Annotated in this window: 48 protein-coding genes, 2 pseudogenes and 1 riboswitch (1 of these 51 running past the window's edge); of the genes and pseudogenes, 37 read left to right on the top strand and 13 right to left on the bottom strand. The window is 70.5% G+C overall.

All coding sequences use genetic code 11. The annotated features are described in order from the left end of the window. The 3 genes in view from AB0H86_RS35750 to AB0H86_RS35740 are tightly spaced (at most 41 nt apart) and all read left to right on the top strand, a layout consistent with a single transcriptional unit that may run on beyond the window. Positions 1-972, top strand: the 3' portion of a protein-coding gene (locus AB0H86_RS35750) for an acyl-CoA dehydrogenase family protein (protein WP_362448693.1). The gene continues 168 nt to the left of window position 1, outside the view; 972 of the gene's 1,140 nt are visible here — the last part of the coding sequence; the start codon falls outside the window, past its left edge; the stop codon is at positions 970-972. A gap of 21 nt (positions 973-993) precedes the next feature. Beyond that, positions 994-2,208 (top strand): acetyl-CoA C-acetyltransferase, encoded by a 1,215-nt coding sequence (locus AB0H86_RS35745; RefSeq protein ID WP_362448690.1) that lies wholly within the window; start codon positions 994-996, stop codon positions 2,206-2,208. A gap of 41 nt (positions 2,209-2,249) precedes the next feature. After that, a complete protein-coding gene (locus tag AB0H86_RS35740) occupies positions 2,250-4,427 on the top strand; it encodes a 3-hydroxyacyl-CoA dehydrogenase NAD-binding domain-containing protein (RefSeq protein WP_362448687.1) in 2,178 nt (725 codons plus the stop codon). A 52-nt stretch (positions 4,428-4,479) separates the two neighbouring features. Here AB0H86_RS35740 and AB0H86_RS35735 read toward each other — a convergent pair whose 3' ends face one another. Then, on the bottom strand, positions 4,480-5,253 hold the full coding sequence (locus tag AB0H86_RS35735; protein WP_362448684.1) for a MerR family transcriptional regulator: 774 nt from the start codon (positions 5,251-5,253) through the stop codon (positions 4,480-4,482). 188 nt (positions 5,254-5,441) lie between these two features. On the opposite strand from AB0H86_RS35735, the gene AB0H86_RS35730 reads away from it, so the two are divergent. From AB0H86_RS35730 to AB0H86_RS35720, 3 genes are all read left to right on the top strand, one after another. Beyond that, on the top strand, positions 5,442-5,942 hold the full coding sequence (locus AB0H86_RS35730) for a winged helix DNA-binding protein (protein ID WP_362448681.1): 501 nt from the start codon (positions 5,442-5,444) through the stop codon (positions 5,940-5,942). After that, entirely contained in the window at positions 5,933-7,189 is a 1,257-nt protein-coding gene (locus AB0H86_RS35725) for an MFS transporter (RefSeq protein WP_362448678.1), read from the top strand. The genes AB0H86_RS35730 and AB0H86_RS35725 overlap by 10 nt, the downstream gene beginning before the upstream one ends. Positions 7,190-7,522: 333 nt before the next feature. Next, positions 7,523-8,989 (top strand): amino acid permease, encoded by a 1,467-nt coding sequence (locus AB0H86_RS35720; RefSeq protein ID WP_362448675.1) that lies wholly within the window; start codon positions 7,523-7,525, stop codon positions 8,987-8,989. Positions 8,990-9,046: 57 nt separating this feature from the next. Here AB0H86_RS35720 and AB0H86_RS35715 read toward each other — a convergent pair whose 3' ends face one another. Beyond that, the gene (locus AB0H86_RS35715; RefSeq protein WP_362448672.1) at positions 9,047-10,270 is read right to left on the bottom strand and encodes an RNA-guided endonuclease TnpB family protein; all 1,224 of its coding nucleotides are present in this window, start codon (positions 10,268-10,270) and stop codon (positions 9,047-9,049) included. Between the two features lie 530 nt (positions 10,271-10,800). Between AB0H86_RS35715 and AB0H86_RS35710 the strand changes: the two genes are divergently transcribed. After that, a complete protein-coding gene (locus tag AB0H86_RS35710) occupies positions 10,801-12,756 on the top strand; it encodes a Xaa-Pro dipeptidyl-peptidase (RefSeq protein ID WP_362448669.1) in 1,956 nt (651 codons plus the stop codon). Further along, a complete protein-coding gene (locus tag AB0H86_RS35705; RefSeq protein ID WP_362448666.1) occupies positions 12,753-13,997 on the top strand; it encodes a M14 family metallocarboxypeptidase in 1,245 nt (414 codons plus the stop codon). The genes AB0H86_RS35710 and AB0H86_RS35705 overlap by 4 nt, the downstream gene beginning before the upstream one ends. 104 nt (positions 13,998-14,101) lie before the next feature. Here AB0H86_RS35705 and AB0H86_RS35700 read toward each other — a convergent pair. Beyond that, a pseudogene (locus AB0H86_RS35700) lies at positions 14,102-14,268 on the bottom strand (amino acid oxidase); the annotation flags it as partial. 66 nt (positions 14,269-14,334) lie between these two features. Between AB0H86_RS35700 and AB0H86_RS35695 the strand changes: the two are divergent. Together AB0H86_RS35695 and AB0H86_RS35690 are read left to right on the top strand one after the other, a co-directional pair. Continuing rightward, positions 14,335-15,360 carry an oxidoreductase gene (locus AB0H86_RS35695; protein ID WP_362448663.1) on the top strand — a complete coding sequence of 342 codons (1,026 nt, stop codon included), beginning with the start codon at positions 14,335-14,337 and terminating at the stop codon, positions 15,358-15,360. 48 nt (positions 15,361-15,408) lie between these two features. After that, entirely contained in the window at positions 15,409-17,049 is a 1,641-nt protein-coding gene (locus AB0H86_RS35690; protein WP_362448660.1) for an ABC-F family ATP-binding cassette domain-containing protein, read from the top strand. Between the two features lie 356 nt (positions 17,050-17,405). On the opposite strand, the gene AB0H86_RS35685 is transcribed toward AB0H86_RS35690, so the two are convergent. The 3 genes from AB0H86_RS35685 to AB0H86_RS35675 all read right to left on the bottom strand — a co-directional run bounded on the left by AB0H86_RS35685 (position 17,406) and on the right by AB0H86_RS35675 (position 21,202). Then, positions 17,406-19,799, bottom strand: coding sequence for a Tex family protein (locus AB0H86_RS35685; RefSeq protein WP_362448657.1), 2,394 nt, complete (start codon positions 19,797-19,799; stop codon positions 17,406-17,408). A gap of 307 nt (positions 19,800-20,106) precedes the next feature. Then, positions 20,107-20,238, bottom strand: a complete 132-nt coding sequence (locus AB0H86_RS35680) for an LPFR motif small protein (protein ID WP_252100478.1) — start codon at positions 20,236-20,238, stop codon at positions 20,107-20,109. A 94-nt stretch (positions 20,239-20,332) separates the two neighbouring features. Continuing rightward, on the bottom strand, positions 20,333-21,202 hold the full coding sequence (locus tag AB0H86_RS35675) for a hypothetical protein (protein ID WP_362448653.1): 870 nt from the start codon (positions 21,200-21,202) through the stop codon (positions 20,333-20,335). Positions 21,203-21,279: 77 nt separating this feature from the next. Between AB0H86_RS35675 and AB0H86_RS35670 the strand changes: the two are divergent. Further along, positions 21,280-21,630 (top strand): annotated as a pseudogene (locus AB0H86_RS35670) (DJ-1/PfpI family protein); the annotation flags it as partial. On the opposite strand, the gene AB0H86_RS35665 reads toward AB0H86_RS35670, so the two are convergent. Next, positions 21,617-22,372 carry an enoyl-CoA hydratase-related protein gene (locus tag AB0H86_RS35665; protein WP_362448650.1) on the bottom strand — a complete coding sequence of 252 codons (756 nt, stop codon included), beginning with the start codon at positions 22,370-22,372 and terminating at the stop codon, positions 21,617-21,619. The pseudogene AB0H86_RS35670 and the gene AB0H86_RS35665 sit on opposite strands and share 14 nt — an antisense overlap. A gap of 288 nt (positions 22,373-22,660) precedes the next feature. Between AB0H86_RS35665 and AB0H86_RS35660 the strand changes: the two genes are divergently transcribed. Next, positions 22,661-23,212 carry an ATP-binding protein gene (locus AB0H86_RS35660; protein WP_362448898.1) on the top strand — a complete coding sequence of 184 codons (552 nt, stop codon included), beginning with the start codon at positions 22,661-22,663 and terminating at the stop codon, positions 23,210-23,212. On the opposite strand, the gene idi is transcribed toward AB0H86_RS35660, so the two are convergent. The 3 genes from idi to galE all read right to left on the bottom strand — a co-directional run bounded on the left by idi (position 23,178) and on the right by galE (position 26,003). Continuing rightward, entirely contained in the window at positions 23,178-23,771 is a 594-nt protein-coding gene (gene idi, locus AB0H86_RS35655) for an isopentenyl-diphosphate Delta-isomerase (RefSeq protein ID WP_362448647.1), read from the bottom strand. The genes AB0H86_RS35660 and idi overlap by 35 nt on opposite strands. 187 nt (positions 23,772-23,958) lie before the next feature. Beyond that, complete coding sequence (locus tag AB0H86_RS35650; RefSeq protein ID WP_362448644.1) at positions 23,959-24,897, bottom strand: cation diffusion facilitator family transporter; 939 nt, start codon at positions 24,895-24,897, stop codon at positions 23,959-23,961. 134 nt (positions 24,898-25,031) lie between these two features. Further along, positions 25,032-26,003 (bottom strand): UDP-glucose 4-epimerase GalE, encoded by a 972-nt coding sequence (gene galE, locus AB0H86_RS35645; protein WP_362448641.1) that lies wholly within the window; start codon positions 26,001-26,003, stop codon positions 25,032-25,034. 308 nt (positions 26,004-26,311) lie between these two features. Here galE and AB0H86_RS35640 point away from each other — a divergent pair, with 308 nt between their 5' ends. From AB0H86_RS35640 to AB0H86_RS35545, 20 genes are all read left to right on the top strand, one after another. Further along, the gene (locus tag AB0H86_RS35640) at positions 26,312-28,108 is read left to right on the top strand and encodes a DUF5941 domain-containing protein (RefSeq protein WP_362448638.1); all 1,797 of its coding nucleotides are present in this window, start codon (positions 26,312-26,314) and stop codon (positions 28,106-28,108) included. Next, positions 28,105-28,857: a phosphocholine cytidylyltransferase family protein gene (locus tag AB0H86_RS35635; protein ID WP_362448635.1), complete on the top strand. Its 753-nt coding sequence runs from the start codon at positions 28,105-28,107 to the stop codon at positions 28,855-28,857. Before AB0H86_RS35640 ends, AB0H86_RS35635 begins: the two co-directional genes overlap by 4 nt. Continuing rightward, positions 28,845-29,906 carry an iron-containing alcohol dehydrogenase family protein gene (locus AB0H86_RS35630; RefSeq protein ID WP_362448632.1) on the top strand — a complete coding sequence of 354 codons (1,062 nt, stop codon included), beginning with the start codon at positions 28,845-28,847 and terminating at the stop codon, positions 29,904-29,906. Before AB0H86_RS35635 ends, AB0H86_RS35630 begins: the two co-directional genes overlap by 13 nt. After that, complete coding sequence (locus AB0H86_RS35625; protein ID WP_362448629.1) at positions 29,884-30,663, top strand: CDP-alcohol phosphatidyltransferase family protein; 780 nt, start codon at positions 29,884-29,886, stop codon at positions 30,661-30,663. Before AB0H86_RS35630 ends, AB0H86_RS35625 begins: the two co-directional genes overlap by 23 nt. Continuing rightward, a complete protein-coding gene (locus AB0H86_RS35620) occupies positions 30,660-31,544 on the top strand; it encodes a glycosyltransferase family 2 protein (protein ID WP_362448626.1) in 885 nt (294 codons plus the stop codon). Before AB0H86_RS35625 ends, AB0H86_RS35620 begins: the two co-directional genes overlap by 4 nt. Positions 31,545-31,659: 115 nt before the next feature. Continuing rightward, positions 31,660-32,589 carry an ABC transporter permease gene (locus AB0H86_RS35615; RefSeq protein ID WP_362448623.1) on the top strand — a complete coding sequence of 310 codons (930 nt, stop codon included), beginning with the start codon at positions 31,660-31,662 and terminating at the stop codon, positions 32,587-32,589. After that, positions 32,582-33,361 (top strand): ABC transporter ATP-binding protein, encoded by a 780-nt coding sequence (locus tag AB0H86_RS35610; protein WP_362448620.1) that lies wholly within the window; start codon positions 32,582-32,584, stop codon positions 33,359-33,361. Before AB0H86_RS35615 ends, AB0H86_RS35610 begins: the two co-directional genes overlap by 8 nt. Positions 33,362-33,748: 387 nt before the next feature. Next, positions 33,749-34,651: a squalene synthase HpnC gene (gene hpnC / locus AB0H86_RS35605; protein ID WP_362448617.1), complete on the top strand. Its 903-nt coding sequence runs from the start codon at positions 33,749-33,751 to the stop codon at positions 34,649-34,651. Further along, positions 34,648-35,598, top strand: coding sequence for a presqualene diphosphate synthase HpnD (gene hpnD / locus AB0H86_RS35600; RefSeq protein WP_362448614.1), 951 nt, complete (start codon positions 34,648-34,650; stop codon positions 35,596-35,598). Before hpnC ends, hpnD begins: the two co-directional genes overlap by 4 nt. Beyond that, positions 35,598-35,738: a DUF6380 family protein gene (locus AB0H86_RS35595; RefSeq protein WP_362448611.1), complete on the top strand. Its 141-nt coding sequence runs from the start codon at positions 35,598-35,600 to the stop codon at positions 35,736-35,738. The genes hpnD and AB0H86_RS35595 overlap by 1 nt, the downstream gene beginning before the upstream one ends. After that, positions 35,735-37,246 (top strand): hydroxysqualene dehydroxylase HpnE, encoded by a 1,512-nt coding sequence (gene hpnE / locus AB0H86_RS35590; protein WP_362448608.1) that lies wholly within the window; start codon positions 35,735-35,737, stop codon positions 37,244-37,246. Before AB0H86_RS35595 ends, hpnE begins: the two co-directional genes overlap by 4 nt. 71 nt (positions 37,247-37,317) lie before the next feature. Further along, positions 37,318-38,382: a polyprenyl synthetase family protein gene (locus AB0H86_RS35585; RefSeq protein ID WP_362448896.1), complete on the top strand. Its 1,065-nt coding sequence runs from the start codon at positions 37,318-37,320 to the stop codon at positions 38,380-38,382. Between the two features lie 116 nt (positions 38,383-38,498). Next, positions 38,499-40,490, top strand: coding sequence for a squalene--hopene cyclase (gene shc / locus AB0H86_RS35580; RefSeq protein WP_362448605.1), 1,992 nt, complete (start codon positions 38,499-38,501; stop codon positions 40,488-40,490). Further along, entirely contained in the window at positions 40,490-41,131 is a 642-nt protein-coding gene (locus tag AB0H86_RS35575; RefSeq protein WP_362448602.1) for a 1-hydroxy-2-methyl-2-butenyl 4-diphosphate reductase, read from the top strand. Before shc ends, AB0H86_RS35575 begins: the two co-directional genes overlap by 1 nt. A 5-nt stretch (positions 41,132-41,136) precedes the next feature. Continuing rightward, complete coding sequence (gene hpnH, locus AB0H86_RS35570) at positions 41,137-42,159, top strand: adenosyl-hopene transferase HpnH (RefSeq protein ID WP_362448599.1); 1,023 nt, start codon at positions 41,137-41,139, stop codon at positions 42,157-42,159. Between the two features lie 4 nt (positions 42,160-42,163). Beyond that, a complete protein-coding gene (ispG, locus tag AB0H86_RS35565; protein WP_362448596.1) occupies positions 42,164-43,321 on the top strand; it encodes a flavodoxin-dependent (E)-4-hydroxy-3-methylbut-2-enyl-diphosphate synthase in 1,158 nt (385 codons plus the stop codon). A 28-nt stretch (positions 43,322-43,349) separates the two neighbouring features. Then, positions 43,350-45,359 carry a 1-deoxy-D-xylulose-5-phosphate synthase gene (dxs, locus tag AB0H86_RS35560; protein WP_362448593.1) on the top strand — a complete coding sequence of 670 codons (2,010 nt, stop codon included), beginning with the start codon at positions 43,350-43,352 and terminating at the stop codon, positions 45,357-45,359. After that, positions 45,356-46,774 (top strand): aspartate aminotransferase family protein, encoded by a 1,419-nt coding sequence (locus tag AB0H86_RS35555; RefSeq protein WP_362448590.1) that lies wholly within the window; start codon positions 45,356-45,358, stop codon positions 46,772-46,774. Before dxs ends, AB0H86_RS35555 begins: the two co-directional genes overlap by 4 nt. An 89-nt stretch (positions 46,775-46,863) precedes the next feature. Continuing rightward, complete coding sequence (locus AB0H86_RS35550) at positions 46,864-47,493, top strand: XRE family transcriptional regulator (RefSeq protein WP_362448587.1); 630 nt, start codon at positions 46,864-46,866, stop codon at positions 47,491-47,493. Beyond that, complete coding sequence (locus AB0H86_RS35545; protein WP_362448584.1) at positions 47,490-47,612, top strand: DUF6126 family protein; 123 nt, start codon at positions 47,490-47,492, stop codon at positions 47,610-47,612. The genes AB0H86_RS35550 and AB0H86_RS35545 overlap by 4 nt, the downstream gene beginning before the upstream one ends. A 48-nt stretch (positions 47,613-47,660) precedes the next feature. Here the strand turns inward: AB0H86_RS35545 and AB0H86_RS35540 are convergent, their stop codons facing one another. Next, positions 47,661-48,458 (bottom strand): tyrosine-protein phosphatase, encoded by a 798-nt coding sequence (locus AB0H86_RS35540; RefSeq protein ID WP_362448581.1) that lies wholly within the window; start codon positions 48,456-48,458, stop codon positions 47,661-47,663. Between the two features lie 181 nt (positions 48,459-48,639). Between AB0H86_RS35540 and AB0H86_RS35535 the strand changes: the two genes are divergently transcribed. The 4 genes from AB0H86_RS35535 to AB0H86_RS35520 all read left to right on the top strand — a co-directional run bounded on the left by AB0H86_RS35535 (position 48,640) and on the right by AB0H86_RS35520 (position 54,083). Then, complete coding sequence (locus AB0H86_RS35535; protein WP_362448894.1) at positions 48,640-50,715, top strand: alpha-galactosidase; 2,076 nt, start codon at positions 48,640-48,642, stop codon at positions 50,713-50,715. A 301-nt stretch (positions 50,716-51,016) separates the two neighbouring features. Further along, a riboswitch (cyclic di-AMP (ydaO/yuaA leader) is annotated at positions 51,017-51,179 on the top strand. A 4-nt stretch (positions 51,180-51,183) separates the two neighbouring features. Beyond that, the gene (locus tag AB0H86_RS35530) at positions 51,184-52,116 is read left to right on the top strand and encodes a peptidoglycan DD-metalloendopeptidase family protein (RefSeq protein ID WP_362448578.1); all 933 of its coding nucleotides are present in this window, start codon (positions 51,184-51,186) and stop codon (positions 52,114-52,116) included. 319 nt (positions 52,117-52,435) lie between these two features. Beyond that, positions 52,436-53,152: a DUF6250 domain-containing protein gene (locus tag AB0H86_RS35525; protein WP_362448575.1), complete on the top strand. Its 717-nt coding sequence runs from the start codon at positions 52,436-52,438 to the stop codon at positions 53,150-53,152. Positions 53,153-53,297: 145 nt separating this feature from the next. Then, positions 53,298-54,083, top strand: a complete 786-nt coding sequence (locus AB0H86_RS35520) for an SGNH/GDSL hydrolase family protein (RefSeq protein ID WP_362448892.1) — start codon at positions 53,298-53,300, stop codon at positions 54,081-54,083. A gap of 118 nt (positions 54,084-54,201) precedes the next feature. Here AB0H86_RS35520 and AB0H86_RS35515 read toward each other — a convergent pair whose 3' ends face one another. Together AB0H86_RS35515 and AB0H86_RS35510 are read right to left on the bottom strand one after the other, a co-directional pair. Further along, positions 54,202-54,813, bottom strand: coding sequence for a TetR family transcriptional regulator C-terminal domain-containing protein (locus AB0H86_RS35515; protein ID WP_362448572.1), 612 nt, complete (start codon positions 54,811-54,813; stop codon positions 54,202-54,204). Positions 54,814-54,884: 71 nt separating this feature from the next. Continuing rightward, positions 54,885-56,063, bottom strand: coding sequence for a Glu/Leu/Phe/Val dehydrogenase dimerization domain-containing protein (locus tag AB0H86_RS35510; protein WP_362448569.1), 1,179 nt, complete (start codon positions 56,061-56,063; stop codon positions 54,885-54,887). Between the two features lie 190 nt (positions 56,064-56,253). On the opposite strand from AB0H86_RS35510, the gene AB0H86_RS35505 reads away from it, so the two are divergent. After that, the gene (locus AB0H86_RS35505; RefSeq protein ID WP_362448566.1) at positions 56,254-57,549 is read left to right on the top strand and encodes an MBL fold metallo-hydrolase; all 1,296 of its coding nucleotides are present in this window, start codon (positions 56,254-56,256) and stop codon (positions 57,547-57,549) included. Positions 57,550-57,671: the final 122 nt, after the last annotated feature.

The following is a 57,671-nucleotide window of genomic DNA, read 5'->3' as shown; positions in this document are numbered from 1 at the left end:
GACGAGGAGTACGGCGGCGGCGGCGCCGACTTCCGCTACAGCGCCGTCCTGGCCGAGGAGTTCACCCGCGCGGGCGCCCCCGGGCTCGCCCTCGGACTGCACAACGACATCATCGGCCCGTACCTCACCACTCTCGCGACCGAGGAGCAGAAGCGGCGCTGGCTGCCCGGCTTCTGCGACGGCACGCTGATCACGGCCATCGCCATGACCGAGCCGGGCGCCGGATCCGACCTTCAGGGAATCCGCACCCACGCCGAGGACCGGGGCGACCACTGGCTGCTCAACGGCACCAAGACGTTCATCTCCAACGGCATCCTCGCCGACCTGGTGATCGTGGTCGCGAAGACGACACCGGAGGGCGGCGCCCACGGCCTCTCCCTGCTGGTCGTCGAGCGCGGCATGGCGGGCTTCGAGCGCGGCCGCAACCTCGACAAGATCGGCCAGAAGGCCCAGGACACAGCCGAGTTGTTCTTCCACGACGTCCGCGTCCCCAAGGAGAACCTGCTCGGCGAGCGCGACGGCGCCTTCGTCCATCTCATGACGAACCTCGCGCAGGAGCGGCTGAGTATCGCCGTCTCCGCGATCGCCGCCGCGGAACACCTGCTGGAGATCACGACCGGGTACGTCAAGGAGCGCGAGGCCTTCGGCCGGCCCCTGGCGAGCAAGCAGCACATCCGGTTCGAGGTGGCCGAGATGGCCACCGAATGCGCCGTCACCCGGGCCTTCCTCGACCGCTGCATATCGGACCACTCCGACGGCGCACTCGACGCCGTGCACGCCTCCATGGCCAAGTGGTGGGCGACCGAACTGCAGAAGCGGGTCGCCGACCGCTGCCTCCAACTGCACGGCGGCTACGGCTACATGACCGAGTACCCCGTCGCCCGGGCCTTCACCGACGGCCGTATCCAGACCATCTACGGCGGGACGACCGAGATCATGAAGGAGATCATCGGCCGTTCCCTGCTGGGCTGACCTCCCCGAAAGGCTTGACCTGTGAGCACCGAAGCGTACGTGTACGACGCGATCCGCACCCCGCGCGGCCGCGGCAAGGCGAACGGCGCCCTGCACGGCACGAAGCCCATCGACCTGGTCGTCGGACTCATCCACGAGATCCGCGACCGTTTCCCGAGCCTGGACCCGGCCGCCGTCGACGACATCGTCCTCGGTGTCGTCGGCCCGGTCGGCGACCAGGGCTCCGACATCGCCCGGATCGCCGCCGTGGCCGCCGGGCTGCCGGACACCGTGGCCGGCGTACAGGAGAACCGCTTCTGTGCCTCGGGTCTGGAGGCCGTCAACATGGCCGCCGCCAAGGTCCGTTCGGGCTGGGAGGACCTCGTCCTCGCGGGCGGCGTCGAGTCGATGTCCCGGGTGCCGATGGCCTCGGACGGCGGCGCCTGGTTCAACGACCCGATGACCAACCTCGCCGTCAACTTCGTGCCCCAGGGCATCGGCGCCGACCTCATCGCCACCATCGAGGGTTTCTCCCGGCGGGACGTCGACGAGTACGCGGCCCTCTCGCAGGAACGCGCGGTCACCGCCTGGAAGGAGGGCCGCTTCGACCGGTCCGTCGTCCCGGTCAAGGACCGCGGCGGCCTCGTCGTCCTCGACCACGACGAGCACCCGCGTCCGGGCACCACCGCGGACTCCCTCGCGAAGCTGAAGCCGTCCTTCGCGGACATCGGCGACCTCGGCGGCTTCGACGCCGTGGCCCTCCAGAAGTACCACTGGGTCGAGAAGATCGACCACGTCCACCACGCGGGCAACTCCTCCGGCATCGTCGACGGCGCCTCGCTGGTCGCGATCGGCTCCCAGGAGATCGGCGAGCGCTACGGGCTCACGCCCCGCGCGCGGATCGTCTCCGCCGCCGTCTCCGGCTCCGAGCCCACCATCATGCTCACCGGCCCCGCCCCCGCCACCCGCAAGGCCCTCGCCAGGGCCGGGCTGACCATCGACGACATCGACCTCGTCGAGATCAACGAGGCCTTCGCGGCCGTGGTGCTCCGCTTCGTCAAGGACATGGGCCTGTCCCTCGACAAGGTCAACGTCAACGGCGGCGCGATCGCCCTCGGCCACCCGCTGGGCGCGACCGGCGCCATGATCCTCGGCTCGCTCGTCGACGAACTGGAGCGCCAGGACAAGCGGTACGGCCTCGCCACCCTCTGCGTCGGCGGCGGCATGGGCATCGCGACCATCGTCGAACGCGTCTGAACCCCAGCGGCTTTCAAGAGACTTCTACGGAGACCCTCGCCATGACACAGAGCACCACCATCCGCTGGGAACAGGACCGCACCGGTGTCGTCACCCTCGTCCTCGACGACCCGAACCAGTCCGCCAACACCATGAACCAGGCGTTCCGCGACTCCCTCGCGCAGGTCACCGACCGCCTGGAGGCCGAGAAGGACAGCGTCCGGGGCGTCATCTTCACGTCCGCCAAGAAGACCTTCTTCGCCGGCGGCGACCTGCGCGACCTGATCCGCGTCACGCCCGACACCGCGCAGCAGCTGTTCGACGGCGGCATGGCGATCAAGCGGGACCTGCGCCGCATCGAGACCCTCGGCAAGCCGGTCGTCGCCGCGATGAACGGCGCCGCTCTGGGCGGTGGTTACGAGATCGCCCTCGCCTGCCACCACCGCATCGCCCTCGACGCGCCCGGCACCAAGATCGGCTGCCCCGAGGTCACCCTCGGCCTGCTCCCCGGAGGCGGCGGCGTCGTCCGTACGGTACGCATGCTGGGCATCGCCGACGCCCTGCTCAAGGTCCTCCTGCAGGGCACCCAGTACAGCCCGCGGCGCGCCCTGGACAACGGCCTCGTCGACGAAGTGGCCGCCACCCAGGAGGAGTTGCTCGCCAAGGCGCACGCGTTCATCGAGGCCCACCCGGAGTCCCAGCAGCCCTGGGACAGGCCAGGTCACCGCATCCCCGGCGGCACCCCCGCCAACCCCAAGTTCGCCGCGAACCTGCCCGCCTTCCCGGCCACCCTGCGCAAGCAGACGGGCGGCGCCCCGTATCCCGCCCCGCGGGCCATCCTGGCCGCCGCGGTCGAGGGCTCCCAGGTCGACTTCGAGACCGCGCAGGTCATCGAGGGCCGCTACTTCGTCGAGCTGGCCGCGGGCCAGACGTCGAAGAACATGATCCAGGCCTTCTTCTTCGACCTCCAGGCCGTCAACTCCGGTGCCAACAGGCCGAAGGGCATCGAGCCGCGCCGGGTGCGCAAGGTCGCCGTCCTCGGCGCCGGGATGATGGGCGCGGGGATCGCCTACTCGTGCGCCCGCGCCGGGATCGACGTGGTCCTCAAGGACGTGTCCCTGGACGCGGCCGTCAAGGGCAGGGGCTACTCCGAGAAGCTGTGCGCCAAGGCCGTCTCCCGGGGCCGTACCACCCAGGCGAAGGCGGACGCGCTGCTGGCCCGCATCACGCCCACGGCCGACCCGCAGGACCTGGCCGGCTGCGACGCCGTCATCGAGGCCGTCTTCGAGGACACCTCGCTCAAGCACAAGGTGTTCCAGGAGATCGAGCACGTCGTCGAGCCGGACGCGCTGCTGTGTTCCAACACCTCCACCCTGCCCATCACCGCACTCGCCGAAGGTGTCGAGCGTCAGGACGACTTCATCGGACTGCACTTCTTCTCACCGGTCGACAAGATGCCGCTCGTCGAGATCATCAAGGGTGAGCACACCGGCGAGGAGGCCCTCGCGCGCGCCTTCGACCTGGTCCGGCAGATCAGCAAGACACCGATCGTCGTCAACGACTCGCGCGGCTTCTTCACCTCGCGTGTCATCGGGCAGTTCATCAACGAGGGCGTGGCGATGGTCGGCGAGGGCATCGAGCCCGCGTCGGTGGAACAGGCGGCGGCCCAGGCGGGCTACCCGGCCAAGGTCCTCTCCCTGATGGACGAACTGACGCTCACGCTCCCGCGCAAGATCCGGGGCGAGACGAGGCGGGCGGTCGAGGAGGCGGGCGGCACCTGGACCGCCCACCCCGCCGACGCGGTCATCGACCGCATGGTCGACGAGTTCGGGCGCACCGGACGCGGCGGCGGCGCGGGCTTCTACACGTACGGGGAGGACGGCAAGCGGACCGGGCTGTGGCCGGGACTGCGCGAGCACTTCACCCGCGAGGGCGCCGAGATCCCCTTCGAGGACATGCGGGAACGCATGCTCTTCTCCGAGGCCCTCGACACCGTCAAGCTCCTGGAGGAAGGCGTCCTCACGTCCGTCGCCGACGCCAACATCGGCTCCGTCTTCGGCATCGGGTTCCCCGGCTGGACCGGCGGTGTCCTCCAGTACATCAACGGCTACGAAGGAGGCCTGCCCGGCTTCGTAGCCCGCGCGCGGGAACTCGCCGAGCGCTACGGGGAGCGGTTCACGCCGCCCGCGCTGCTGGTGGAGAAGGCGCAGAAGGGGGAGACCTTCAGCGACGGGCGCTGACCTGGCGGGTGCGGGCGGGTGCCGGGGGCCCGTCCGCCCTGGGCTCGACGTGTCAGGCGGACTCGGCGTGCCGGGCGGAGCGGCCCACCGCTGACTCGGGGACACCGGCCGTGTCGGGCGCCCCGTCCTCCGGCGATTCGGTGAGCAGCTCGCGCAGCTCCTCCTTCAGCGACCGCTGGAAGGCGGTCAGCAGTGCCTGCAACACCAGGGGATGCATGTGCTCGGACAGCGACCTAACCTCCCGCGCCGCCCGCTGCGACACCTCGTCGCGAAAGAGCCGGGCCAGCTCGTGGGCCGCCGCGCGCGAGTGCTCGATGAGGACCTTGCGCGAGGCGCGGATCGCCTCCTGCGACAGCGGTACGTCGAGCAGCTGGACGCCGATCCGGAGCAGGCCGAGGTCGGCGCGGTAGGTGTCCGCGTGCGGCACGATCACGTTCATCGCGGCGAGTCGCTCCACGTCGTCGTCGCTCAGCGCCCGGCCCGCCCGCCGCTCGAGCTCCTCCCGCGTGACCGTCTCCTCCGCGTCCGGCGCCCATGAGGCCACCACGGCCCGGTGGATGGCGAGGTCGTGCGCGCTCAGCCCAGGGGGCAGTTGCTGCAGATAGCGCTCGATGGCCGCCAGCGTCATGCCCTGCTGCTGCAACTCCTCGATGAGCGCGAGACGTGCCAGGTGCTCCCGGCCGTAGTGGCCGACCCGCCGTGGACCGATCGCCGGCGGGGGCAGCAGACCTCTGGTGCCGTAGAAGCGGACCGTGCGGACCGTGACACCCGCCCGCGCGGCCAGCTCGTCGATCGTGAGGGTCGGCTCCTCGGTCTCGCTCGTCATGTGCAGCAGTATCGCTGTCTCACCAATGCTGTGAAACCTCTTGAGCACCGTCGATGACCGTGTGAGACGTGAGCCGTCGTACTCACAGCCGCGCTCGCCTCACCGCATATGTCGTCGACCGATCGTTGGCCCGGCGTTGACGCAATAAAAGCAACAGTTCTTATATAAGCACTGTTACGATGCGTCTCATGGCCGACCCCCATGCACTCGACCCGACGCGGCAGAGCCTCTGGCGACCCCTGCGCCTGCTCCAGGCGTCAATGGACGCCGACATTGCCCAGGTCTACTCCGAGCAACCGATCGACGGGCTCAAGCCCAGCTATGTGATGGAGTTGCTCCGGCTCCACGCCTGCGGGCCCATGACCATCGCGGAACTGGCCGAGTCGGTCCAGCGCACGCATTCGGCGCTCAGCCAGAAGGTCGCCGCGATGCGCACGGCCGGCTGGGTCCAGACCGTCGTGGGCGACGACGCGCGCACCAGGAAGGTGACGCTCACCGACAAGGCCCGCGGCGTCGTGGACCGCCTCGCGGCGGAATGGCGGGCCACCGAGGCTGCCGTCGCTGACCTGGAGGCGGAGATTCCCTACCCGCTCTCCCAGGTCGTCGCCGATATCGAGCGGTCTCTGGAGCGAAGGAGTTTCCACGACCGGATCGCCGAGAAGCTGGCGGAAGATCCCGCGTGGGGCTGAAGCGCACGCTGATCGACGTGACTCCGTTACGGACGTCACCACCGTTCCGGCGGTTGTGGATCGGGCAGACCCTGTCCGGTTTCGGCGGCCAGATGACGCTCGTCGCCGTCATGTTCCAGGTCTGGCAGATGACGGAGAGTCCCACGTGGACGGGTGCCGTCGGGCTGGCCCAGGCGATTCCCCTCGTCGCGCTCGGACTGTTCGCCGGCTCGCTCGTCGACCGGGTGGACCGCCGGAAGTTCTACCTGCTCACGACCAGCGGACAAGCCGCGTGTTCGCTCCTCCTCGCGCTCCAGGGCTTCCTCGGGCACGTTCCCGCCGCCGGCGTCCTGGGGCTGGTCGCACTCCAGTCCTGCTTCGGCGCAGGCAGCGGCCCCGCCTCGCGCACCTTCATTCCCCACCTCCTGCCCAAGCACCAACTGGCCGCGGGTCTGGCGCTGAGACGAATCGCCTTCCAGGGCGCCATGCTGCTCGGTCCCGCACTGAGCGGACTGCTCGTGGGCGGGCTGGGAGTCGGCGCCTGCTACCTGATCGACGCCCTGACCTTCATCGCCGCGCTCCACGGGGCGTTCGGCCTGCCACAGATGGACCCCGGGGACGAGCCCGCACGGCCCGGCCTGCGCGGAGTGCTGGACGGTCTGGCCTTCCTGGCACGCACCCCCGTCATTCGCGGGGCCCTGCTCACCGACCTGGCCACCACCGTGCTGTCGATGCCCATCAGCCTGTTCCCCCTGATCAACGCCGAACGGTTCGGCGGCAACCCCCGCACTCTCGGACTGTTCCTCACAGCCATCGCCGTCGGCGGCGTTACAGCGTCGCTCTTCTCCGGAACCTTCACACGGTTCCCCCACCCCGGCCTGGCCATGCTTGGCGGATCCGCCACCTGGGGCGCATCGTTGACTCTGTTCGGCTTCTCGCCCAACCCATGGGCCGGTCTGGCCTTCCTCGTCATAGCCGGCGCCGCCGACACCGTCTCCGTCGTCTCCCGGAGCACCGTCGTCCAGATGCACACCCCGCACGAACTACTCGGCCGCGTCAGCGCTGCCGAACAGATCGTCGGGCAAGCGGGACCCGACATCGGCAACATGCGCGGCGGTCTCGTCGCAGACGCCACCTCGGGAGCAGCAGCCCTCGTCAGCGGTGGCCTGCTATGCCTCGGCGCAGTCGTTGTGGTGGGCGCCACCACGGCAGACCTGCGCGGTTCCTCCGCACCACCTCATCCGCGCACAGCCTCAGCCGGCCCATGAGCCCTGCTCCGAGGCGCCCAGCCACCGGTTCCAACTCTCGTGAGCAACTGGGCACCTCAGGCGCCAACCAACGTGAACAGGCACCGCCAACTACGTTGAACAGCCCTGCTGATGACCAGCGCAGAACAATCAGCGCATCCGCCGACTATCGCGAACGGTCACATCTCCCGAGGACCGGGTGACATGGTCCGCCGTGTGACGTGCGCCATCGCGTGCGGTGTGGTTTCCGGGGAAGAAGCCCCGTCGGTCCGTGACCCTACGGAGGGCACGGGCCGAGGCACGTCCGGATACCCGAGCGAGACCCGCAGGGGCGCACCAGAGAGTGGAATCACCGTGAGCAAGGACGCCGCGCAATCGGCACAGGCCGCCTCCCGCACCGACGTGGGCCAGGTGCCCGCGGACGCGGGCGACGCCGGCTACAGCAAGGATCTCAAGGCCCGCCACGTCAACATGATCGCCATCGGCGGCGCGATCGGCACCGGACTCTTCCTGGGCGCCGGCGGCCGTCTGCGCGACGCGGGCCCGGCGCTCGCGCTGGCCTACCTGGTCTGCGGGGTCTTCGCCTTCTTCGTGGTCAGGGCGCTCGGAGAACTGGTCCTCTACCGCCCCTCCTCCGGCTCGTTCGTGTCGTACGCGCGGGAGTTCCTGGGGGAGAAGGGCGCGTACGTCGCCGGCTGGATGTACTTCCTGAACTGGTCGACGACCGGTATCGCCGACATCACCGCGATCGCGCTCTACACGCACTACTGGAGCCTGTTCACCGACATCCCGCAGTGGGTGCTCGCGCTGATCGCCCTCGCGGTGGTCCTGGTGGTGAACCTGATCTCGGTGAAGATCTTCGGCGAGATGGAGTTCTGGTTCGCGATCATCAAGGTCGCCACCCTCGTCGGCTTCATGCTGATCGGCATCTTCCTGCTGGCCACCCAGCACGAGGTGGGCGGACGGACACCGGGCACCGGCGTGATCACCGACAACGGCGGTGTGTTCCCGCACGGCCTGATGCCCGTCGTCCTCGTGATGCAGGGCGTGATCTTCGCCTACGCCGCCCTGGAGTTGGTCGGTGTCGCCGCCGGCGAGACCGCCGAGCCGGAGAAGGTCGTCCCGCGCGCGGTGAACTCGATCATGTGGCGCGTCGGCCTCTTCTACGTCGGTTCCGTCGTCCTCATGGCCCTCCTCCTGCCCGGCTCGCTCTACTCGGCCGACGAGAGCCCCTTCGTCACCGTCCTGTCGAAGATCGGTGTCCCGGCCGCGGGCGACGTGATGAACCTGGTGGTCCTCACCGCCGCGATGTCGTCCCTCAACTCCGGCCTGTACTCCACCGGCCGCATCCTGCGTTCCATGGCCATGGCGGGCTCGGCACCGAAGTTCACCGCCCGGATGAACCGCAGTCAGGTGCCGTACGGCGGCATCCTGCTGACCTGCGCGGTGTGCGTGCTCGGCGTCGGCCTGAACTACCTCATGCCGAGCCAGGCCTTCGAGATCGTGCTGAACATCGCCTCGCTCGGCATCATCAGCACCTGGGTCATCATCATGATCTGCCACCTCGTCTTCGTCCGCCGCGCGCGGACGGGCCTGGTGACCCGCCCCTCCTTCCGCCTCCCGTTCAGCCCGGTCACGGAGATCACCACGATCGCCTTCCTCCTGGCCTGCCTGGCGATGATGTGGAACGACCCCGGGGTCGGCCGCAAGACCCTCTTCCTCATCCCGGTGATCGGCCTGCTGCTGATCGGAGGATGGTTCGCCGTCCGCCGCCGGGTGTCGGAGACGGCGGACAGGGAACTGTCGGACTTCACGAATTGACTTGCACCTCGGGTTGAAGCCCGAGGATTCTGGCCTTCTCGACCGAACCCTGTGCTGCTACGCGGCACAGGGTTCGGTCGAGAATCCGTGGCTTCCTGTTTCTTCGCGCTGTGCCGGGATTGCTCCTGGTCTTACCGGCGCTCCGCAGGCCGATGCCGCCAGTCCGGCGGCCGTCTTCACGTTGATCGCGGCGTTGATGTCCCGGTCGTGGACGGTGCCGCAGGCGCTACAGGTCCACTCCCTGATGCTCAGGGGTTTGGGCCCGTCCTTGGCGCCGCAGGTGGAGCAGGTCTGGGAGGTCGGTGTGAACCGGCCGATCCTGACCAGGGTGCGGCCGTACCGGGCCGCTTTGTACTCCAGCATGCTGAGGAACGATGACCATCCGGCGTCGTGCACGCTCTTGGCCAGCCTGGTGCGTGCCAGTCCCGCCACCGACAGGTCTTCCACGGCGATCCCTTGGTTCTCGGAGATCAGCCTGGTGGAGAGCTGGTGGTGGAACTCGTGGCGGGCGTCAGTGACCTTGGCGTGGGCGCGGGCGACCTTCAGGCGGGCCTTGGCGCGGTTCTTGCTTCCCTTCTGCTTGCGGGACAGCTCCTGCTGGGCCTTCTTCAGTTTCTTCTCCGCGCGCCGAAGGAAGCGGGGGGAGTCGATCTTCGTGCCGTCGGAGAGGACCGCGAAGTGTGTGAGGCCGAGATCGATGCCGATGGTGTGGTCGGTTTCGGGCATCCGTGTCGTGTCGGCGGCGGGGTCGGTGTCGATGACGAAGGAGGCGAAGTACCGTCCGGCCGCGTCTTTGATGACGGTGACGGAGGTGGGGATGGTGGGCAGCGTGCGGGACCACTTCACCTTCACCGCACCGATCTTCGGCAGGGTCAGACGGCCACTGTCGGTGATGTTCCAGCGGGCGTTGGCGGTGAACCGGATCGACTGCCGGGCGTCCTTGCGGGACTTGAAGCGGGGCGGGCCGGTCCTGGGGCCCTTGCGGGTTCCCTTGAGGGAGGCGAAGAAGTTGCGGTAAGCGGTCTCGGCGTCCCGCAGGGACTGCTGGAGGACGACGGCGGAGACCTCGCCCAGCCAGGACCGTTCCGCTGTCCGCTTGGCTTCGGTGATCAGGCGCGTGGACAGCTCGCCTGCCTTCGGGAACGGCTGCTCGGCCTTGCGGGCGTCCTCACGGGCGCGGACCGCGTCGTTGAACACGACGCGGGCACACCCGAACGCCTTCGCCAACGCGGTCTGCTGGCCGGTGTCCGGGTACAGGCGGAAGCTGTACCTGAGCTGCATGACGATTACACTAAACATCTCGCACACACACCGTCACGACGGAACATTCGTACGAACCCTCACCGCTCCCGCCACAGTCCGGCTCCGCCGGAAGGACACCGCGACGCTCCGCGTCGCAACCATCAGATTCGCTCCACCCCCGGCGTGAACGCCAGAGCACTGCGAATGAATCCCGATAGCAGGTCACGGGTCGACCTGCTACGTCGCGAAGCGGCGGGTCACGCAGGTCGACCGACTAGTGCCGGTGCCCGTCACCGACTCCATGGCCACCCGCCGTCGCGGCCAAGGGGCTGGCCGCGGCGACCGCGCCCGGCGCGAAGATTCTGCGGTGCACGAAAGCTCCAAGTCGTAGGGATACCAGGTCTGTTCGCAGCCTATTCAGTCCCTGTGGGCACAGGCCTGTCCACGGTCACCGCTGTCACACGAATGCCATTCGGCCGTCATGAGTCCCGTTCCGGAGACACCTTGCGCATCACACGCGCGTGATTGCCCTCTTCTGCACGGGAGTTGACCGATGTACCGTCCCGCGCATGCCGACACCCATGCGCTTCACGACCTGGAGATCGCTCGCCTCGGTGGCCGTCGCAGCCCTGACGGCCGCCCTCCTCACCCCGGCCGTGGCCCACCCCGCCCCGCGCGAGAGCCGGCCCGTCTACTCGTACGAGAACGCCGTCCGCGAAGCCGTCTGGGTGGACACCGGACTCGACGGCGACGGCGACGGGAGGACCGACCGCGTCGCCGCCGACATAGTCCGCCCGCGCGAACCCGCCCAGCAGGGCCGCAAGGTGCCCGTGATCATGGACGCCAGCCCGTACTACTCCTGCTGCGGACGCGGCAACGAGAGCCAGCTCAAGACCTACGACGCCCAGGGCAACGTCGTCCAGGCGCCACTGTTCTACGACAACTACTTCGTGCCCCGCGGCTACGCCTTCGTCGGAGTCGACCTCGCCGGCACCAACCGCTCCGACGGCTGCGTGGACGTCGGCGGACGCTCCGACATCCAGTCCGCGAAGGCCGTCGTCGACTGGCTGAACGGCCGCGGCAAGGCCTACACCACCCGCACCGGCAACGCCCGCGCCGAGGCGACCTGGACCAACGGCAGAACCGGCATGATCGGCAAGAGCTGGGACGGCACCATCGCCAACGGCGTCGCCGCCACCGGCGTCAAGGGCCTGAAGACCATCGTGCCGATCAGCGCCATCTCCACCTGGTACGACTACTACTTCTCCAAGGGCGCCCCCCTCTACGACTCCGGCCCCGACTGGCTGTCCGACTACGTCGACAGCCCCGACGCCCGCGCCAAGTGCGCCGCCGTCCAGCAGAAACTCGTCGACGGGGCCCCGCGCTCCGGCGACCTGACCCCGCTGTGGGCCGAACGCGACTACGTCAAGGCCGCCTCCAAGGTGACGGCGAGCGTCTTCCTGATCCACGGCATGCAGGACCTCAACGTCCGTACGCAGCACGTCGGTCCGTGGTGGGACGCACTCGCGAAGAACGGCGTCGAGCGCAAGATCTGGCTCTCCCAGACCGGCCATGTCGACCCGTTCGACTTCCGCCGCGCCACCTGGGTCGACACCCTGCACCGCTGGTTCGACCACGAACTCCTCGGCTACGACAACGGCATCGACCGCGAACCCGTGGCCGACATCGAACGCCACCCCGACCAGTGGGCCACCTCCAAGGCCTGGCCGCCGCGCGGCACCAGCGCCACGACCCTGCGCCCCGCCGAGGGCGGCCAGGAAGGCGTCGGCACGCTCGGCCTGCGCAAGGGCACCGGTACCGAGACCTTCACCGACGACCCGCAGCTGAGCGAGACCGACTGGGCCGCCCGGATCGACAGTTCGACCCCGGACAAGGCGGGCTTCACCACCGGACCGCTCACCCGCGACCTGCGCCTGTCCGGCTCCTCCGAGGTCACCGTCACCGCCACCCCGACCACCACCACGGCCCACCTGTCGGCCGTCCTGGTGGACCTCGGCCCCGACACCATCCGTGACTACGGCGCCGCCGGCGAGGGCATCACCACGCTCACCGACCGCACCTGCTGGGGCGCGAGCACCACCGGCGACAGCGCCTGCTTCAAGGAGACGCGGGCGAAGACCACCGCCGTCGACCAGACGGTCGTCAGCCGCGGCTGGGCCGACCTCGGAAACCACGCGTCCGAGGGGAAGGGCCGTCCGCTCACCCCGGGCAAGGCGTACACGATCACCCTCGACCTGGGCGCCACCGACCACGTCGTGCCGGCCGGACACCGCCTCGCGCTGATCGTCGCGGGCACCGACAAGGACCTCATCGACCCGCCGTCCACCAGGCCCACGCTCACCCTCGACCTGTCCCGGACCTCGGCCCGTGTCCCGTTCGTCGGCGGAACGGCCGCCTTCGCCCGAGCCACCGCCGGCGCCGCGACCGCGGCACCCGAGGCCACCACCCTCGACGGCGTGACCGTGCCGCGCGGCACCCAGCGCGTCCCGGGGGGAGGCCGATGATCCGCGCCCTGACCCTCACGACCGCGGCCCTGGCCGCCTCCCTGGTCGCGGTACCCGCGGCCGCCACGGAGCAGGCGCCCCGCACCGGCTTCGAGCAGTCGAACGGCGCCCGCTGGACGTCCCAGCCCGAGGAACAGACCTTCCTCGCCGCCGTCGACCGGGCGAGCGCACATGTCTCCGTCGCCCCCATCGGGACGACGAAGCAGGGCCGCCCTCTCCAACTCGTCCGGATCGGCGCCGGGCACGCCTCGAACAAGGTGCTGCTCGTGTGCAGCCAGCACGGCGACGAACCGTCCGGCCGCGAGGCCTGCCTGACCACGATCCGCGACCTGGCGTACGCGAAGGACCGCCCGACCCGCCGCTTCCTGGAACGCACCACCCTGCTCGTCGTCCCGACCGCCAATCCCGACGGCCGCGCCGCCGACACCCGCGGCAACAGCGACGGAGTCGACGTCAACCGCGACCACCTCGCCCTGCAGACCGCCGAGGCACGCGCGGCGGCCGCGGTCATCCGGGACCAACACCCCGACGTGATCTACGACTTGCACGAGTACGGCGCCACACCCCCGTACTACGACAAGGACCTCTTCGACCTGTGGCCGCGCAACCTCAACACGGACGCGGCCGTCCACGACGAGGCCCGGACCCTGTCCGAGGCGTACGTCCGCCCCGCCGCACAGAGCGCCGGCCACTCGACCGGCACGTACGGCATCTGGACCGACCCGGTCACCGGCGAGCCGATCCGGCAGGTCGCCGGGGACGGACAGGAACGCATCCTGCGGAACATGTCCGGCGTCAAGCACGCGCTCGGCCTGCTCATCGAGAGCCGGATCGAGCCGCTCGCGGATGTCCCGGAAGCGGTCAACAACCGACGCCGGGTCGACTCCCAACTGGCCGCCCTCAAAGGCCTGGTGCGGTTCACCGACGAACGCCGGGCCCGGGTCGAGGCGGTGACGGACTCGGCCCGACGCACCGGTCACGCCGACGCCGGACCCGTCTACCTCGGCGGCGCCGACAACGACCCGCCGGAACCGGCCGAGGTGATCCAGGACCCGCCCTGCGGCTACCGGCTCACCGCCGACCAGTACGCCGAGGTGAAGGACGCACTCGCCCTGCACGGAGTGCGGACGAAGGGCACCTACGTCCCGCTCCGCCAGTCCCTGCGCGCCCTCGTCCCGCTGCTCCTCGACGAACGTGCCCCCTACCACCTCACGGCAGGCGAGGCGGTCACCGACTGCTGACCCCGCCCGACCGGCCCTGCGGGAGGGAGGCGGCGGCCAGTTCCGCCGCCTCCCTCGCGCATCCCCAGGCCACCGTCCAGTGGCGACGGGGAGGCCCCGGACCATGCCCCGGCGACCGCCGAGGCGGTCCGCTCGCCCGGATCCCGCGTCCACACCCGCACCCGCCGCACCCGCCGCACCGCCGGCCGCGCTCGGCCGGCAGCACGGCCGTCGTCAGCCCGATCACACCGCCGCCGACCACCACGACATCGGCCCTCAACCCACCGTCCACACAGGGACGTTGGCGGAATATGTCATGCCGTGCTCATACTGGTCCCGTTCTGGGGATACTCACAGCATGTCTGCCGCATACGCGACCTTCGGCCTGGCACCGGCGATGCGTGCCGGTGGAGTCCTCGCCGACGGTGGCTACCAGGTACACCGGGACTTCGTGGACTTCATCGTCGACGGACGCCCGCTCCTCTTCCAGCTCTCCGACCTCGACGCCGTCTCCCCGCTCGCCTCCGACGTGCCACCCGCGATCTTCACCGCCCAGGTCCGCAGCCTGCTCCTGGAGACCGGGGCGCCGCTGCCCGACGGCCGCTACGTCGTCTACGGCTGCCCCGAGTGCGAGGACCTGGCGTGCGGTGCCGTCACCGCGGTGATCGAACACGACGGTGACGACTTCATCTGGCGGGACTTCGCCTGGCAGACGGACGAACGCGCCGACCTGGAGCTCAACGGCTACCACGGCATCGGCCCCTTCCGTTTCCACGGCGCCGAGTACCGGACGGCGCTGGCCGCCCTGCTGGACGCTGCCTCACCCGCCGCACACCGCCGCCGGGTCCTGCTGATCGGCGCCCGCGTCGCCGTGCTGGCCAAGCTCGCCGCCGCACTGCGCACCATCGGCATCGGCGCCGACATCACCCACGACGCACACGACGTCCCCGCCGACGAACTGCGCGGCTACGGCGCCGTCGCCTTCGGCCGCGCGGTCGGCCCGGAGGAACGTGCCGCCGTACGCCACTCCTTCGCACAGGCCGGTGTGGAGGTCGCCTACGTCGACGGCCTCGCCCCGATCGTGCCCCTCCTCGTCGCCCAGATCGAGCACGCCCTGGACGGCAGCCCGGTGGAGCGGCGCCGCCTCACCCGCCTGGTCGCCGCCGACGGCGAGGCGGGCGTCGAGGTCACCTCCCCGTGCCGGGTCCGCCTCACCGCGTACCGCCTCGACCGCCTCTACCGCACCCACACCCACGAGCTCTTCGACGGCGTTCTGGAACCGGGCCGCCACCGCATCGCCCTGGACGCCAGGGCGGTGAAGGGGGAGTCCTTCGTGGTGGCGCGCACCTCGGGGAGCGTGCTGGTGGAGGCGATGGCGCACTGAGAACCGGGGCGCGGGCCGCCGAGGTCGCCCACTAGGATCGACGGTCTGATGACTGCCACTCTCGTCGCCAAGAACCTCACCGCCGGGCACGGCGACCGCTCCCTGTTCGCCGGGCTCGACCTCGTCGTCGCGCCCGGCGATGTGATCGGGCTGGTCGGAGCCAACGGCGCCGGCAAGTCCACCCTGCTCAGGCTGCTCGCCGGGCTGACCGCGCCGGAGGAGGGGGAGCTCAGGCTGTCGCCGCCGACGGCGACCGTCGGGCATCTGCCGCAGGAGCCGGAACGCCGGCCGGGGGAGACCGTGCGAGAGTTCCTGGCCCGCCGCACCGGCGTGGCCGAGGCCCAGCGGGTGATGGACGAGGCCACCCAGGCCCTCGTCGACGGAGCACCGGGCGCGGACGACGCGTACGCCACGAGCCTGGAGCGATGGCTCGGCCTCGGCGGCGCCGACCTGGACGAGCGGGCCGAGGAGGTCGCCGACTCGCTCGGCCTGACCGTGGACCTGGACCAGCCGATGACGGCCCTGTCCGGCGGCCAGGCCGCACGAGCCGGACTGGCCTCGCTGCTCCTGTCCCGCTACGACGTCTTCCTCCTCGACGAGCCGACCAACGACCTCGACCTGGACGGCCTGGAGCGCCTCGAACGCTTTGTGAGCGGCCTGCGCGCCGGCACCGTCGTGGTCAGCCACGACCGCGAGTTCCTCACCCGCACGGTCACCAAGGTCCTCGAACTCGACCTGGCGCAGCAGCAGATCACCCTGTACGGCGGCGGCTACGAGGGCTATCTGGAGGAGCGGGACGTGGCGCGCCGGCATGCCCGCGAGGGCTACGAGGAGTACGCCGACAAGCGGTCCGCGCTCGAAGGTCGCGCCCAGATGCAGCGCTCGTGGATGGACAAGGGCGTCAAGAACGCCCGGCGCAAGGCGGGCAACGACAACGACAAGATCGGCCGCAAGTTCCGCAGCGAGGCCAGCGAGAAGCAGGCATCGAAGGCCCGGCAGACACAGCGCATGATCGAGCGTCTCGACGTGGTCGAGGAGCCCCGCAAGGAGTGGGACCTGCGCATGGAGATCGCGGCGGCCCCGCGATCCGGCGCGGTCGTCGCGACCCTGCGGGACGCCGAGGTGCGGCGCGGCGACTTCGTGCTCGGGCCGGTGTCCCTGCAGATCGACTGGGCGGACCGGATCGCGGTGACCGGCGCGAACGGCTCGGGCAAGTCCACACTGCTGGGCGCCCTGCTGGGCCGCGTCCCGGTGGACGCCGGCTCCGCCTCCCTCGGCTCCGGGGTCCTGGTCGGCGAGGTCGACCAGGCCCGGAAGCTGTTCCACGGCTCGGAGTCCCTGCTGGACGCCTTCGGCGCGGCCGTCCCGGACACCGAACCGGCCGAAGTCCGCACCCTCCTGGCCAAGTTCGGCCTCAAGGCGGAACATGTCCTGCGCCCGGCCTCGACCCTCTCCCCGGGCGAACGCACCCGGGCCGCGCTGGCCCTGCTCCAGGGCCGGGGCGTCAACCTCCTGGTCCTCGACGAGCCGACCAACCACCTCGACCTGCCGGCCATCGAACAACTGGAGGCGGCGCTCGACGCGTACGAGGGCACGCTGCTCCTGGTGACCCACGACCGCCGGATGCTCGACGCCGTCCGCACCACGCGGCGCCTGGAGGTGGCGGCGGGGAAGGTGACGGAGCGCTGACCTACCCGGTGGCCGGGCGACGCGCCGACGTCGGGCAGTCGACGACGCACCCGTCCGCGTCGAACTCGACGTCGCTCCGGAAGCCGCGGGAGACGAGCGGACCCGCCCGCCGAGCTCCCTCCGCGTGAGGTGCGTACAGGTCTGCGACCCTCGCACGCAGCCGACGGGTCACGAAGCCTGTGGCGGTGTCGAGCGTGTACGAGATCCAGCAGGGCTCCGGAATCGTCCCGACCGCACGCCCGCGGGCCCGCGGCCTGTCCCCTTCGATCTCCGGCCGAGCGGTTTTGACGTGACGTGACCCTACGAGGGGACCGGGCCCGGACCCCGGCGTTGCCGGACGGTCCGGGCCCGGCCGCTCAGCGCTTGCCCTTGTTCGGGTCGGTGAGCCCCGCGCGGCGCAGCGCGTCGGCCATCGCGCTGTTGGCGGGCGGCGGCGCCTGACGCGAGCCGCCACCGCCGCCACCGCCACCGCCGCCACCGCGGTTCTGCCGCTGCTGCGGAGGACGCCCGCCCCGCTGCCGGCGCTCGCCGCCGCCCGAGCCCTGCTGCCGCTCCTGCCCGGCCGCCTCGTCCTCGAGCCGCAGCGTCAGCGAGATCCGCTTGCGCGGGATGTCGATGTCGAGGACCTTCACCTTGACGATGTCGCCGGGCTTGACCACGTCCCGTGGGTCCTTGACGAACGTCTTGGACAGCGCGGAGACGTGCGCCAGGCCGTCCTGGTGGACGCCGACGTCGATGAACGCCCCGAAGGCGGCCACGTTCGTGACCACGCCCTCCAGGATCATCCCGGAGGACAGGTCGGAGATCTTCTCGACGCCGTCCTTGAAGGTGGCCGTCTTGAATGCGGGCCGCGGGTCGCGTCCGGGCTTCTCCAGCTCCCTGAGGATGTCTGTCACGGTCGGCAGACCGAAGGTGTCGTCCACGAACTCCTGCGCCTTCAGCGAGCGCAGCACGCCGGTGTTGCCGACGAGCGAGGCGACCTCCTGCCCGGACGTCTTCACCATCCGCCGCACCACCGGATACGCCTCGGGGTGCACGCTGGACGCGTCGAGCGGGTCGTCGCCGCCGCGGATACGGAGGAAGCCCGCGCACTGCTCGTACGCCTTCGGGCCCAGCCGCGCCACGCCCTTCAGCTGGGTGCGCGACTTGAAGGGCCCGTTGGCGTCGCGGTGCGCCACGATGTTCTCGGCGAGCCCCGAGGTGATGCCGGAGACCCGGGACAGCAGCGGGGCCGAGGCCGTGTTGACGTCGACTCCGACGCCGTTCACACAGTCCTCCACCACCGCGTCCAGCGAACGCGACAGCTTCACCTCGGACAGGTCGTGCTGGTACTGGCCGACCCCGATCGACTTCGGGTCGATCTTCACCAGCTCGGCCAGCGGGTCCTGGAGCCGGCGCGCGATCGACACGGCGCCGCGCAGCGACACGTCCATGTCGGGCAGTTCCTGCGAGGCGAACGCGGAGGCCGAGTACACCGAAGCGCCCGCCTCGGACACCATCACCTTGGTGAGCTTCAACTCCGGGTGCTTGGTGATCAGTTCACCGGCGAGCTTGTCGGTCTCGCGGGACGCTGTGCCGTTGCCGATCGCGACCAGGTCGACCGCGTGCTCCTTCGCCAGCCGCGCCAGCTTGGCGATCGCCTCGTCCCACCGGTTCGCCGGGACGTGCGGGTGGATGACGTCCGTCGCGACCACCTTGCCGGTGGCGTCGACGACGGCGACCTTCACGCCCGTACGGAACCCGGGGTCCAGTCCCAGCGTCGCGCGCGTGCCGGCCGGCGCGGCGAGCAGCAGGTCGCGCAGGTTCGCCGCGAAGACGTTCACCGCCTCGTCCTCGGCGGCCGTGCGCAGCCGCAGCCTGAGGTCGATGCCGAGGTGCACGAGGAGCCGGGTGCGCCAGGCCCAACGGACGGTGTCCTTGAGCCACTTGTCGCCGGGACGGCCCCGGTCGGCGATGCCGAAGCGGTGCGCGACCATCCCCTCGTACGAGGACGGGCCGGGCTGCTCGGAGGGCTCCTCCGGCTCCAGGACGAGATCGAGGACCTCCTCCTTCTCACCGCGAAGCATCGCCAGGATGCGGTGCGAGGGCAGCTCGGTGAACGGCTCGGCGCAGTCGAAGTAGTCGGCGAACTTGGCGCCCGCCTCCTCCTTGCCGTCCCGGACCTTGGCGGCCAGCCGCCCGCGCACCCACATGCGCTCGCGCAGCTCGCCGATCAGGTCGGCGTCCTCCGAGAACCGCTCGGTGAGGATCGACCGGGCACCGTCCAGGGCGGCCTGCGGATCGGCCACGCCCTTGTCGGCGTCGACGAACGCGGCGGCCGCGGCGAGCGGGTCCACGCTCGGGTCGCCGAGCAGCCCCTCCGCCAGCGGCTCCAGGCCCGCCTCGCGCGCGATCTGCGCCTTGGTGCGCCGCTTCGGCTTGAACGGCAGGTAGATGTCCTCCAGGCGCGCCTTGGTCTCCGCACCCCGGATCCGCGCTTCCAGCTCCTCGGTGAGCTTGCCCTGCTCGCGCACCGATTCCAGGATCGCCGTCCGCCGCTCCTCCAGCTCACGCAGATAGCGCAGCCGCTCCTCGAGCGTGCGCAGCTGCGCGTCGTCGAGCATCTCGGTCGCTTCCTTGCGGTAGCGGGCGATGAAGGGAACCGTGGAACCGCCGTCGAGCAGCTCCACGGCAGCCTTGACCTGCCGCTCCCGTACGCCGAGTTCCTCGGCGATCCTGCCTTCGATGGACCCTACGAGGGGTGTCGTCACGATCCCGTACCGCCTTCTCCACTGGGGTTGCGCGGCAATTGTGGCAGGTGGCACGGACATCTGGGGATCAGGGCGGTCTCCCGGCGGGCCGGGACGGGCCGGCGCCCGCGGTGTGTCGCCGCGGGCGCCGGCCCGTCCCGCGGCTAGGGGGTGTCGTTTGGATCCCCTCGGGTCCGCGACGCCTGGCACGGCACCTCGCCGCGTTGTCGCATCACCCGAGTACGCCCGGTACGTGGGTCATGCTCCGCGGTGCGATGCACCGCACCATACGCCGCGGCCTGATCCGAGGCGATCCGAACGACATCCCCTAGGCCCGGCGGCTGCGGGTCGAGCTCGACGCGCCGCCGAAGAGGCGGGCCAGCGCCCGGAAGGGCAGCGTCACGACGGTGGCGATGGCGCCACCGATCTGGCGAAGTACGTCTGCGATCGCACGGAACACGAAATTCCCCTTTCTTCTCCCGGCCACGACGACCGGGGGAAGAACGGGTACCTCGCGAACGGCCGGACATGCGTCGCAGCCGTTACCGGAATGATCAGCGCTTGCCGAGCAGATCCGCCGGGAAGGCGCCGGCGGTGAGCGCGGCGCGCGCGAAACCCGTGCCGAGCTCGGTCAGACGGGCCACGCCGTCCGCGCCCAGGTGCTCGTACGGGGCCCGGTCCAGCCGGTCCGTGTCCCGCTCGATCTCCTCGCGCAACGCTAGCCCCCGCTCGGTCAGTTCGCCGTCCTCGTCCAGCAGGCCGCGCCCGCGCAGCCGCCCGACCGCGGCGTCCCACTCCTCCCGGGTCCAGCCACGGGTGTCGGACACCCATTTCGGCGTCATGCCCTTGCCGGTCGCCGTGTGCGTGACCACGGCCTCCAGGCCGTCGAGCTCCGCGGACAGCAGAACGGCGAGGTGGCCGTCGCCCCGGTGTTCGCGCAGCAGTGTGGCGGCGTGCCAGAACGCCAGGTGCGGCTCGTTCGGCACCGGCAGGTCGGCGTGCGCGGAGTACAGCGGGCGGGCGCCGCGCGAGCAGGCCTCGGCGGCGCGCAGGGCCAGGCGGGCGGCCTCCGCCATCTCCGCGGACGCCACCGTCTCCTCGCCCAGCAGGCGGCGCAGCGTCGCGTCGACGGCACGCGCGCGTGCCGCCAGGACTTGCTCGGGTGTGGCGGTCTCCCACACCGCGGGCACATGGCGGGCCACCAGTTGGTGCTTGTAGTTGTAGAACGCCGCCGTCACCGCGCCGGCCCCCACCGGCCCCAGCGCCGCCGCCCGTACCGCGAAGTTGACGGCCCGGGGGTGCGTGACACCGATCGCGCCCAGCTCGCGGCCCAGATCGGGGGAGAAGTAGTGCGTCGCGTGCAGGGAGTTGAGGACGTTGTGGCAGCGGCGGCCCGCGCGGGGGTCCAGGGCAACGGTAGTCATGCCGGGCACGTTACCGACCGGTCGGTACCTCTTCCAGATGCGGGTCAGGGGCAGGGCCCGGATCCGGCCGGACACAGTCCACCTCCGTGTGCACCGGCTCCCTGCTCCTGGCCGCCGCCGGGCTGCTCGCCGGCCGCCGCGCGACCTCGCACTGGCTGGCCCTGGAGCAGCTCACGGTGTACGGCGCCGAACCCACGGGGGAGCGGGTCGTGACGGACGGCAAGTACGTCACCTCCGCCGGGGTCTCCTCCGGCATCGACATGGCCCTCACGCTGACCGGCCGGATCGCGGGCCACGAGCACGCGCAGGCCGTACAGCTGGGGACGGAGTACGACCCGCAGCCGCCCTACGACGCCGGCGCCCCGCACAAGGCGCCCGCCCACCTGGTCGAACTGCTCCGCTCGCGCAGCCGCTTCATCCTGGCCTAGGGACTGTCCAGGAGAACTCCGGGCGGCGGCGCTCCAGGAACGCGGCGACCCCCTCGGCGGTGTCGCCGCTGCCGCGTGCCTGCCCGGCCCAGTGGCCGTCCCGGTCCGTGCGCCCGTCCGCGAACTCCTTCGCCGCGGCCTGCGTCAGCTGCGAGCGGGACACCAGGACCCGGGTGAACTCCGCGACCCGCTTGCCGAGTTCACCCGCGGGCAGCACCTCGTCCACCAGACCCGAGCGCAGTGCCCGTTCCGTGTCGATCAACTCCCCGGAGAACAGCAGGTACTTGGTCGTCGCCGGGCCCACCAGCGACACCAGCCGCCGGGTGGAGGACGCCGCGTACACGATCCCGAGCTTCGCCGGCGTCACCCCGAACAGCGCGCCCTCCTCGGCGAACCGCAGATCGCAGGCCGCCGCGAGCTGCGCCCCGCCGCCCACACAGTGTCCGCGAATCGCCGCCAGCGTCGGCTTCGGGAAGGCCGCGAGGGCTTCCTCGGCGCGCACCGCGAGCCCCTGCGCCTCCTGGGGCGACCCCAGGAGCGTGGAGATGTCGGCGCCCGCGCAGAACGTCCCGCCCTCACCGGTCAGCACCAGCACCCGCACGTCCGGATCGGCCGCCAGCGTGTCGAGGAGCGGCGGCAGCGCCCGCCACATCTCGGCGGTCATCGCGTTGCGCTTGGCAGGGTGGTGGATGACGACGGTGGCCACCGAGTCGGCGACACCGTGCAGCAGCTGGGGCTCCATGCGCCGGATGCTATCCAGACGTCGGACGGCTCGGGGGAGAGGGTGGCGCGGGCAGGCCACCACGCGCGGAACGAAACCGGGCGAGGCCGTCGCCCAGCGCGTACCGCCCGAATAGTTCACGAAGGTGGCGTGAAGGGGACAGAAGTGGTCCCACGTACGACCGTGGCGTACGCCAACGGTCGGAAGCGCTCGATACCCGCTGACTTCTGTTCAGGTCTCCGGGTGGGGGAGCCGGTTCCCAACACTCGAGGTGTGGTGACAATCGAGCGCAAGGGTGGCGACCGGACGATGGACGACCACGGGCTTGGGTCCGCCCCACGCCCAGTAGACGGGGCGGACGAGCCCTTCGACCTCGGGCCGTCGGACCCGCTGCCGTACGAGGGCGTGTGGCGGTTCACCGCACCCACCGTCGAAGCCTCCGTCCCGCAGGCGCGCCACGCCGTACGGGACCTGCTGTACCGCCAGGGTGTGCCCCTCTCGCAGGACCTGGCCCAGGGTCTGCTGCTGATCGTCTCGGAGCTGGTCACGAACGCCGTGCGGCACGCGGCGGTGCTGTCGCCGATGCTCGCCGTGGAGGTCGCCGTCGGCGCCGAGTGGGTGCGGGTGTCCGTGGAGGACAACCACCCCTACCGGCCGAGCGCCCTGGAGACCGACCACGGCCGGACCGGTGGCCGCGGACTGCTGCTGGTGCGCGAGATCACCCGGGAGGCGGGCGGGGTGTGCGATGTCGAGCACACCGCGAGCGGCGGCAAGGTGATCTGGGTCGCGCTGCCCCTCGAACCCGCACCGCCGCCGAAGGGCCCGCTCACCAGCCGGCGGACGGACCCGTCAGCTCCCTGACCGCGGGCCGGGCCGCGTCCAGGACGGTCATGAACCAGGACGAGAAGGTGTCCTTCGCGTGTCGCTCGGCCAGTTCGGCGGGGGTCACGAAGACCGTCTCGCCGACCTCCTCCGGGTCCGGCCGCGGCGCGGACTGCACCAGCCCGACGAAGAGGTGGTTGTACTCCTGCTCCACCAGGCCCGAGTCCGGGTCCGGGTGGTTGTAGCGGACCGTGCCCGCCTCGGCGAGCAGCGACGGGGAGATCCCGAGCTCCTCGTATGTCCGCCGGGCCGCCGCCGCGAAGGGTGCCTCGCCGGGATAGGGGTGCCCGCAGCAGGTGTTGGACCACACGCCGGGGGAGTGGTACTTGCCGAGCGCCCGCTGCTGGAGCAGCAGCCGGCCCCGCTCGTCGAAGAGGAACACGGAGAAGGCGCGGTGCAACTGCCCCGGCGGCTGGTGCGCGGCGAGCTTCTCCGCGGTGCCGATCGTCACGCCGTTCTCGTCGACCAGCTCCAGCAGGATCTCGTCCGCGGTGCCGTTCGACGGACTGTGCGTCGCGGTGGCAGGTGTGATCGGCATACCCATCCTTCACATCGGTCTTCGCGCCCCAAGTGTGCCGTACCCATCCGGCACTCCCGGCAGTTGATCGTGCCCGGCGCGGCGGCCACGGAACCGCTCGGGGCGGTGCTGTGAGCATGAGGACGCAACTGTGCACCGGATCGCTGCATTCCGTCAGAACGCGTATGTCAACGGCCGAACTGGCGTGTCAGTGGCACAGTCGGGCCTCGTGCTCCGCGTGCCCGATCGGCTCCAGCTGGAAGGTGCAGTGCTCCACGTCGAAGTGGTCGCCGAGGCAGCCCTGGAGCTCGTGCAGCATCTTCTCGTGGCCGATCGCGTTGAGCACGTCGGAGCGCACCACCACGTGCGCCGACAGTACCGGCATCCCGGAGGTGATCGTCCACGCGTGCAGGTCGTGGACGTCGTCGACGCCGTCCAGGGCCAGGATGTGGGCCCGGACCTCCGCGATGTCGACGCCCTTGGGGGCGGCCTCCAACAGGACGTCGAGGGTCTCGCGCAGCAGCTTCCAGGTGCGCGGGACGATCATCAGGCCGATGACCAGGGAGGCGACCGGGTCGGCTGCCTGCCAGCCGGTGGTCAGGATCACCACGGCCGAGATCAGCACCGCGAGCGAACCCAGCGCGTCCGCCGCGACCTCCAGGAACGCGCCGCGCACGTTCAGGCTGTCCTTCTGGCCGCGCATCAGCAGCGTGAGCGAGATCATGTTCGCGACCAGACCGATCAGGCCGAACACGATGGTCAGTCCGCCCTCGGTGGCGGCGGGTGTGACGAACCGCTGGATCGCCTCGTACAGCACATAACCGCCGACCCCGAGCAGGAGCAGACAGTTGGCGAGCGCGGCGAGGATCTCCGCGCGGGCGTAGCCGAAGGTGCGCCGGTCGCTCGGCGGCAGACTGGCGAAGTGGATCGCCAGCAGCGCCATGCCCAGGCCCAGCGCGTCCGTCGCCATGTGGGCCGCGTCCGCGACCAGGGCGAGCGAGTCCGCGACCACACCGCCGACGATCTCGACCACCATCACGGTGAGCGTGATCGACAGGGCGACCCGCAGCCGTCCGCGGTACGCCGCGGTCGCCGTGCCACCGGCCGGCGGACCGTGCGCGTGCCCGTGATCGTGGCCAGCCCCCATGAAAAACGCCTCCTGTGTTCCGTCCGGGATCACAGTGAACTACGGGCGGGGGGTATCCGGCAACGCGGCACTGAACACCGTTGTCATGTGCCGTGACCTGCGGAAACGCTATGCAGGTCAGGGCGTGTGCGCCCTCAGCGGCCGTGGTGCAGCAGCCATCCCCGCCACGCCGATTCCACCATCTCCCGTACCCCGCGCCGCGCCGTCCAGCCGAGCGCTTCGGCGGCCCGGGCGGCCGAGGCGACCGCGCGGGGCGCATCCCCGGGGCGCCGGGCCTCGACGACGGGCGCCCGCCGGTCGCCGCTCACCTCGCCGATCACCGTGATCAGTTCGCGGACGGAGACGCCCTCACCGCGGCCGATGTTGACGGTCAGATCCCCCTGGGCGGCGTCCCCGGTCAGCCGCCTGGCCGCCGCGAGGTGGGCCGCCGCCAGATCGGCGACGTGAATGTAGTCACGGACGCACGTGCCGTCCGGTGTCGGATAGTCGTCACCGAAGATCCGCGGGGCCTCGCCGCGGGTGAGCCGGTCGAAGACCATCGGGATGATGTTGAACACCCCCGTGTCCGCCAGCTCCGGCGCGGCGGCGCCGGCGACGTTGAAGTAGCGCAGGCACGTCGTCGCGATGCCGTGCGCCTCGCCCGCGGCCCGCACCAGCCACTCCCCGGCCAGCTTGGTCTCGCCGTACGGGTTCACCGGGGCGCACGGAGTCTCCTCCGTGATCAGGTCCACATCGGGGGCGCCGTACACGGCGGCCGACGAGGAGAAGAGGAAACGCCTGATCCCGGCCTCGGCGACCGCCTCCAGGAGAGTGGCGAGACCGCCGACGTTCTCCCGGTAGTAGTGGGTCGGCCGGGCCACGGACTCGGCCACCTGCTTGCGCGCGGCGAAGTGCACCACCCCCGTCACCATGTGCTCGGCGCACACCCGCTTCAGCAGGACGGCGTCCAGCGACGACCCGTGCACCAGGGGAACACCGGCCGGCAGCCGCGCGGGCACCCCGGCCGACAGGTCGTCCAGGACGAGGACGCGCTCGCCGGCGTCGGTCATGGCCCGCGCCACATGTGCCCCGATGTACCCGGCACCGCCGGTGATCAGCCAAGTCATGGTCGCCCACCCTATGCCGAGGCCCGGACACCGCGTAAATGTCCCGGACGCCCGGCGCAATGTCCCCGATGCCCGGACTGCGGGCGCAGGTTTGTGGGCGGGGCCCGCGATCCCCGATGATGATCGCGGCAAGGGCCGGGGGAGACGACGTTGATCGGCACCTGAACGGGCGGTGAACGCGGCCTTCCGGGGATCCGATAGCCTCTGCCGACATGCCGCCCGCCTGGTTCAGCCAAGCGACACCAAAGGGCGCCCCCACCATGCACACGCCCGACGCCCGCGCGTCGGCACCCAGGGAGTGAGTTCGGTTGTCGACCGCCATCCTCACCGGTCAGCCGGTCCCCGGATCGTCGATCGAGGGCGATCTGCGGTCCCTCGGTTTCGACGTTCGGATCGCCTCGGAAACCGCCGACGCCGAGACCCTGCTCGCCCAGGTCCCCGGTGACCAGCGGGTCGCCGTGGTCGACGCCCGCTTCGTGGGCCACGTGCACGCGCTGCGCCTCGGCCTCACCGACCCCCGCTTCCCGCTCGCCGCGGTCACGGGTGCCGTCACCGCCCAGCCGGCCGGCCGCCAGGCCCTGACCCGGGCGGTGGCCCGCGAGAACTCCGCGGGCGGCGGTACGGCCCTCGCCGTGGACAGCCTCGCCGACCGCATCGTCACCGCCCTCGACGCCGACGGCACCGCCGTGCACCGCCCCGAACTCGGCAGCCTGGTCGCCGCCGTGCCCGCCGACCCGCAGGCCGGCAACGAGGCTCGGCAGGCCGTCGCCGCCGTCGACGACGAGGCCGTACGCCTGAAGTCGGCCGTGAAGGCCCGCGACGGCTTCTTCACCACCTACTTCATCAGCCCGTACTCCCGCTACATCGCACGCTGGTGCGCCCGCCGGGGCCTGACCCCGAACCAGGTCACCACCGCCTCCCTGCTCACCGCGCTGATAGCGGCGGCCTGCGCGGCCACCGGCACCCGGGGCGGCTTCGTCGCGGCGGGCGTGCTGCTGATCGCGTCCTTCGTCCTGGACTGCGTCGACGGACAGGTCGCCCGCTACTCCCTCCAGTACTCCACGCTCGGCGCCTGGCTGGACGCCACCTTCGACCGGGCCAAGGAGTACGCCTACTACGCGGGCCTGGCCCTCGGAGCCGCCCGGGGCGGCGACGACGTATGGGCCCTCGCCCTCGGCGCCATGGTCCTGCAGACCTGCCGGCACGTCGTGGACTTCTCCTTCAACGAGGCGAACCACGACGCCACCGCCAACACCAGCCCCACGGCGGCCCTCTCCGACAAGCTCGACAGCGTCGGCTGGACGGTGTGGATACGGCGGATGATCGTCCTGCCGATCGGTGAGCGCTGGGCGATGATCGCCGTTCTCACCGCGGCGACCAATCCCCGTATCACCTTCTACGCACTGCTCATCGGCTGCGCCTTCGCGGCGACCTACACCACCGCCGGCCGGGTGCTGCGCTCACTGACCCGCAAGGCGCGGCGCACGGACCGGGCGGCGCAGGCGCTGGCGGACCTCGCGGACAACGGGCCGCTCGCCTCCCTCGTGGCGCGTGCCACACGCGTCCGGCTCGGCGCCCCGCTGCTGGTGGCGCTCGCGGGGACCGCCGTCCTCGCCGTGGCCCTCTTCTCCGGTGTGACCTGGGCGCCGGTCGCGGGCGCCGTCGTGTACACGGTCGCCGCCGGTCAGGCGCTGTACCGCCCCCTCAAGGGCTCCCTCGACTGGCTCGTCCCCCCGCTCTTCCGCGCGGCCGAATACGGCACCGTGCTGATCCTGGCCTACGAAGCGGACGTGAACGGGGCCCTTCCTGCGGCTTTCGGCCTGGTCGCGGCCGTCGCCTACCATCACTACGACACGGTGTACCGCATCCGCGGCGACGCCGGAGCGCCCCCGGCCTGGCTGGTGCGCGTCATCGGGGGGCACGAAGGGCGGACGCTGCTCGTCGCCGTCCTGGCCGCGGTGCTCACCGCCTCGCAGTTCACGGTCGCGCTCACGGTCCTCGCCGTGGCCGTCGCCCTGGTGGTGCTCGTCGAGAGCATCCGTTTCTGGGTGTCTGCCCACAAGGGTGGCGCGCCCGCCGTACACGATGAAGGAGAACCCGCATGATCGGCCTCGTGCTGGCGGCCGGCGCCGGACGGCGTCTGCGCCCCTACACCGACAGCCTTCCCAAGGCGCTGGTGCCGGTGGGGCCCGCGGGTATAGAGGGCGAACCCACGGTTTTGGACCTGACGCTCGGCAACTTCGCCGAGATCGGTCTGACCGAGGTCGCGATCATCGTCGGCTACCGCAAGGAGGCCGTGTACGACCGCAAGGCGGCCCTCGAGGAGAAGTACGGCCTCAAGCTCACCCTGATCGACAACGACAAGGCCGAGGAGTGGAACAACGCCTACTCCCTGTGGTGCGGACGTGACGCCCTCAAGGACGGCGTGATTCTCGCCAACGGCGACACCGTCCACCCGGTCTCCGTCGAGAAGACGCTGCTCGCCGCCCGCGGCGACGGCAAGAAGATCATCCTCGCCCTGGACACGGTGAAGTCCCTCGCGGACGAGGAGATGAAGGTCGTCGTCGACCCCGGCAAGGGCATGACGAAGATCACCAAGCTGATGGACCCGGCCGAGGCGACCGGCGAGTACATCGGCGTCACCCTCATCGAGGGCGACGCCGCCCCCGAACTGGCCGACGCGCTCAAGGCGGTCTGGGAGACGGACCCGCAGCAGTTCTACGAGCACGGCTACCAGGAACTCGTGAACCGCGGCTTCCGTATCGACGTGGCGCCGATCGGCGACGTCACATGGGTGGAGATCGACAACCACGACGACCTCGCCCGGGGACGGGAGATCGCGTGCCAGTACTGACCCGGCTCATCCCCTCCCCGCTCGTCGTCGACATCCGCCCGGGAGCCCTCGACGACCTGGGCTGCGTCCTCGCCGACGAGCGCATCTCGCACTCCGGCAAGCTCGCGATCGCCGTCAGCGGCGGCTCGGGCGCCAGGCTGCGGGAGCGGATCGCCCCCACGCTGCCCGGCGCCACCTGGTACGAGGTCGGCGGCGGCACGATCGACGACGCGGTCCGGCTGGCGAGCGACATAAAGGCCGGCCACTACGACGCGGTCGTCGGCCTCGGCGGCGGGAAGATCATCGACTGTGCCAAGTTCGCGGCGGCGCGTGTCGGCCTCCCCATGGTCGCCGTGGCCACCAACCTCGCGCACGACGGCCTGTGTTCGCCGGTCGCCACCCTCGACAACGACGCGGGCCGCGGTTCGTACGGTGTGCCGAACCCGATCGCGGTGGTCATCGACCTGAACGTGATCCGTGAGGCGCCCGTCCGCTTCGTGCGCTCCGGTATCGGCGACGTCATCTCCAACATCTCCGCGGTCGCCGACTGGGAACTCGCCAACCGGGTCAAGGGCGAGAAGGTCGACGGTCTCGCCGCGGCGATGGCCCGCCAGGCAGGCGAGGCGGTGCTCAGGCACCCGGGCGGTGTCGGTGACGACGCCTTCCTGCAGGTCCTGGCCGAGGCACTGGTCCTCACCGGTATCGCCATGTCGGTGTCGGGCGACTCCCGCCCGTCCTCCGGGGCCTGCCACGAGATCAACCACGCCTTCGACGTGCTCTACCCCAAGCGCGCCGCCGCCCACGGCGAACAGTGCGGGCTCGGCGCGGCCTTCGCGATGTACCTGCGCGGAGCCCACGAGGAGTCGGCCAACATGGCCGAGGTGCTGCGCCGGCACGGACTGCCGGTGCTGCCGCAGGAGATCGGCTTCACCACGGACGAGTTCGTCCGTGCCGTGGAGTACGCCCCTCAGACCCGACCCGGCCGGTACACGATCCTCGAACACCTCGACCTCAAGACCGAACAGATCAAGGACATCTACGCCGACTATGTCAAGGCCATCGGTAGCTGAACTACGACCGGTCGTCCACCCCGCGGGGGTGAAGGACCGGCGCAGCGGTGAGCACTGGATGGGGCGCCTCTACATGCGAGAGGTGTCCCTGCGGGTCGACCGCTACCTGGTGAACACCAGGGTCACGCCCAACCAGCTCACGTACCTGATGACCGTCTGCGGTGTCCTCGCGGCCCCGGCGCTCCTGGTGCCGGGGATCCCGGGGGCCGTGCTCGGCGTGGTGTGCGTCCAGCTGTATCTGCTGCTGGACTGCGTCGACGGCGAGATCGCCCGCTGGAAGAAGCAGTACTCGCTCGGCGGGGTCTACCTGGACCGGGTCGGCGCCTATCTGACCGACGCCGCGGTGCTCGTCGGCTTCGGTCTGCGCGCCGCCGACCTGTGGGGCTCCGGGCGGATCGACTGGCTGTGGGCATTCCTCGGCACGCTGGCCGCCCTCGGCGCGATCCTGATCAAGGCCGAGACCGACCTCGTCGGCGTGGCCCGCCACCAGGGCGGGCTGCCGCCGGTCAAGGAGACGGCGTCCGAGCCGCGCTCCTCCGGCATGGCGCTGGCCCGCAAGGCCGCCGCCGCGCTGCAGTTCCACCGCCTGGTGCTCGGCATCGAGGCCTCCATCCTGATCCTGGTCCTGGCGATCGTCGACCAGGCGCGCGGCGACCTCTTCTTCACCCGGCTCGGCGTCGCCGTGCTGGCCGGCATCGCCCTGCTCCAGACCGTGCTGCACCTCGTGTCCATCCTCGCGTCGAGCAGGCTGCGATGAACGCGGGCCCGAAGGTCGGCGCGGTGATCATCACCATGGGCAACCGCCCCGACGAACTGCGCGCCCTGCTCGACTCGGTCGCCAAGCAGGACGGCGACCGTGTCGAGGTGGTCGTCGTCGGCAACGGCTCGCCCGTCCCGGACGTCCCCGAGGGTGTCCGGACCATCGAGCTGCCGGAGAACCTCGGCATCCCCGGCGGCCGCAACGTCGGCATCGAGGCCTTCGGCCCCGGCGGTCGCGACGTCGACATATTGATGTTCCTGGACGACGACGGCCTCCTCGCCGGCCACGACACCGCCGAGCTGTGCCGACAGGCCTTCGCGGCCGACCCGAAGCTCGGCATCGTCAGCTTCCGCATCGCCGACCCGGAGACCGGGGTCACCCAGCGCCGTCACGTCCCGCGTCTGCGCGCCGCCGACCCGATGCGCTCCTCCCGGGTCACCACCTTCCTCGGCGGCGCCAACGCCGTTCGTACGAAGGTCTTCGCCGAAGTCGGCGGACTCCCGGACGAGTTCTTCTACGCACACGAGGAGACCGACCTGGCATGGCGGGCCCTCGACGCGGGCTGGATGATCGACTACCGGTCCGACATGGTGCTGTACCACCCCACGACCGCGCCCTCGCGGCACGCGGTCTATCACCGCATGGTCGCCCGCAACCGCGTCTGGCTCGCCCGCCGGAACCTGCCCGCGCTCCTGATCCCGGTCTACCTGGGCGTCTGGATGCTGCTCACCCTGCTGCGGCGCCCCTCGCGGTCCGCCCTGAAGGCGTGGTTCGGTGGATTCCGGGAAGGCTGGAGCACGCCGTGCGGGCCGCGCCGGGCCATGAAGTGGCGTACCGTGTGGCGGCTGACTCGACTGGGGCGGCCCCCCGTCATCTGACAAGCTCGTATCCGACAGCAACCGGGCCGTACCGAGGCCCCGGGCCCGTACCGGGGCCCCCGGCTCATGGCATGCCCGCACGGGCTGCGCATCTCGAAGACGAAAGTTTCCACTAGTGAGTGAGACAACGCACGACGGCACGGTCGCGGTGAGCGCGCCCGCGCCGGCCGACGAGGGCCTCACGGCGGCACAGCTCGCCGCCAAGCACGGACTGACCGTGAGCGGCGCCCGGCCCTCCCTCGTCGAGTACGTCCGCCAGCTCTGGGACCGGCGCCACTTCATCCTCGCGTTCTCGCGGGCGAAGCTGACCGCCCAGTACAGCCAGGCCAAGCTCGGGCAGCTGTGGCAGGTGGCCACCCCGCTGCTGAACGCGGCCGTGTACTTCTTCATCTTCGGCGTCATCCTGAAAGCCGGGCGCGGCATGCCACGGGACGTGTACATCCCGTTCCTGGTCACGGGCGTGTTCGTCTTCACCTTCACCCAGAGCTCGGTGATGGCGGGCGTCCGCGCGATCTCCGGCAACCTCGGGCTGGTCCGCGCGCTGCACTTCCCGCGCGCCTCGCTGCCGGTCTCCTTCGCGCTCCAGCAGCTCCAGCAGCTGCTGTTCTCGATGATCGTGGTGTTCATCGTGGTGATCGCCTTCGGCAGCTATCCGGACCTGTCCTGGGTGCTGATCGTCCCGGTGCTCGCACTGCAGTTCCTCTTCAACACCGGCCTGTCGCTGATCATGGCCCGCGCGGGCTCCAAGACCCCCGACCTCGCCCAGCTGATGCCGTTCGTGATGCGAACCTGGATGTACGCGTCCGGCGTGATGTTCTCCATCAAGATCATGCTGGAGGACAAGCCGGCCTGGATCGCCACCGTCCTGCAGTGGAACCCGGCCGCGATCTACATGGACCTGATGCGCTTCGCCCTCATCGACGGCTACGGCTCCGAGAACCTGCCCGACCACGTGTGGGCGGCGGCGGGCGGCTGGGCCGTGCTCTTCGCGCTCGGGGGCTTCGTGTACTTCTGGAAGGCGGAGGAGAGGTACGGCCGTGGCTGAGAACATCGAGGACGCGCGAATCCCCACCGTGATCGCGGACGAACTGCACATCGTCTACCGCGTCAACGGCGCCAAGAGCGGCAAGGGCAGCGCCACCGCGGCCCTCAGCCGGATCGTCAAGCGCGGCGAGGAGCGCGGGGTGCGCAAGGTGCACGCCGTCAAGGGCGTCTCCTTCGTCTCCTACCGGGGCGAGGCGGTCGGCCTGATCGGCTCCAACGGCTCCGGCAAGTCGACCCTGCTGCGCGCCATCGCCGGCCTGCTGCCCGCCGAGAAGGGCAAGGTCTACACCGACGGCCAGCCCTCCCTGCTCGGCGTCAACGCGGCCCTGATGAACGACCTCACCGGCGAGCGGAACGTCATATTGGGCGGGCTGGCCATGGGAATGACCCGCGAGCAGATCAAGGAGCGCTACCAGGAGATCGTCGACTTCTCCGGGATCAACGAGAAGGGCGACTTCATCACCCTCCCGATGCGCACCTACTCCTCCGGAATGGCGGCCCGGCTCCGCTTCTCCATCGCCGCCGCCAAGGACCACGACGTCCTCATGATCGACGAGGCGCTGGCCACCGGCGACCGCAAGTTCCAGAAGCGCTCCGAGGAGCGCATCCGGGAGCTGCGCAAGGAGGCCGGCACGGTGTTCCTCGTCAGCCACAACAACAAGTCGATCCGTGACACCTGCAACCGCGTTCTGTGGCTGGAGCGCGGCGAGCTGCGCATGGACGGTCCGACCGACGAGGTTCTCAAGGAGTACGAGAAGTTCACGGGCAAGTAGTCCACCCGAACCCGGGCGAAAGAGACCGCCCCGCATCCCAGGGTCCCGCCGGAACTGCTCCGGCGGGCCTCCGCGTCTGCAAAGGAAACGTCAACTTCGGCCCGCCTTGGGAATCTTGGGCCCAATCGGTGTGTTCTTGTGATCTGTAGGACACCCCAGCGAACCGCGCCGCGTTGTACAACGTAAGCTGTACCGGTCCCGAAACGCGGCAAGTGGGGCGATAATGCACGACATCCTGCGCCAGGGCCGTCGCGCGAACGGTCGGGCGGCGTGTCCGAAATAGTGCGCATTGGGTCGGCGGTGTAGAACGGGAGATGTGACGGCAATGGCTACGGAAACTCCCCAGCTCCACGCAGCGTGCGCCGTCCCCGCTCCGGGCAGCCGGCGATGACGGGAACCAGCACGACCCGCCCCGGCCCGGCGGAGCGCGGCACGCTCGACAAGGCCGCCGCGGAGAACTTCCCCGTGGCCCCCTTCTTTCTGCCCAAAGCCTGGCGCACCGACCTCATGGCCGTCTACGGCTTCGCCCGCCTCGTCGACGACATCGGTGACGGCGACCTCGCACCCGGTGGCGCCGACGCCCGCCTGCTCGGACTGTCGCCCGCGGCGGCCGAGGACCGGATGACGCTGCTGGACGCCTTCGAAGCCGACCTCCGCCGCGTCTTCGGCTCCACCCCGCGCCACCCGCTGCTGCGCCGCCTCCAGCCGACCGTCCGCCGTCACGCGCTCACCCCCGAGCCCTTCCTCGGGCTGATCGCCGCGAACCGCCAGGACCAGCTCGTCACGCGCTACGAGACCTACGACGACCTCCTCGCGTACTGCGAACTGTCCGCCAACCCCGTCGGCCGCCTGGTCCTCGCCGTCACCGGCACCTCGACCCCCGAGCGGATCCGCCGCTCCGACGCGATCTGCACGGCCCTGCAGATCGTCGAACACCTCCAGGACGTCGCCGAGGACCTCGGCCGTGACCGTATCTACCTGCCCTCCGAGGACATGAAGCGCTTTCACGTCCAGGAAGCGGATCTCGCCACGAAAACCGGGGGCGCGTCGGTGCGTGCGCTGGTTGCGTACGAAGCACAACGCGCCCGCGACCTCCTGAATGAAGGCGCCCCCCTCGTGGGTAGCGTCCACGGCAGGTTGAAGCTGCTGCTCGCAGGGTTCGTAGCGGGAGGAAGGGCGGCGATCCGAGCGATCGTCGCCGCCGAATACGACGTACTTCCCGGCCCGCCCAAGCCCGGCAAGCTCCAACTGCTGCGCGAGGTGGGCGTCACTCTGCGAGGAGAGGGGTGATCCGGACCGTGGAGTCGGAACCGCACGTGTCCGCACCGGTACTCGCCGCCTACAGCTACTGCGAGGTCGTCACCGGGCAGCAGGCTCGTAACTTCGCGTACGGCATCAGGCTGCTGCCCACGTCCAAACGCCGTGCGATGTCGGCGCTGTACGCGTTCTCCCGACGCGTCGACGACATCGGCGACGGGGCGCTGGCCAAGGAGGTCAAGAGGGAGAGGCTCGACGACACCCGGGCGATGCTGGCCCGGGTGCGCGACGGCGGGGTCGAGGAGGACGACACCGACCCCGTCGCGGTCGCCCTCGCCCATGCCGCCGACGTCTTTCCCATCCCGCTCGGCGGCCTGGACGAGCTCATCGACGGCGTGCTGATGGACGTACACGGGGAGACCTACGAGACCTGGGACGACCTGAAGGTGTACTGCCGCTGCGTGGCGGGCGCCATCGGGAGGCTGTCACTCGGTGTGTTCGGTACGGAACCAGGAGCGCGAGGTGTGGAACGCGCGCCGGAGTACGCCGACACGCTCGGACTCGCGCTCCAGCTCACCAACATCCTCCGGGACGTCCGCGAGGACGCCGAGGGCGGGCGTACCTACCTGCCCGCCGACGACCTCGCCAAGTTCGGCTGCTCGGCCGGCTTCAGGGGGCCGAAACCACCGGAGGGCGCCGACTTCGCGGGCCTCGTGCACTTCGAAGTGCGTCGGGCCCGCGCCCTTTTCGCCGAGGGCTACCGGCTGCTCCCCATGCTCGACCGGCGAAGCGGTGCCTGTGTCGCCGCCATGGCCGGCATCTACCGCCGCCTCCTGGACCGGATCGAGCGCGACCCGGAGGCCGTGCTGCGCGGCCGGGTCTCGCTGCCCGGGCGGGAGAAGGCGTATGTCGCCGTGCGTGGCCTGTCCGGCCTGGACGCCCGGCATGTGACCCGCAGGACCGTCAGGAGGCGCGCCTGATGGACAATCCGGTCCAAGGTGATGCCACCGCGGGAAAGCGGCACGCAACCCTCCGGTGGGCGACGGCGTCCCTGACTGCGACGACCAGCCATGCACCGTTCAACCTGTACGGCGGCCGGGCAGGGGAGGGCGCACGATGACCGACGGCACGCGGTCCGACGAGCCGCTCGCGGACACGCCGGGACACTCCGGGTCGGACGCCGTCGTGATCGGCGGCGGACTCGCCGGGATCACCGCCGCGCTCGCGCTCGCCGACGCCGGGATCCGGGTGACGTTGCTCGAAGGCCGAACACGCCTGGGCGGGCTCGCCTTCTCCTTCCAGCGCGACGGACTGACCGTCGACAACGGACAGCACGTCTACCTGCGCTGCTGCACCGCCTACCGCTGGTTCCTCGACCGGATCGAGGGCGCGGGGCTGGCTCCGCTGCAGGAACGTCTCGACGTGCCCGTTCTCGACGTCGACCGGCCCGAGGGGCGGCGGCTCGGCAGGCTACGGCGCGACGCGCTGCCGGTGCCCCTGCATCTGGGGCGCAGCCTCGCCACGTATCCGCATCTCTCGCTCGCCGAACGTGCCAAGGTCGGGCGTGCCGCGCTCGCGCTCAAGGGGCTCGACCTCGCCGATCCGACCCTGGACACCCAGGACTTCGGCAGCTGGCTGACCGCGCACGGTCAGTCGGCGCGTGCCGTCGAGGCCCTGTGGGACCTGGTCGGGGTCGCCACCCTCAACGCGGTCGCCGGCGACGCCTCGCTCGGGCTCGCCGCGATGGTGTTCAAGACAGGCCTGCTGTCCGACCCGGGCGCGGCCGACATCGGCTGGGCGCACGTCCCGCTGGGCGAACTGCATGACCGGCTGGCCCGCAAGGCGCTCGCCTCCGCGGGCGTGCGTACCGAGGTCCGTACACGCGTCACCTCCATCTCTCTTGACGAGAACGGGACTTGGAGCGTTCAGGTTCCCGGGGAAACGCTTCGGACGGACGCGGTCGTCCTCGCCGTACCGCAGCGCGAGGCCCACGACCTGCTGCCCCGCGGGGCGCTCGACGCCCCCGAACGGCTGCTGCGGATCGGCACCGCGCCGATCCTCAACGTCCATGTCGTCTACGACCGTAAGGTGCTCGGCACACCGTTCCTCGCGGCCCTCGGCACCCCGGTGCAGTGGGTGTTCGACCGGACCGAGGCATCCGGGCTGCGCCGGGGCCAGTACCTCGCCCTCTCCCAGTCGGCCGCGCATGACGAGATCGACGAGCCGGTCGCCGTGCTGCGCGAGCGCTACCTGCCCGAGCTGGAGCGGCTGCTGCCCCGTACCCGGGGGGCCGAGGTGCGGGACTTCTTCGTGACCAGGGAGCGTACGGCGACGTTCGCGCCCACCCCCGGCGTCGGGCGGCTCAGGCCCGGCGCCCGCACCAAGGCACCCGGCCTCTACCTGGCCGGAGCGTGGACCGCCACAGGGTGGCCCGCGACCATGGAGAGCGCGGTCCGCAGCGGAGTGAACGCGGCCGACGCCGCACTCGGCGTACTGGGCCGCCCCCGTCCCCACCGTCTCTTCGAGTTCGAGGAGGCGGCCCACCGCATCGTCGAGGGGGACCACCCCCACGCCCCCGGCCGAACACCGGAGGGGACCGGCGTCTCACCGCGAGGTGGGGCCCGGTGACGGTCGATCAGCACGGCACGGCAGGTCCCCGCACCTCCGGTACCGCAACAAGAGGAGAGACTGTGCCCACTGTGCCCCCGGCCGAGACGGCCGCTCGGAGGACCGCGGTGGACGTGACCGCGTTCCTGGAGCGCGGCCGGACCCTGGCCACACCGGTGCTGCGGGCGGCCGTGGACCGCCTGGCACCTCCCATGGACACCGTCGCCGCCTACCACTTCGGCTGGATCGACGCCCAGGGCAACCCCTCGGACGGCGACGGCGGCAAAGCCGTACGGCCCGCCCTCGCGGTGCTCTCCGCCGAGGTCACCGGCGCGGCGCCCGAGACCGGCATCCCCGGTGCGGTCGCCGTCGAGCTGGTCCACAACTTCTCACTGCTGCACGACGACCTGATGGACGGCGACGAACAGCGCCGTCACCGCGACACCGTCTGGAAGGTGCACGGCCCCGCCCAGGCCATCCTGGTCGGCGACGCCCTGTTCGCCCTCGCCAACGAGGTTCTCCTGGAACTCGGCACCGCCGAGGCCGGCCGCGCCACCCGCCGCCTCACCACCGCCACCCGCGCCCTCATCGACGGCCAGGCGCAGGACATCTCCTACGAGCACCGCGACCGCGTCAGCGTCGAGGAGTGCCTGGAGATGGAGGGCAACAAGACGGGCGCCCTGCTGGCCTGCGCCAGCTCCATCGGCGCGGTGCTCGGCGGCGCGGACGACCGCACCGCCGACACGTTGGAGAAGTACGGCTACCACCTCGGCCTCGCCTTCCAGGCCGTCGACGACCTCCTCGGCATCTGGGGCGACCCGGTGTCGACCGGCAAGCAGACCTGGAGCGATCTGCGCCAGCGCAAGAAGTCCCTGCCGGTCGTGGCCGCGCTCGCGGCGAGCGGTGCCGCCTCCGAGCGGCTCGGCGAGATCCTCGCCGCCGACGCCAAGAGCAGCGACTTCGAGAACTTCTCCGAGGAGGAGTTCGCGGCCCGCGCCGCCCTCATCGAGGACGCGGGCGGCCGCGAGTGGACGGCCGAGGAAGCTCGCCGTCAGCACACCATCGCCATCGAGGCCCTGGACTCCGTGGACATGCCCGACCGGGTGCGGGCGCGGTTCACGGCGCTGGCCGACTTCGTCGTCGTACGGAAGAGATGATCACTATCGGTCGAATAGCCCTCGCGTAGTCGCCGGCCGGTGTCGCGGGAAGAACAGCACCGGCCGACGGCGGACCCACAGCAGCACGACTCGTACGACTGCACGAAGGGGAAGCCATGACAGCGACGACCGACGGAAGCACCGGGGCCCTGCCGCCCCGCGCTGCCTCGGCCAGCGAAACCGACATCACCATCGCCGTCACGGCGGGGGTACGCGACGCCGCCGTACGCGCCGCACAACGATCCACCGAATTCCTGCTGTCCCGACAGGACGCCGAGGGCTGGTGGAAGGGCGACCTCGAGACCAACGTCACGATGGACGCCGAGGATCTGCTGCTGCGGCAGTTCCTGGGCATCCGCGACGACGCGACGACCCAGGCCGCCGCGCTCTTCGTCCGCGGCGAACAGCGCGGGGACGGCGCCTGGGCGAGCTTCTACGGCGGCCCCGGCGAACTCTCCACCACCATCGAGGCGTACGTCGCCCTCCGCCTCGCCGGTGACGCACCCGAGGCCCCGCACATGGCGAAGGCATCCGCCTGGATCCGCGAGCGGGGCGGGATCGCCGCCGCCCGGGTCTTCACCCGGATCTGGCTGGCCCTGTTCGGCTGGTGGAAGTGGGAGGACCTGCCCGAACTCCCGCCGGAGCTGATCTACTTCCCTCCCTGGGTACCGCTCAACATCTACGACTTCGGGTGCTGGGCCCGGCAGACCATCGTCCCGCTGACGATCGTCTCCGCGAAGCGGCCGGTACGGCCGGCGCCCTTCCCGCTCGACGAACTGCACACCGACCCGGCCGTCCCCAATCCCCCCAAGCCCCTGGCTCCCGTGGCGAGTTGGGACGGCGCCTTCCAGAGACTCGACAGGGCCCTGCACGCGCTGCGCAGGGTCGCACCGCGCCGGCTGCGCAAGGCCGCGATGAACTCCGCCGCCCGCTGGATCATCGAGCGGCAGGAGAACGACGGCTGCTGGGGCGGCATCCAGCCGCCGGCCGTGTACTCGGTGATCGCCCTGCACCTGCTCGGCTACGACCTCGAACACCCCGTGATGCGCGCGGGACTCGAATCACTGGACCGGTTCGCCGTGTGGCGCGAGGACGGGGCCCGGATGATCGAGGCCTGCCAGTCGCCGGTCTGGGACACCTGCCTCGCGACCATCGCGCTCGCCGACGCCGGCGTGCCCGCCGATCATCCCCAACTGGTCAAGGCCGCCGACTGGATGCTCGGCGAACAGATCGTGCGGCCCGGAGACTGGTCGGTGAAGCGGCCCCAACTCCCGCCCGGCGGCTGGGCGTTCGAGTTCCACAACGACAACTACCCGGACATCGACGACACCGCCGAGGTCGTTCTCGCGCTGCGCCGGGTCAAGCACCACGACCCGGAACGGCTGGAGAACGCGATCGGGCGCGGGGTGCGCTGGAACCTCGGCATGCAGTCCAAGAACGGCGCGTGGGGCGCCTTCGACGTCGACAACACCAGCCCGTTCCCCAACCGGCTGCCGTTCTGCGACTTCGGGGAGGTCATCGACCCGCCGTCCGCCGACGTCACCGCGCACGTGGTGGAGATGCTGGCCGTCGAGGGGCTCTCGCACGATCCGCGCACCCGGCGCGGCATCCAGTGGCTGCTGGCCGAACAGGAGCCGGACGGCTCGTGGTTCGGACGCTGGGGCGTCAACTACGTCTACGGCACCGGGTCGGTGGTGCCCGCCCTGGCCGCGGCCGGAATCCCCGCCTCGCACCCGGCGATCCGACGGGCAGTGGCCTGGTTGGAGAAGGTACAGAACGACGACGGCGGCTGGGGCGAGGACCTGCGCTCCTACCGGCACGTCAAGGAGTGGAGCGGACGGGGCGCCTCCACCGCCTCGCAGACCGGCTGGGCGCTGATGGCGCTGCTGGCGGCGGGGGAGCGGGACTCCAAAGCCGTCGAGCGTGGCATCGAGTGGCTCGCGAGCACCCAGTGTGAGGACGGTTCCTGGGACGAGCCGTACTTCACCGGCACCGGCTTCCCCTGGGACTTCTCGATCAACTACCACCTCTACCGGCAGGTGTTCCCGCTCACCGCCCTCGGCCGGTACCTCCACGGAGAGCCGTTCTCCGGGGCCGGAGCCGGCTGATGGCCACCCAGCCCGCTCCGGCCCCGCTGCTGATCGCCTGCGCACTCGGCATCGAACACCTCGCCCTGCGCAGCGGCGACCGCGGCGGCGCCGACGGGCCGGTCACCGTGCTGCGCACCGGCATGGGACCGAAGGCGGCCGAGCGGGCCGTCACCCGGCTCCTGGCCGACCCGGCGCTCGACGGGGCCGCCGTCCTGGCCACGGGCTTCTGCGCCGGGCTGGCCCCCGGGATGCACCCCGGTGACCTGGTCGTCGCGGAGGAGACCCGGGACCCGCGCGGCACCGTGCCGTGCGTCGGCACCGACCTGCTCGTCAAGGAACTGGTACGGGCCCTTCCCGGGCGCACGGTCCACACCGGGCCGCTCACCGGTTCCGATCACGTCGTCCGCGGTCACGAACGGTCGGATCTGCTCGCGACCGGTGCGATCGCGGTCGACATGGAGTCCGCGGCCACCCTCCTGAGCGCCGTGCGCACGGGCGAGCGCCCGGTTGCGGCCGTCCGGGTGGTCGTGGATGCTCCAGAACATGAACTCGTCCGGATCGGCACGGTACGCGGTGGAATATCAGCTTTCCGCGTACTTCGATCGGTCCTTCCCGCTTTCTATGAATGGCACCGTTCCTTGCTGCTCCCCAGGAGGTGAGCCAGATGGCCATGCCGCTGCGTCAGTCCATCAAGGTCGCTACATACTTGGTCGAACAGAAGCTCCGAAAGCGGGACAAGTTCCCTCTCATCGTGGAGCTGGAACCCCTCTTCGCGTGCAATCTCAAGTGCGAGGGCTGCGGCAAGATCCAGCACCCGGCCGGGGTGCTGAAGCAGCGCATGCCGGTGGCGCAGGCCGTCGGGGCGGTGCTGGAGAGCGGTGCGCCGATGGTGTCCATCGCCGGCGGTGAACCGCTGATGCACCCTCAGATCGATGAGATCGCACGGCAGTTGGTGGCGAAGAAGAAGTACGTCTTCCTCTGCACCAACGCCATGCTGCTGCGCAAGAAGATGGACAAGTTCAAGCCCTCTCCCTACTTCGCCTTCGCCGTGCACATCGACGGGCTGCGGGAGCGGCACGACGAGTCGGTGGCGAAGGAGGGCGTGTTCGACGAGGCCGTGGAGGCGATCAAGGAGGCCAAGCGGCGCGGCTTCAGGGTCACCACCAACTCGACCTTCTTCAACACGGACACCCCGCAGACCATCATCGAGGTGCTCAACTTCCTCAACGACGACCTCAAGGTCGACGAGATGATGATCTCGCCCGCCTACGCCTACGAGAAGGCACCCGACCAGGAGCACTTCCTGGGCGTGGAGCAGACCCGCGAACTGTTCAAGAAGGCCTTCTCGGGCGGCAATCGGCGCCGCTGGCGGCTCAATCACTCCCCGCTCTTCCTGGACTTCCTGGAGGGCAAGGTCGACTTCCCGTGCACGGCCTGGGCGATCCCGAACTACTCGCTCTTCGGCTGGCAGCGCCCCTGCTACCTGATGAGCGACGGGTACGTGCCGACGTACCGCGAACTCATCGAGGAGACCGACTGGGACAAGTACGGCCGCGGCAAGGACCCGCGGTGCGCCAACTGCATGGCGCACTGCGGCTACGAGCCCACCGCCGTGCTGGCCACCATGGGGTCGCTCAAGGAGTCGCTGCGGGCCATGCGTGAGACCGTCAACGGAAACCGCGACTGACGCCATGACCGCCATTTCCCTGGGCGTCCCCGAGGTACCGGTCCGGCCGATCGCCGAGCGACGCTTGTCGCGGCAGATCCAGGTCGGGCCGGTGGCGGTCGGGGGCGGGGCCCCGGTGTCGGTGCAGTCGATGACGACGACCCGTACGTCCGACATCGGCGCCACCCTGCAGCAGATCGCCGAACTCACCGCGTCCGGCTGCCAGATCGTCCGCGTCGCCTGCCCGACGCAGGACGACGCGGACGCCCTCGCGACCATCGCGCGCAAGTCGCAGCTCCCGGTGATCGCCGACATCCACTTCCAGCCGAAGTACGTGTTCGCCGCGATCGAGGCCGGCTGCGCGGCCGTGCGCGTGAATCCCGGCAACATCAAGCAGTTCGACGACAAGGTGAAGGAGATCGCGCGGGCCGCGAAGGACCACGGCACGCCGATCCGGATCGGGGTCAACGCCGGATCGCTGGACCGGCGTCTGCTCCAGAAGTACGGCAAGGCGACGCCCGAGGCGCTGGTGGAGTCCGCCCTGTGGGAGGCCTCGCTCTTCGAGGAGCACGGCTTCCGGGACATCAAGATCTCGGTGAAGCACAACGATCCCGTGGTGATGGTCAACGCCTACACGCTGCTGGCCGAGCAGTGCGACTACCCGCTGCACCTGGGTGTCACCGAGGCCGGCCCCGCCTTCCAGGGGACGATCAAGTCGGCGGTGGCCTTCGGGGCGCTGCTCAGCCGGGGCATCGGCGACACCATCCGGGTGTCCCTGAGCGCACCGCCCGTCGAGGAGGTCAAGGTCGGCATCCAGATCCTGGAGTCGCTGAACCTCAGGCAGCGACGGCTGGAGATCGTGTCGTGCCCGTCCTGCGGGCGGGCCCAGGTCGACGTGTACAAACTCGCCGACGAGGTCACGGCGGGCCTGGAGGGCATGGAGGTGCCGCTGAGGGTCGCCGTCATGGGCTGTGTGGTCAACGGCCCGGGAGAGGCGCGGGAGGCCGACCTGGGCGTGGCCTCCGGCAACGGCAAGGGGCAGATCTTCGTGAAGGGCGAGGTCATCAAGACCGTCCCCGAGTCGAAGATCGTGGAGACCCTGATCGAAGAGGCGATGAAGATCGCCGAACAGATGGAGCAGGACGGCGTCGCCTCGGGGGAGCCGGCCGTCACCGTGAGCTGAACAAGCACGGACCGATAGGGGGCCACACGTGACGATTCTGGAGAACATCCGGGGACCACGCGACCTGAAGGCGCTGTCCGAGGCGGAACTTCGCGAACTGTCCGAAGAGATACGGGAGTTCCTGGTGCACGCGGTCGCCAGGACCGGCGGACACCTCGGGCCCAATCTGGGGGTGGTGGAACTCTCCGTCGCGCTCCACCGGGTCTTCGAGTCGCCGGTCGACCGCATCCTGTGGGACACCGGCCACCAGAGCTATGTGCACAAGCTGCTGACAGGGCGTCAGGACTTCTCCAAACTGCGCAGCAAGGGCGGCCTCTCCGGCTACCCCTCGCGCGAGGAGTCCGAGCACGACGTCATCGAGAACAGCCACGCCTCCACCGCGCTCGGCTGGGCCGACGGGCTCGCCAAGGCCCGCCAGGTACAGGGCGAGAAGGGCCATGTGGTCGCGGTCATCGGCGACGGCGCGCTGACCGGCGGCATGGCCTGGGAGGCGCTCAACAACATCGCGGCCGCCAAGGACCGGCCGTTGATCATCGTCGTCAACGACAACGAGCGGTCCTACGCGCCGACCATCGGAGGCCTCGCCAACCACCTGGCCACCCTGCGTACGACCGACGGCTACGAGAAGGTCCTGGCCTGGGGGAAGGACGTACTGCTGCGGACCCCGCTGGTCGGCAACACGGTCTACGAGTCGCTGCACGGCGCCAAGAAGGGCTTCAAGGACGCCTTCGCGCCGCAGGGCATGTTCGAGGACCTCGGCCTCAAGTACGTCGGTCCGATCGACGGGCACGACCTCAAGGCCGTCGAGTCGGCGCTCAGGCGCGCCAAACGCTTCCACGGGCCGGTGCTCGTGCACTGCCTCACCGAGAAGGGCCGCGGCTACGAACCCGCCCTGGCGCACGAGGAGGACCACTTCCACACCGTCGGGGTGATGGACCCGCTCACCTGCGAGCCGCTCACACCGTCCAACGGGCCGTCCTGGACCTCGGTGTTCGGCGACGAGATGGTGCGGATCGGCGAGGAGCGGGACGACGTCGTGGCCATCACGGCGGCCATGCTGCACCCGGTGGGACTCGGCGGGTTCGCGGCCCGCTTCCCGGACCGGGTGTGGGACGTCGGCATCGCCGAGCAGCACGCGGCCGTGTCCGCGGCCGGCCTCGCGACGGGCGGACTGCACCCGGTCGTCGCCGTGTACGCGACGTTCCTGAACCGCGCTTTCGACCAGCTCCTGATGGACGTCGCCCTGCACCGCTGCGGCGTCACCTTCGTGCTGGACCGGGCCGGAGTGACGGGCGTCGACGGGCCCTCCCACAACGGGATGTGGGACATGTCGATCCTCCAGGTCGTGCCCGGCCTCAGGATCGCCGCGCCGCGCGACGCCGACCAGCTCGGGGCCCAGCTCAGGGAGGCCGTCGCGGTGGACGACGCGCCGACACTGATCCGCTTCCCGAAGGAGTCGGTGGGGCCGGTGATCCCGGCCGTCGACCGGGTGGGCGGCCTGGACGTCCTGCACCGCGCGGACCGGCCCGAGGTGCTCCTGGTCGCCGTCGGCGTGATGGCGCCCGTCTGCCTCCAGGCCGCCGAACTGCTGGAGGCCCGGGGCATCGGGTGCACCGTCGTCGACCCCCGCTGGGTCAAGCCCGTCGATCCGGCGCTCCCCGGCCTCGCCGCCGCACATCGTCTGGTCGCCGTCGTCGAGGACAACAGCCGCGCCTCCGGCGTGGGCGCCGCGGTGGCGCTCGCCCTGGGCGACGCCGAAGTCGACGTCCCCGTACGGCGGTTCGGCATCCCGGAGCAGTTCCTCGCGCACGCCAAGCGGGGCGAGGTGCTCGCCGACATCGGCCTCACGCCCGTCGAGGTCGCCGGACGGATCGGCGCGAGTCTGGCCGTCAAGGCGGCGATCCTGCCCGCCCAGAACACCGGTCCGGCCCTCCAGGAACCGCCGTCCGAGGCGAAACGGGAACCGCAGACCAAGGCGAAACAGAAAGTGCCGTCCAGGGCGAACAAAGAAGTGCCGTCCAAGGAGAAACAGGAATGACAACCGCCAAATCCGCGTCGCCCTCCTCGCAGTCCGGGGAGTTCGACCTCGGCGCACTGCTGGCCGAGCGCGGAGCCGAGCGCTACGAGCTGCACACCAAGTACCTGAACCACCAGCTCCCGCGCATGCTGCACACCATCGGCTTCGACAAGGTCTACGAGCGGGGCGAGGGTGCCCACTTCTGGGACGCGGACGGCAACGACTACCTGGACATGCTCGCCGGGTTCGGGGTGATGGGACTGGGCCGCCACCACCCCGTCGTCCGCAAGGCGCTGCACGACGTCCTGGACGCGCAGCTCGCCGATCTGACCCGCTTCGACTGTCAGCCGCTGCCCGGGCTGCTGGCCGAGAAGCTGCTCGCCCACAGCCCGCACCTGGACCGGGTGTTCTTCGGCAACAGCGGGACGGAGGCGGTCGAGACCGCCCTGAAGTTCGCCCGCTACGCCACCGGGAAACCGCGGATCCTGTACTGCGACCACGCCTTCCACGGCCTGACCACCGGCTCGTTGTCGGTCAACGGCGAGGACGGATTCCGGGACGGCTTCGCCCCGCTGCTGCCCGACACGGCCGTCCCGCTCGGTGATCTCGACGCCCTGGCACGGGAGGTGAAGAAGGGCGACGTCGCCGCGCTGGTCGTCGAGCCCATCCAGGGCAAGGGCGTGCACGAGGCCCCACCGGGCTATCTGCGGGCCGCCCAGGAGCTGCTGCACCGGCACAAGGCGCTGCTCATCGTCGACGAGGTGCAGACGGGACTGGGACGCACCGGCGACTTCTACGCCTACCAGCACGAGGAAGGCGTCGAACCCGACCTGGTGTGTGTGGCCAAGGCGCTGTCCGGCGGTTATGTGCCGGTCGGCGCCACCCTCGGCAAGGACTGGATCTTCAGGAAGGTCTACTCGTCCATGGACCGGGTGCTGGTCCACTCGGCGAGCTTCGGGTCCAACGCGCAGGCCATGGCGGCGGGACTGGCCGTGCTGTCGGTCATGGAGAGCGAGCAGATCGTCGCGGGCGCCAGGGCCACCGGCGAACTGCTGAAGTCCCGGCTCTCGGCGCTGGTCGACAAGTACGAGCTGCTCGCCGACGTCCGCGGCCGGGGCCTGATGATCGGCATCGAGTTCGGCAGGCCCCGGTCGTTGAAGCTGCGCAGCCGCTGGGCCATGTTGCAGGCCGCCCGCAAGGGACTGTTCGCGCAGATGGTGGTCGTCCCGCTGCTGCAACGCCACCGCGTCCTCACCCAGGTCTCCGGCGACCACCTGGAGGTGATCAAGCTGATCCCGCCGTTGGTCGTCGGGGAAGCGGAGGTGGACCGGTTCGTGGACGCCTTCACGGATGTGATGGACGACGCGCACAGCGGTAGCGGGCTGATGTGGGACTTCGGCAAGACGCTGATCAAGCAGGCGGTGGCCAACCGGTAGGGCGCGGGGTGTCGGCTGCTCGGCGTAAACGGGTTTGCCTCTGAGGCAAGAAAATTGCCGCAGAGGCAAGTCTGCGGCTCAATGGAGGCATGAGCTCCCCGGAAGCCGACAACGAGCCGTCGACCGGGCCGGTCGCCGACCTGCCCGCGGTCGCACCACAGCTGCGTGCCCTGCGCCGCCGTGCCTCCCTCACCCTGGAGGCCGCCGCCGGGGCCGCCGGACTGTCGCCCGCCCACCTCTCCCGGCTGGAGACCGGGCAGCGCCAGCCCTCACTGCCGATGCTGCTCGCGCTCGCCCGTACCTACGGTACGACGGTCTCGGAGCTTCTCGGCGAGACGGTCGGGGAACGGGACGCGATCGTGCGTGCCGCCGACATGGAACCGACCGCGGCCGGCGGCTGGACCTACTGGCAGGCCGGCGCGTCCGGCCGGGGCATGCAGGCGCTGCGCGTCCACGTCCCGTACGGCTCCCAGGGCGACATCGTGCGGGTGCACCCCGGTGAGGAGTGGCTGCACGTCCTCCGAGGGCGGCTGCGCCTGCGTCTCGGGGACACCACGCACCGGCTCGCACCGGGCGACAGCGCGCACTTCGACTCGCTGACCCCGCACCGCATCGCCGCCCAGGACCCCGACGGGGTCGAGCTCCTGTTCGTCCACACCCTGCTGCAGAGCCCCACGGCCACGCTGTGCCTGGGCCCCACCTTTGGAGACATGCCATGACTGACATGGAGGAGAAGTTCCCCCGCGCCCTGTGGGTGCGCCTCATCATCTACCTCGCCGTCGGCCACGTGTTCGCGGCCTTCATCTACTTCCTGTTCGCGCTGGGCGCCCAGAAGTGACCTCTCGGAAGGCGAGGCGTCAGGGGGCGGACCCTCAGGCGGAAGGACTCAGTCCAGCAGCCGCTCGCGCAGCCGCTCCCGGATCTCCGGGGTGACTCCCAGCCCCTTCTCCAGGTAGGTGTCGACGTCGCCCCAGGTCTCCTCCATCGTCTCGAAGGCGGTCGTCAGATACTCGGCGCGCGCCTCGAAGAGGGGGCTGAGCAACACCATGACCTCGGGAGAGTAGGCCGAAGCGGAGCTGCCGCTGCGGTGCACCTTGTAGCGGCGGTGCTTCGCGTTCGACTCCAGGTAGTCGGCGAGGATCGCCTCCCGCTCGACGCCCACGGCGAGCAGCGTCACCGCCACGGACAGACCCGCGCGGTCCTTGCCGGCCGCGCAGTGCATCAGCGCGGGGACACTGTCCTCGGCGAGCGCGCGCAGCACCTGGGATTGCTCGGCGGTGCGCTCCTTGACGATGTCGCGGTACGAGTTGATCATCCGGTCCGCGGCCTTGCCGTCGCCCAGGGTCTCGCGCAGCTCGTCGATCCGGCCGTCACGGACCATCTTCCAGAACTCGCTGCCGTGGGCCGGATCCGTCAGCGGCAGGTTCACGTTGCGCACGCCCGGCAGCTCGACGTCGGGCCCCTCCAGCTTCTGGTCCGCCGCGTTGCGGAAGTCGAAGATCGTGTGCAGGCCCAGGGAGGTGAGGAACGCCGCGTCCTCGGCGGTCGCGTGCGCGAGGTGGCCGCTGCGGAACAGCACTCCGGGCCGCACCCGGCGGCCGTCCACGGTCGGCAGGCCGCCCACGTCACGGAAGTTGCGCACTCCGGACAGCTCGGGTTCGGTCGACGGGACCTGCTGTGTCACGGGGGCTCCTCCCAATCGGTGCCGTCGACGCTGCTCGACGGCGGGCACCCACCCGACGATACGACACGGCTTCGTAGGGCAAGCAGTTGTCCACAGGCGTTGCATAGAGGGCTCGCCGCGCATGATGATGTTGATGCCTGAGTGCACCTGTTCGTGTCTGTTCGTATCTGTGAGGGACCGCATGCTGGAGATCGCCGAGAACGGCCGTACGTGGATTCTGTCCGGGCCGACCAGCAGTTACGCCGTCCATCTCACCGAGGGCGACGAACTGCTGCATCTGCACTGGGGGCCGCGGATCGCGCTCGCCGACGCCGAGGCCCTCGCCCTGCTCCCCCTGCCGGACTACCGGGGCTTCGAGTCCCCGCTCGACGGGCATGAGGAGTACCCGGTCGAGGGCGGCCCCCGCTTCGTGCGCCCCGCCCTGTCGGTGCGCACGGACGAGCGGCGCGGCACCGAGTGGATCTTCGAGGCGTACGAGCGTGCCGAGGACGACGAGCTGCGGCTCAGATTCCACGACGGCGGCCTCACGATCACCCTGCACTACCGCATGCGGCACGACGTCGTGGAGCGCTGGGTGAGCCTGGACAACGCGGGCCCCGCCGTGGAGCTCCTGCGCGCCGACTCCGCCACCTGGACCCTGCCCGACCGCGAGACCGGCTGGCGGCTGTCCCAACTGCACGGCCGCTGGGCCGCGGAGTCCCGGCTGGTGCGCGCCCCCCTCACCTACGGCGAGAAGGTCATCGGCAGCCGCCGCGGCCACACCGGGCACCAGCACCTGCCGTGGGTCGCGCTCGACACCGACGCGACCGAGGAACACGGCGAGGTCTACGGCTGCGCCCTCGGCTGGTCCGGGTCCTGGCGCATCGCCGTGGCCGAACTGCCCGACACACGCGTGCAGATCACCGGCGGCGCGGGCTACGACGACTCCGGCCTGCTCCGTCTGGAGGCCGGCGAGTCCTTCACCGCCCCCGTCTTCGCCGGCCTGTGGAGCGACGCCGGCTTCGGCGGGGCGAGCCGCGCCTGGCACGCATACCAGCGGGCGTACGTCATCCCGGACGCGGACCGGGACCGGCCGGTGCTGTTCAACTCCTGGGAGGCCACCGAGTTCGACATCTCCGAGGAGCAGCAAGGGGTGCTGGCCCGCCGGGCCGCGGCGACCGGCGTCGAGCTGTTCGTCGTCGACGACGGCTGGTTCGGAAAGCGCACGAGCGACCGGGCCGGGCTCGGCGACTGGACGCCCAACCCCGACCGCTTCCCGGGCGGCCTGAGGCCCCTCGCCGACTATGTGCACGCCCTCGGCATGCAGTTCGGCATCTGGGTCGAGCCGGAAATGGTCAATCCGGACAGTGACCTCTACCGTGCCCACCCGGACTGGGTGCAGTACCAACCAGGGCGAAAGCGGACGGAACTGCGCAACCAGCTGGTGCTGAACCTCGCGCGCGAGGACGTCCAGGAATACCTCTGGGAGCAGCTGCACGGGCTGCTCTCCAGCGCCCCGATCGACTATGTGAAGTGGGACTTCAACCGCTGCTTCACCGACGCCGGCTGGCCCGGCGACCCGTACCCGCAGCGCCTGTGGGTCGATCACGTGAACGCGCTGTACCGCCTGCTGGACCGGCTGCGCCAGGCCCACCCGGGCGTCGCCTTCGAGTCCTGCTCGGGCGGCGGCGGGCGGATCGACCTCGGTGTCATGAGCCGTACCGACCAGGTGTGGACCTCCGACAACACCGACCCGCTCGACCGGCTCGCCATCCAGCACGGCTTCAGCCAGATCCACCCCGCGCGCGTGATGGCGGCCTGGGTCACCGACAGTCCCAATACCCAGCTCAACGACCGGGTCAGCACACTGCGGTTCCGGTTCGTCAGCGCCATGGCCGGGGTGCTCGGAGTCGGCGGGGATCTCGCCGAGTGGACCGAGGAGGAGCTCGCCGAGGCCCGCGACTGGGTGACTCTCTACAAGGAGATCCGCCCCGTCGTGCAGCGCGGCGACCTCTATCGGCTGCGCCCGCCGGAGGGTGGATCGAGTGCGGTGCAGTACGTGCTGGGTGACGAGTCGGTCGTCCTGGCCTGGCTCCAGGCGCAGCGCCACGGCGAGCCGGTGCCGGCGCTGCGGCTGCGCGGACTTGACCCGACGGCGTCGTACGAATGCCGCGAAACGGGCGAAGTCCACCGAGGGGCCGTGTTGTTGCACCACGGCCTGCGGACCGGCCTTCGGGGTGACCTCGATGCGACGGTTCTCCGGCTGCGCCGCATCTGAGAGTTCTGTCCGAATTAGAACCTTCATTGCAACTCAGCCTGAAATGAGGCTATCTGAGGAACGGTGCGTGAGCAGCGTCATATTCGTGACCGTGCGTCGCCCGTCATGTTCACGTAATTCTTATGTATTTCAAGGGGATTTGAGGTGCGGGCGACCCTGTCGATTTACTGAGGGTGACTGGGAATTCCGTAAGGGATCAACAAAAACGCATTCGCACGCAACCTCCCGCTTGTCCTATTGCGTCTTAGTCGCTTACGTTCGCCACCGATCCGGACGGACGCCCAATCCTGCCGCCGCCCGGAGACCGCACACACTCACCCGCACACGGCAGGAGCGGGGGACCCACAGGCACAACCGCCTGTTTCGGTCTCCGGAACAGGCTAGGGGTTAAGTCGTGCTTCGGTACGGCCGGGCATCTCCAGTCCGCACCCGACAGCTCACCTCGCAGGCGCCGGAGAGGAATTCGCCATGCCCGCGAACGGTAAGCACCGCCGCACGAAGACCCAGCGCTTCGCTCGTTCCATCGCCGTCGCCGGAACTGGCGGCGCCGTACTCGCACTTCCGCTTCTGGGGGCCACCGGCGCCCATGCGGCGAGTGTCCAGTCCCTTTCGGGAAATGCCGTTCAGTCGTCCGTCGCGACTACCGCGAAGAAGTCGGTTGCCGAAAAGGCGACGGCCGAAAAGAAGGTGGCCGCGCGGACTTCGGGCGCGAAGACCTATGTGGTGCGCGTCGGCGACTATCTCGCGAAGATCGCCAAAGAGCAGAACGTCAGCGGAGGCTGGAAGAAGCTCTACGAAGACAATCGTGAGGCCATAGGCGACAACCCGTCGCTGATCCATCCCGGTCTGAAGCTCACGATAGGGAAGAAGGCCGCGACGGGTGCCGAGAAGCCGGCCTCCGCGCCGAAGCCGAAGCCGAAGTCGGCCTCCGCGTCCTCGTCGAAGAAGTCGGCGGCCGCCGCTCAGAGTGCCGTGACCACCAGCACCGCGAACGGCTTCACCCTCCCGGTCAGCGGCGCCACCATCGGCACGGGCTACCACGTGGCGGGCAGCATGTGGTCCAGCGGCTACCACACCGGTGTCGACTTCGTCGTCCCGACCGGTACTCCGCTCAAGGCCGTCGGTGCGGGCACGGTCGTCTCCGCGGGCTGGGGCGGCGCGTACGGCAACCAGGTCGTCATCAAGCTGGCCGACGGCTACTACGCGCAGTACGCGCACCTGTCCTCGCTCTCCGTCTCCGGCGGTCAGACCGTGACCGAGGGTCAGCAGATCGGCCTCTCCGGCGCGACCGGCAACGTGACCGGTCCGCACCTGCACTTCGAGATCCGCACCACGCCGGACTACGGCTCGGACGTGGACCCGATCGCCTACCTCCGCTCGAAGGGTGTCTCGGTCGGCTGACGCCCTCACGACCACCTGCCCCACACGCTGCCGAAGGCCGGACCCCTGATCCCCGGGTCCGGCCTTCGGTATGTCCGGGTCCATCACGCCATGTTCTGAACCCTTCCTGGTCAATCCGTGATCACCGCATTGCGGTCCTGTGGCAAGGGAGCCGAATGCGTCGACAGCGCGCAGGCGTGGGGGCACAGTGAACTCCGTTGCTGTGCAAGCGCTTTCTGTCGTTGACGTCCCGGAGGAGTTCCCTTGTATCCGCCCGCCCGACGCCGAAGAACGGTCGCCGTCACCACACCCGTCCGCTGCCCGGAAGGAGCCGTCTCCCGTGACGACCACGCGTAGAGCCTTCGCGACCCTGGCCGCCGGAACCGCGATGGCCGCCCTCGCCCCGGCTGCCCCCGCGAGCGCCTCGCCCCGCCACCACCGCCCGATCGCCCACGACGACTTCCGTCACGGCCTCGGCCGATGGGCCGTGGAACTCGAGAAGGGCGGCACCGTCACCGCCTCCCGCGGGATCCTGGAAGTCGACGTGCCCGCCGGCGCGACCGTCTGGTTCACACAGCGGCTCGAAGGGCCGTACGTCCTGGAGTACACCGCCACACCGGTGTCGCAGGGCGGGGTCAACGACCGGGTGTCGGACCTCAACAACTTCTGGAACGCCGTCGACGTCCGCTCCCCGGACGACCTGTTCGCCACCGCGCGGGGCGGGGCACTGGCAGAGTACGACTACCTCAAGACGTACTACGTCGGATACGGCGCCAACACGAACACCACGACCAGGCTGCGCCGCTATGTCGGCGAGGCGGGCGTGCGTCCGCTGGTCTACGACTACGCGGAGCCGCTGCTGGTGGCGAACCGGCCGAACCGGGTCCGGATCGTCTCCGACGGTTCGACCGTGCGGTGGTGGAACAACGGGCGGCTCGTGTTCGACCTCACCGACCCCGAGCCGTACACGAGCGGGCACTTCGGCTTCCGGACCACCTGGAGCCACTTCCGGATCTCCGAATTCCGGGTGTGGTGGTTGCCGCCCCAACAGCGCTGACGAGAAAGCTATTCCAGGCTTGACCAATCCTTGAACGGTGGCTTATCTCACCGCACGTCAACCCATTCCTACGGTCGCGTAGCTCACATCCGAAGGTGAATCATGGGCCGATGTGGCAGACGATTCGAAGAATGACAACAGATCAGTGATCGGGTCGTACGTGGCGGTGGGGGACAGCTTCACCGAGGGCGTCGGCGACCCCGGCCCGGACGGGGCGTTGGTCGGCTGGGCGGACCGGTTCGCGGTCCTGCTCGCGGACCGGCGGCCCGAGGGCGACTTCCAGTACACGAACCTCGCCGTGCGCGGGAAACTGCTCGACCAGATCGTGGCGGACCAACTGCCCAAGGCCATGGAACTGGCCCCGGAGCTGGTCTCCTTCAGTGCGGGCGGCAACGACATCCTGCGGCCCGGCACCGACCCCGACGAGGTCGCCGAGCGTTTCGAGCGGGCGGTGGTGCGACTGACCTCCGTCGCCGGCACGGTGATGGTGACGACCGGATTCGACACCCGCGGCGTGCCCGTGTTCAAGCATCTGCGCGGCAAGATCGCCACCTACAACGGGCATGTACGGGCGGTCGCCGACCGGTACGGCTGTCCCGTGCTCGACCTGTGGTCCCTGAAGACCGTTCAGGACCGCCGGGCCTGGGACGGCGACCGGCTCCACCTCTCACCCGAGGGCCACACACGCGTGGCGCTGCGCGCGGGCCAGGTCCTCGGCATGGAGCTCCCGGCCGACCCGGACCAGCCCTGGCCGCCGCTGCCGGTGCGCGGCACCCTGGAGATCCGGCGGGACGATGTGCACTGGGCGCGGGAGTACCTGGTGCCGTGGATCGGACGCCGGCTGCGCGGGGAGTCGTCGGGGGACCATGTGACCGCCAAGGGCACGCTGTCGCCGGACGACATCAAGACGCGGATCAGCTGGGTGGCTTGAGGAACTCGGCGCCTGGTCCACCACGGCCCACGACCCGCGGGCCGTGGTGGACCAGGCGCCGCGTTCTTGAGACAGCCCAGGCACGGTCACGGTCACGGGTCTGTCGCCCGGCGCGGGCCTACGTGGTCAACGCCTCCCGCGCCAGCCCCAGTTCCCGGGCCACCGTCTCGTCCACCCACTCCTGCGCCCGTACCCGCGGGACCGCGCCGGCGTAGGACGTCAGTTGTACGGCGAGACCGTCGAGCAGGGCCGTGAGGCGCAGGGCCGTGCCGGTCGGGTCCGGGCAGACGAACTCGCCCGCGGCCACGCCTTCGGCGATCACCTCGGTGAGCGCCGCCTTCCACTGCCGGTCGAGGTCGCGCGTGACCTCCCGCAGCGCGGGCTCGCGCAGCGCCGCGGCCCAGCCCTCGATCCACAGCCGCCAGCCCTTGGCCTGACCCGTCGGGGCGTACCAGCGCACGGCCGCCCGCAGTCGGCGCAGCGCCGTGGTGCGGCGGTCGAGCAGCCTGCGCAACTGGGCGAGGTCGCCCTCGGCCGCGTAGGTGAAGGCGGCGGCGACCAGCTTCTCCTTCGTCGAGAAGTGATAGAGCACCAACGCGTTGCTCACGCCGAGGGCCGAGGCCACGTCGGCGATCCTGACCGCCACCACGCCCCGTGCCTCGATCTGCTCGACGGCGGCGCGCAGCAACTCCTCGCGCCGCTCCGTCACGCTCAACCGCACTCTCGTCACGCGGTCACCCTAATCCGCCGCCGTGGGCGTCGGCGGAGGGAGGGCGATCACCCGAAGGGTTCGGCCTGAAGTCACCGGTACCACCCGAAGCGCTCCGCGATCACCGGCAGCCGGTCCGCGACGATGGCGTGGGCCGCCGCCCGCGGGGTCGTCCCGTCGGCCTCCGCGCGGGCCAGCATCTGTTCCACCAGCGCGCGCATCGAGCGGCGGGTGTGGGCGAACGCCTCGTCCGCGGCGGGGCCGATGTCGCCGAACAGCGTCCACCACCACCAGGCGTTCGTCCCGGAGTTGACGACCACGTCCGGCAGTACCGTCACCCCGCGTGCGGCCAGCGACTCCTCGGCCTTGGGCAGAACCGGCATGTTGGCCGCCTCGACGATCCAGCGGGCGGTGATCCGCTCCTGGTTCACGGAGTCGACGGCGTACGAGACCGCCGCCGGCACCAGTACCTCCGCGTCCGCGCACAGCCACGCGTCACCGGGCAGCTCACGGTCGCCGGCACGCAGGGCCGCGCGGTCGACGGTCCCGTAGGCGTCCCGCGCGGCGAGCAGGGCCTCGATGTCGAGGCCGGCCGGGTTGGCGATGGTGCCCTTGATGTCGGCGACGGCCACGACGGTGAGTCCCGCGCGCGTGAGGAAGCGCGCGGTGGCCCCGCCCATGGTGCCCAGGCCCTGAACGGAGACCCTGGTGCCCACGTACGGCACACCGGCCCGGTCCAGGGCCGCGAGGGCCGACTCCGCGACACCGCAGCCGCCGACCAGTTCGTCGAGCCCGATCCCGTCCACCTCGACCGCGAACGCGTCCGCGAGCCGCCGCCGGGCCGCACTCTCGTCGTCGAGCAGCGGATACACGGCTTGGACGGACGACACGAGCCCCGCCTCGGCGGCCGCCCGGTCCACCAGATCCTGGGTGAGACCGAGGTCCTCGCCCGTGGTCCAGAGGCTCTCGATGTACGGCCGCATGGCCCGCAGATACCGCACCAGGAGCTCGTACGCCCCCGGATCCCGGGGATCGCAGTCGATGCCGCCCTTGGCACCGCCCAGGGGGATGTACCGGCCCTCCGGGTTGTAGTGCAGGGCCTCTTTCATGGTCATCCCGCGCGCCAGACCGGCCACCTCGTCCAGGGTGCAGCCCGCGCGCATCCGCAGCCCGCCGCTGGAGACACCGCGCACCAACCGGTCGACGACCAGGAAGCCCTGGCGTCCGGTGACGTGGTCGGTCCAGACGAGGGAGATCAGAGCGGTGGTCATGCGGTCTCCTCGGGGATGACGAACCTCAGGGGCCGCACGACGGCTCGCCGCGGGCGTTACTGAATGACCGGTCAGTATCCGAAGAGGGTCGCACCCTGTCAACGCACCCGCCGGATCACCGGTGGTAACCCGGCTGTCAGCGGGGCCGCCCATAATGGAATGTCTCACCGACTCCACCTGGAGGTACACCGTGACCGGTTTCCGTTCCCCGAGCTCCGGGCTCCGCGCGCTGCGGCCCGCGGCATTCGGTGCGGACCCGAGCGGTGAGCGCATGGCGCGTATCCGCAGATCGCCCCACTTCAAGGACGGGGTCTTCCAGAATCCCGGGGGAACCGCCCGGACCCGGCCCTCCGGTTCGACGCTGGAGTTCGCAAAGCTCTTCTTCGACAAGGACGAGCGCGCCCGCCGAGCCCCGAAGGGCACGGTTCCGGTGCACGCCACCACGCTCGCCGACATCGCCGAGATCCCTGCCACCGGGCTGAGGCTGACCTGGATGGGGCACTCCAGCGTGCTCGCCGAGATCGACGGACGGCGGGTGCTCTTCGACCCCGTCTGGGGTGAGCGCTGCTCCCCGTTCGCCTTCGCCGGGCCCAAGCGCCTGCATCCCGCGCCCCTCCCGCTGGCCGCCCTCGGCCCGGTCGACGTCGTCGTGATCTCGCACGACCACTACGACCATCTGGACCTGCCCACGATCAGGGCGCTGGCCGGCACCGACACCCTGTTCGCGGTGCCGCTGGGTGTCGGCGCCCACCTGGAGCACTGGGGGGTGTCCGCCGACCGGCTGCGCGAGCTGGACTGGCACGAGGCCACCAAGGTCGGCGGGCTCACCCTGACCGCCACCCCGGCCCGCCACTTCTGCGGTCGCGGGCTGCGCAACACCCAGCACACCCTCTGGGCCTCCTGGGTCGTCGCCGGGGACGAACACCGGATCTACCACAGCGGCGACACCGGCTACTTCGAGGGCTTCAAGGACATCGGCGCGGAGCACGGCCCGTTCGACGCCACGATGATCCAGATCGGCGCCTACAGCGAGTTCTGGCCGGACATCCACATGACCCCCGAGGAGGGCATGCGCGCCCACCTCGACCTCCAGGGCGGGCGGCCGCACGGTGTGATGCTGCCGATCCACTGGGCGACCTTCAACCTGGCGACGCACGCGTGGAGCGACCCCGGTGAGGGCACCATCGCCGCCTCCCTGGCGACGGGCGCCCCGATCGCCCTGCCTCGGCCCGGTGAACCCTTCGAGCCGACCGCCGAGAGCGTTCCGGCCGACCCGTGGTGGCGGGGTGTGGCGCTCGAACCGGCGGGCGGCTGGCCCGCCGCCGAGGCGCTCGGCGACGCGCGCGCCGAGGCGACGATCAGGGCCTCGGCCGATTCGGCTGCCGGAGATGCGGCCGGAGTTGCGGCCAAGGCCGATACAGCGAGTGACATTTCCAAGGGGGTCGGCGAGGGCACCGGAGACCCCGAGACCGTGGTGACGGGCTGACCGAGGACGCGGATCGAGCAAGCGGCGAGGGCCGGGGCACGCCAGGGCGGGCACCCAGGTCTCGCGCAGGCCCCTGCGGCCGTCCACCAGCCAGACCAGCACCAGCGGCACCACCAGGGCCA

Source organism: Streptomyces sp. NPDC050997 (assembly GCF_040660135.1).
Taxonomy (GTDB): Bacteria; Actinomycetota; Actinomycetes; order Streptomycetales; family Streptomycetaceae; genus Streptomyces.
This window is presented reverse-complemented; position numbering and strand designations above follow the sequence as displayed.

What these genes read in the sequence shown, in the direction of transcription:
- AB0H86_RS35740 (WP_362448687.1), top strand. Translation starts at nt 2,250, where the DNA reads ATGACACAGAGCACCACCATCCGCTGGGAACAGGACCGCACCGGTGTC.
- AB0H86_RS35735 (WP_362448684.1), bottom strand. Translation starts at nt 5,253, where the DNA reads ATGACGAGCGAGACCGAGGAGCCGACCCTCACGATCGACGAGCTGGCC.
- AB0H86_RS35730 (WP_362448681.1), top strand. Translation starts at nt 5,442, where the DNA reads ATGGCCGACCCCCATGCACTCGACCCGACGCGGCAGAGCCTCTGGCGA.
- AB0H86_RS35715 (WP_362448672.1), bottom strand. Translation starts at nt 10,270, where the DNA reads ATGCAGCTCAGGTACAGCTTCCGCCTGTACCCGGACACCGGCCAGCAG.
- AB0H86_RS35710 (WP_362448669.1), top strand. Translation starts at nt 10,801, where the DNA reads ATGCCGACACCCATGCGCTTCACGACCTGGAGATCGCTCGCCTCGGTG.
- AB0H86_RS35705 (WP_362448666.1), top strand. Translation starts at nt 12,753, where the DNA reads ATGATCCGCGCCCTGACCCTCACGACCGCGGCCCTGGCCGCCTCCCTG.
- AB0H86_RS35695 (WP_362448663.1), top strand. Translation starts at nt 14,335, where the DNA reads ATGTCTGCCGCATACGCGACCTTCGGCCTGGCACCGGCGATGCGTGCC.
- AB0H86_RS35690 (WP_362448660.1), top strand. Translation starts at nt 15,409, where the DNA reads ATGACTGCCACTCTCGTCGCCAAGAACCTCACCGCCGGGCACGGCGAC.
- AB0H86_RS35675 (WP_362448653.1), bottom strand. Translation starts at nt 21,202, where the DNA reads ATGACTACCGTTGCCCTGGACCCCCGCGCGGGCCGCCGCTGCCACAAC.
- AB0H86_RS35665 (WP_362448650.1), bottom strand. Translation starts at nt 22,372, where the DNA reads ATGGAGCCCCAGCTGCTGCACGGTGTCGCCGACTCGGTGGCCACCGTC.
- AB0H86_RS35660 (WP_362448898.1), top strand. Translation starts at nt 22,661, where the DNA reads ATGGACGACCACGGGCTTGGGTCCGCCCCACGCCCAGTAGACGGGGCG.
- idi (WP_362448647.1), bottom strand. Translation starts at nt 23,771, where the DNA reads ATGCCGATCACACCTGCCACCGCGACGCACAGTCCGTCGAACGGCACC.
- AB0H86_RS35650 (WP_362448644.1), bottom strand. Translation starts at nt 24,897, where the DNA reads ATGGGGGCTGGCCACGATCACGGGCACGCGCACGGTCCGCCGGCCGGT.
- galE (WP_362448641.1), bottom strand. Translation starts at nt 26,003, where the DNA reads ATGACTTGGCTGATCACCGGCGGTGCCGGGTACATCGGGGCACATGTG.
- AB0H86_RS35635 (WP_362448635.1), top strand. Translation starts at nt 28,105, where the DNA reads ATGATCGGCCTCGTGCTGGCGGCCGGCGCCGGACGGCGTCTGCGCCCC.
- AB0H86_RS35625 (WP_362448629.1), top strand. Translation starts at nt 29,884, where the DNA reads ATGTCAAGGCCATCGGTAGCTGAACTACGACCGGTCGTCCACCCCGCG.
- AB0H86_RS35620 (WP_362448626.1), top strand. Translation starts at nt 30,660, where the DNA reads ATGAACGCGGGCCCGAAGGTCGGCGCGGTGATCATCACCATGGGCAAC.
- hpnC (WP_362448617.1), top strand. Translation starts at nt 33,749, where the DNA reads ATGACGGGAACCAGCACGACCCGCCCCGGCCCGGCGGAGCGCGGCACG.
- AB0H86_RS35595 (WP_362448611.1), top strand. Translation starts at nt 35,598, where the DNA reads ATGGACAATCCGGTCCAAGGTGATGCCACCGCGGGAAAGCGGCACGCA.
- hpnE (WP_362448608.1), top strand. Translation starts at nt 35,735, where the DNA reads ATGACCGACGGCACGCGGTCCGACGAGCCGCTCGCGGACACGCCGGGA.
- shc (WP_362448605.1), top strand. Translation starts at nt 38,499, where the DNA reads ATGACAGCGACGACCGACGGAAGCACCGGGGCCCTGCCGCCCCGCGCT.
- AB0H86_RS35575 (WP_362448602.1), top strand. Translation starts at nt 40,490, where the DNA reads ATGGCCACCCAGCCCGCTCCGGCCCCGCTGCTGATCGCCTGCGCACTC.
- hpnH (WP_362448599.1), top strand. Translation starts at nt 41,137, where the DNA reads ATGGCCATGCCGCTGCGTCAGTCCATCAAGGTCGCTACATACTTGGTC.
- ispG (WP_362448596.1), top strand. Translation starts at nt 42,164, where the DNA reads ATGACCGCCATTTCCCTGGGCGTCCCCGAGGTACCGGTCCGGCCGATC.
- AB0H86_RS35555 (WP_362448590.1), top strand. Translation starts at nt 45,356, where the DNA reads ATGACAACCGCCAAATCCGCGTCGCCCTCCTCGCAGTCCGGGGAGTTC.
- AB0H86_RS35550 (WP_362448587.1), top strand. Translation starts at nt 46,864, where the DNA reads ATGAGCTCCCCGGAAGCCGACAACGAGCCGTCGACCGGGCCGGTCGCC.
- AB0H86_RS35545 (WP_362448584.1), top strand. Translation starts at nt 47,490, where the DNA reads ATGACTGACATGGAGGAGAAGTTCCCCCGCGCCCTGTGGGTGCGCCTC.
- AB0H86_RS35535 (WP_362448894.1), top strand. Translation starts at nt 48,640, where the DNA reads ATGCTGGAGATCGCCGAGAACGGCCGTACGTGGATTCTGTCCGGGCCG.
- AB0H86_RS35530 (WP_362448578.1), top strand. Translation starts at nt 51,184, where the DNA reads ATGCCCGCGAACGGTAAGCACCGCCGCACGAAGACCCAGCGCTTCGCT.
- AB0H86_RS35510 (WP_362448569.1), bottom strand. Translation starts at nt 56,063, where the DNA reads ATGACCACCGCTCTGATCTCCCTCGTCTGGACCGACCACGTCACCGGA.